Annotated in this window: 60 protein-coding genes and 1 tRNA gene (2 of these 61 running past the window's edge); 37 read left to right on the top strand and 24 right to left on the bottom strand. The window is 59.1% G+C overall.

What is annotated here, in order from left to right; all coding sequences use genetic code 11:
* Positions 1-109 carry the 3' end of a DUF401 family protein gene (locus SPITH_RS09130; RefSeq protein ID WP_014625376.1) on the top strand. 1,187 nt of this gene lie to the left of the window's left edge, so only the last 109 of its 1,296 coding nucleotides appear in the window; the start codon falls outside the window, past its left edge; the stop codon is at positions 107-109.
* Here SPITH_RS09130 and SPITH_RS09125 read toward each other — a convergent pair.
* On the bottom strand, positions 90-674 hold the full coding sequence (locus SPITH_RS09125) for an FKBP-type peptidyl-prolyl cis-trans isomerase (protein ID WP_014625375.1): 585 nt from the start codon (positions 672-674) through the stop codon (positions 90-92). The two genes, SPITH_RS09130 and SPITH_RS09125, sit on opposite strands and share 20 nt — an antisense overlap.
* 120 nt (positions 675-794) lie before the next feature.
* Here SPITH_RS09125 and SPITH_RS09120 point away from each other — a divergent pair, with 120 nt between their 5' ends.
* Complete coding sequence (locus tag SPITH_RS09120; RefSeq protein ID WP_014625374.1) at positions 795-1,868, top strand: polyprenyl synthetase family protein; 1,074 nt, start codon at positions 795-797, stop codon at positions 1,866-1,868.
* Here the strand turns inward: SPITH_RS09120 and ispH are convergent.
* From ispH to pdxS, 3 genes are read right to left on the bottom strand one after another with little or no spacing between them, the layout of a single operon-like run.
* On the bottom strand, positions 1,846-2,751 hold the full coding sequence (gene ispH, locus SPITH_RS09115) for a 4-hydroxy-3-methylbut-2-enyl diphosphate reductase (protein WP_014625373.1): 906 nt from the start codon (positions 2,749-2,751) through the stop codon (positions 1,846-1,848). The two genes, SPITH_RS09120 and ispH, sit on opposite strands and share 23 nt — an antisense overlap.
* Positions 2,752-2,763: 12 nt before the next feature.
* Complete coding sequence (gene pdxT / locus SPITH_RS09110; RefSeq protein WP_014625372.1) at positions 2,764-3,351, bottom strand: pyridoxal 5'-phosphate synthase glutaminase subunit PdxT; 588 nt, start codon at positions 3,349-3,351, stop codon at positions 2,764-2,766.
* Positions 3,352-3,354: 3 nt separating this feature from the next.
* Positions 3,355-4,260, bottom strand: a complete 906-nt coding sequence (pdxS, locus tag SPITH_RS09105) for a pyridoxal 5'-phosphate synthase lyase subunit PdxS (RefSeq protein WP_014625371.1) — start codon at positions 4,258-4,260, stop codon at positions 3,355-3,357.
* A gap of 132 nt (positions 4,261-4,392) precedes the next feature.
* Here pdxS and SPITH_RS09100 point away from each other — a divergent pair, with 132 nt between their 5' ends.
* Genes SPITH_RS09100 through SPITH_RS09090 form a run of 3 tightly spaced genes read left to right on the top strand, consistent with a single transcriptional unit; the run spans position 4,393 to position 6,540 of the window.
* A complete protein-coding gene (locus tag SPITH_RS09100; RefSeq protein ID WP_014625370.1) occupies positions 4,393-5,085 on the top strand; it encodes a YggS family pyridoxal phosphate-dependent enzyme in 693 nt (230 codons plus the stop codon).
* On the top strand, positions 5,082-5,588 hold the full coding sequence (locus tag SPITH_RS09095; protein WP_014625369.1) for a hypothetical protein: 507 nt from the start codon (positions 5,082-5,084) through the stop codon (positions 5,586-5,588). The genes SPITH_RS09100 and SPITH_RS09095 overlap by 4 nt, the downstream gene beginning before the upstream one ends.
* The gene (locus SPITH_RS09090; RefSeq protein WP_014625368.1) at positions 5,581-6,540 is read left to right on the top strand and encodes an RluA family pseudouridine synthase; all 960 of its coding nucleotides are present in this window, start codon (positions 5,581-5,583) and stop codon (positions 6,538-6,540) included. Before SPITH_RS09095 ends, SPITH_RS09090 begins: the two co-directional genes overlap by 8 nt.
* Here the strand turns inward: SPITH_RS09090 and SPITH_RS09085 are convergent.
* Both SPITH_RS09085 and SPITH_RS09080 read right to left on the bottom strand, forming a co-directional pair.
* Positions 6,488-7,081 (bottom strand): MBL fold metallo-hydrolase, encoded by a 594-nt coding sequence (locus SPITH_RS09085; RefSeq protein ID WP_014625367.1) that lies wholly within the window; start codon positions 7,079-7,081, stop codon positions 6,488-6,490. The two genes, SPITH_RS09090 and SPITH_RS09085, sit on opposite strands and share 53 nt — an antisense overlap.
* Positions 7,078-7,686, bottom strand: a complete 609-nt coding sequence (locus SPITH_RS09080) for a pentapeptide repeat-containing protein (protein ID WP_014625366.1) — start codon at positions 7,684-7,686, stop codon at positions 7,078-7,080. The genes SPITH_RS09085 and SPITH_RS09080 overlap by 4 nt, the downstream gene beginning before the upstream one ends.
* Before the next feature lie 49 nt (positions 7,687-7,735).
* On the opposite strand from SPITH_RS09080, the gene SPITH_RS09075 reads away from it, so the two are divergent.
* From SPITH_RS09075 to SPITH_RS09035, 9 genes are all read left to right on the top strand, one after another.
* Positions 7,736-8,017, top strand: coding sequence for a hypothetical protein (locus SPITH_RS09075; RefSeq protein WP_014625365.1), 282 nt, complete (start codon positions 7,736-7,738; stop codon positions 8,015-8,017).
* The gene (gene murI / locus SPITH_RS09070; protein WP_014625364.1) at positions 7,950-8,810 is read left to right on the top strand and encodes a glutamate racemase; all 861 of its coding nucleotides are present in this window, start codon (positions 7,950-7,952) and stop codon (positions 8,808-8,810) included. Before SPITH_RS09075 ends, murI begins: the two co-directional genes overlap by 68 nt.
* Positions 8,807-9,739, top strand: coding sequence for a ribosome small subunit-dependent GTPase A (rsgA, locus tag SPITH_RS09065; RefSeq protein WP_014625363.1), 933 nt, complete (start codon positions 8,807-8,809; stop codon positions 9,737-9,739). The genes murI and rsgA overlap by 4 nt, the downstream gene beginning before the upstream one ends.
* Before the next feature lie 83 nt (positions 9,740-9,822).
* On the top strand, positions 9,823-10,308 hold the full coding sequence (locus tag SPITH_RS09060) for a hypothetical protein (protein ID WP_014625362.1): 486 nt from the start codon (positions 9,823-9,825) through the stop codon (positions 10,306-10,308).
* A 139-nt stretch (positions 10,309-10,447) separates the two neighbouring features.
* A complete protein-coding gene (locus SPITH_RS09055) occupies positions 10,448-11,848 on the top strand; it encodes a PEGA domain-containing protein (protein ID WP_081467752.1) in 1,401 nt (466 codons plus the stop codon).
* 135 nt (positions 11,849-11,983) lie between these two features.
* Positions 11,984-14,323 (top strand): endonuclease MutS2, encoded by a 2,340-nt coding sequence (locus tag SPITH_RS09050; protein ID WP_245523373.1) that lies wholly within the window; start codon positions 11,984-11,986, stop codon positions 14,321-14,323.
* Positions 14,324-14,355: 32 nt separating this feature from the next.
* On the top strand, positions 14,356-14,583 hold the full coding sequence (locus tag SPITH_RS09045) for a hypothetical protein (protein WP_014625359.1): 228 nt from the start codon (positions 14,356-14,358) through the stop codon (positions 14,581-14,583).
* 16 nt (positions 14,584-14,599) lie between these two features.
* Positions 14,600-15,226 carry a hypothetical protein gene (locus SPITH_RS09040; protein WP_014625358.1) on the top strand — a complete coding sequence of 209 codons (627 nt, stop codon included), beginning with the start codon at positions 14,600-14,602 and terminating at the stop codon, positions 15,224-15,226.
* Positions 15,227-15,239: 13 nt separating this feature from the next.
* Positions 15,240-15,641: a hypothetical protein gene (locus SPITH_RS09035; RefSeq protein WP_014625357.1), complete on the top strand. Its 402-nt coding sequence runs from the start codon at positions 15,240-15,242 to the stop codon at positions 15,639-15,641.
* Positions 15,642-15,696: 55 nt separating this feature from the next.
* Here SPITH_RS09035 and SPITH_RS09030 read toward each other — a convergent pair whose 3' ends face one another.
* A complete protein-coding gene (locus SPITH_RS09030; RefSeq protein WP_014625356.1) occupies positions 15,697-16,344 on the bottom strand; it encodes a hypothetical protein in 648 nt (215 codons plus the stop codon).
* Between the two features lie 121 nt (positions 16,345-16,465).
* Complete coding sequence (locus tag SPITH_RS09025) at positions 16,466-17,569, bottom strand: class I SAM-dependent RNA methyltransferase (protein ID WP_014625355.1); 1,104 nt, start codon at positions 17,567-17,569, stop codon at positions 16,466-16,468.
* A gap of 268 nt (positions 17,570-17,837) precedes the next feature.
* On the opposite strand from SPITH_RS09025, the gene SPITH_RS09020 reads away from it, so the two are divergent.
* Positions 17,838-17,909: transfer RNA gene (locus SPITH_RS09020), tRNA-Gly, on the top strand.
* A 70-nt stretch (positions 17,910-17,979) separates the two neighbouring features.
* Here SPITH_RS09020 and SPITH_RS09015 read toward each other — a convergent pair.
* The 6 genes from SPITH_RS09015 to SPITH_RS08990 form a co-directional block, all read right to left on the bottom strand.
* On the bottom strand, positions 17,980-18,363 hold the full coding sequence (locus SPITH_RS09015; RefSeq protein WP_014625354.1) for a HEPN domain-containing protein: 384 nt from the start codon (positions 18,361-18,363) through the stop codon (positions 17,980-17,982).
* On the bottom strand, positions 18,360-18,725 hold the full coding sequence (locus tag SPITH_RS09010) for a nucleotidyltransferase domain-containing protein (protein ID WP_052296282.1): 366 nt from the start codon (positions 18,723-18,725) through the stop codon (positions 18,360-18,362). The genes SPITH_RS09015 and SPITH_RS09010 overlap by 4 nt, the downstream gene beginning before the upstream one ends.
* 132 nt (positions 18,726-18,857) lie before the next feature.
* Positions 18,858-20,093 carry a PP2C family protein-serine/threonine phosphatase gene (locus tag SPITH_RS09005; RefSeq protein ID WP_014625352.1) on the bottom strand — a complete coding sequence of 412 codons (1,236 nt, stop codon included), beginning with the start codon at positions 20,091-20,093 and terminating at the stop codon, positions 18,858-18,860.
* 84 nt (positions 20,094-20,177) lie between these two features.
* The gene (locus tag SPITH_RS09000; protein WP_014625351.1) at positions 20,178-20,912 is read right to left on the bottom strand and encodes an arginyltransferase; all 735 of its coding nucleotides are present in this window, start codon (positions 20,910-20,912) and stop codon (positions 20,178-20,180) included.
* A 3-nt stretch (positions 20,913-20,915) separates the two neighbouring features.
* On the bottom strand, positions 20,916-22,232 hold the full coding sequence (locus SPITH_RS08995) for an ABC transporter permease (RefSeq protein ID WP_014625350.1): 1,317 nt from the start codon (positions 22,230-22,232) through the stop codon (positions 20,916-20,918).
* Entirely contained in the window at positions 22,229-22,951 is a 723-nt protein-coding gene (locus tag SPITH_RS08990; RefSeq protein ID WP_014625349.1) for an ABC transporter ATP-binding protein, read from the bottom strand. The genes SPITH_RS08995 and SPITH_RS08990 overlap by 4 nt, the downstream gene beginning before the upstream one ends.
* Positions 22,952-23,048: 97 nt before the next feature.
* Here SPITH_RS08990 and SPITH_RS08985 point away from each other — a divergent pair, with 97 nt between their 5' ends.
* The gene (locus SPITH_RS08985) at positions 23,049-24,089 is read left to right on the top strand and encodes a diacylglycerol/lipid kinase family protein (protein WP_014625348.1); all 1,041 of its coding nucleotides are present in this window, start codon (positions 23,049-23,051) and stop codon (positions 24,087-24,089) included.
* 4 nt (positions 24,090-24,093) lie between these two features.
* On the opposite strand, the gene SPITH_RS08980 is transcribed toward SPITH_RS08985, so the two are convergent.
* From SPITH_RS08980 to SPITH_RS08965, 4 genes are all read right to left on the bottom strand, one after another.
* Positions 24,094-24,960, bottom strand: coding sequence for an MBL fold metallo-hydrolase (locus SPITH_RS08980; protein WP_014625347.1), 867 nt, complete (start codon positions 24,958-24,960; stop codon positions 24,094-24,096).
* Positions 24,957-25,556 carry a histidine phosphatase family protein gene (locus SPITH_RS08975; protein ID WP_014625346.1) on the bottom strand — a complete coding sequence of 200 codons (600 nt, stop codon included), beginning with the start codon at positions 25,554-25,556 and terminating at the stop codon, positions 24,957-24,959. The genes SPITH_RS08980 and SPITH_RS08975 overlap by 4 nt, the downstream gene beginning before the upstream one ends.
* A 63-nt stretch (positions 25,557-25,619) precedes the next feature.
* The gene (locus tag SPITH_RS08970) at positions 25,620-26,450 is read right to left on the bottom strand and encodes a histidinol-phosphatase (RefSeq protein WP_014625345.1); all 831 of its coding nucleotides are present in this window, start codon (positions 26,448-26,450) and stop codon (positions 25,620-25,622) included.
* A 158-nt stretch (positions 26,451-26,608) separates the two neighbouring features.
* Entirely contained in the window at positions 26,609-26,965 is a 357-nt protein-coding gene (locus SPITH_RS08965; RefSeq protein ID WP_041624084.1) for a hypothetical protein, read from the bottom strand.
* A gap of 94 nt (positions 26,966-27,059) precedes the next feature.
* On the opposite strand from SPITH_RS08965, the gene SPITH_RS08955 reads away from it, so the two are divergent.
* Positions 27,060-28,216 (top strand): IS3 family transposase gene (locus tag SPITH_RS08955; RefSeq protein ID WP_245523372.1). Its coding sequence is split into 2 segments (ribosomal slippage): positions 27,060-27,309 and positions 27,309-28,216, totalling 1,158 coding nucleotides; the frame shifts between segments, so codons are not numbered across the junction.
* 12 nt (positions 28,217-28,228) lie between these two features.
* Here SPITH_RS08955 and SPITH_RS12115 read toward each other — a convergent pair.
* The 3 genes from SPITH_RS12115 to SPITH_RS08930 all read right to left on the bottom strand — a co-directional run bounded on the left by SPITH_RS12115 (position 28,229) and on the right by SPITH_RS08930 (position 32,111).
* Positions 28,229-29,518, bottom strand: coding sequence for a LamG domain-containing protein (locus tag SPITH_RS12115; protein WP_155816546.1), 1,290 nt, complete (start codon positions 29,516-29,518; stop codon positions 28,229-28,231).
* Positions 29,519-29,900: 382 nt separating this feature from the next.
* A protein-coding gene (locus SPITH_RS08940) for an IS3 family transposase (RefSeq protein WP_425358082.1) occupies positions 29,901-31,057 on the bottom strand; the annotation gives its coding sequence in 2 pieces (ribosomal slippage) (positions 29,901-30,808 and positions 30,808-31,057; 1,158 coding nt in all).
* 55 nt (positions 31,058-31,112) lie between these two features.
* Positions 31,113-32,111 carry a polysaccharide lyase family 7 protein gene (locus tag SPITH_RS08930; RefSeq protein WP_014625340.1) on the bottom strand — a complete coding sequence of 333 codons (999 nt, stop codon included), beginning with the start codon at positions 32,109-32,111 and terminating at the stop codon, positions 31,113-31,115.
* 344 nt (positions 32,112-32,455) lie between these two features.
* Between SPITH_RS08930 and SPITH_RS08925 the strand changes: the two genes are divergently transcribed.
* The 17 genes from SPITH_RS08925 (at position 32,456) to SPITH_RS08845 (ending at position 52,142) form a co-directional block, all read left to right on the top strand.
* Positions 32,456-33,508 carry a LacI family DNA-binding transcriptional regulator gene (locus SPITH_RS08925; RefSeq protein ID WP_014625339.1) on the top strand — a complete coding sequence of 351 codons (1,053 nt, stop codon included), beginning with the start codon at positions 32,456-32,458 and terminating at the stop codon, positions 33,506-33,508.
* Positions 33,509-33,525: 17 nt separating this feature from the next.
* Complete coding sequence (locus tag SPITH_RS08920) at positions 33,526-34,287, top strand: SDR family NAD(P)-dependent oxidoreductase (RefSeq protein WP_014625338.1); 762 nt, start codon at positions 33,526-33,528, stop codon at positions 34,285-34,287.
* An 8-nt stretch (positions 34,288-34,295) separates the two neighbouring features.
* Positions 34,296-36,197, top strand: a complete 1,902-nt coding sequence (locus SPITH_RS08915; protein WP_014625337.1) for an alginate lyase family protein — start codon at positions 34,296-34,298, stop codon at positions 36,195-36,197.
* Entirely contained in the window at positions 36,139-38,439 is a 2,301-nt protein-coding gene (locus SPITH_RS08910) for a DUF4962 domain-containing protein (protein ID WP_155816545.1), read from the top strand. The genes SPITH_RS08915 and SPITH_RS08910 overlap by 59 nt, the downstream gene beginning before the upstream one ends.
* A 20-nt stretch (positions 38,440-38,459) precedes the next feature.
* Entirely contained in the window at positions 38,460-39,599 is a 1,140-nt protein-coding gene (locus SPITH_RS08905) for a glycoside hydrolase family 88 protein (protein ID WP_014625335.1), read from the top strand.
* Between the two features lie 10 nt (positions 39,600-39,609).
* Positions 39,610-40,524 (top strand): carbohydrate ABC transporter permease, encoded by a 915-nt coding sequence (locus tag SPITH_RS08900; protein WP_014625334.1) that lies wholly within the window; start codon positions 39,610-39,612, stop codon positions 40,522-40,524.
* A 17-nt stretch (positions 40,525-40,541) separates the two neighbouring features.
* Complete coding sequence (locus SPITH_RS08895; protein WP_014625333.1) at positions 40,542-41,426, top strand: carbohydrate ABC transporter permease; 885 nt, start codon at positions 40,542-40,544, stop codon at positions 41,424-41,426.
* A gap of 80 nt (positions 41,427-41,506) precedes the next feature.
* Complete coding sequence (locus SPITH_RS08890) at positions 41,507-42,820, top strand: ABC transporter substrate-binding protein (RefSeq protein ID WP_014625332.1); 1,314 nt, start codon at positions 41,507-41,509, stop codon at positions 42,818-42,820.
* 284 nt (positions 42,821-43,104) lie between these two features.
* A complete protein-coding gene (locus SPITH_RS08885; protein ID WP_014625331.1) occupies positions 43,105-44,394 on the top strand; it encodes a bifunctional ornithine acetyltransferase/N-acetylglutamate synthase in 1,290 nt (429 codons plus the stop codon).
* Between the two features lie 39 nt (positions 44,395-44,433).
* On the top strand, positions 44,434-45,423 hold the full coding sequence (locus SPITH_RS08880; RefSeq protein WP_014625330.1) for an AAA family ATPase: 990 nt from the start codon (positions 44,434-44,436) through the stop codon (positions 45,421-45,423).
* Between the two features lie 8 nt (positions 45,424-45,431).
* Positions 45,432-46,301, top strand: a complete 870-nt coding sequence (locus SPITH_RS08875) for a DUF58 domain-containing protein (RefSeq protein WP_014625329.1) — start codon at positions 45,432-45,434, stop codon at positions 46,299-46,301.
* The gene (locus SPITH_RS08870) at positions 46,298-47,158 is read left to right on the top strand and encodes a hypothetical protein (RefSeq protein WP_014625328.1); all 861 of its coding nucleotides are present in this window, start codon (positions 46,298-46,300) and stop codon (positions 47,156-47,158) included. The genes SPITH_RS08875 and SPITH_RS08870 overlap by 4 nt, the downstream gene beginning before the upstream one ends.
* The gene (locus SPITH_RS08865) at positions 47,155-48,153 is read left to right on the top strand and encodes a VWA domain-containing protein (RefSeq protein ID WP_014625327.1); all 999 of its coding nucleotides are present in this window, start codon (positions 47,155-47,157) and stop codon (positions 48,151-48,153) included. The genes SPITH_RS08870 and SPITH_RS08865 overlap by 4 nt, the downstream gene beginning before the upstream one ends.
* Complete coding sequence (locus SPITH_RS08860) at positions 48,150-49,145, top strand: vWA domain-containing protein (protein WP_014625326.1); 996 nt, start codon at positions 48,150-48,152, stop codon at positions 49,143-49,145. The genes SPITH_RS08865 and SPITH_RS08860 overlap by 4 nt, the downstream gene beginning before the upstream one ends.
* Positions 49,142-49,738, top strand: coding sequence for a tetratricopeptide repeat protein (locus SPITH_RS08855; RefSeq protein ID WP_014625325.1), 597 nt, complete (start codon positions 49,142-49,144; stop codon positions 49,736-49,738). The genes SPITH_RS08860 and SPITH_RS08855 overlap by 4 nt, the downstream gene beginning before the upstream one ends.
* The gene (locus SPITH_RS08850; protein ID WP_014625324.1) at positions 49,687-51,693 is read left to right on the top strand and encodes a BatD family protein; all 2,007 of its coding nucleotides are present in this window, start codon (positions 49,687-49,689) and stop codon (positions 51,691-51,693) included. Before SPITH_RS08855 ends, SPITH_RS08850 begins: the two co-directional genes overlap by 52 nt.
* Before the next feature lie 2 nt (positions 51,694-51,695).
* Entirely contained in the window at positions 51,696-52,142 is a 447-nt protein-coding gene (locus tag SPITH_RS08845; protein ID WP_014625323.1) for a Smr/MutS family protein, read from the top strand.
* On the opposite strand, the gene infA is transcribed toward SPITH_RS08845, so the two are convergent.
* Complete coding sequence (gene infA, locus SPITH_RS08840; protein ID WP_014625322.1) at positions 52,127-52,345, bottom strand: translation initiation factor IF-1; 219 nt, start codon at positions 52,343-52,345, stop codon at positions 52,127-52,129. The two genes, SPITH_RS08845 and infA, sit on opposite strands and share 16 nt — an antisense overlap.
* Positions 52,346-52,482: 137 nt before the next feature.
* On the opposite strand from infA, the gene SPITH_RS08835 reads away from it, so the two are divergent.
* Complete coding sequence (locus tag SPITH_RS08835; RefSeq protein ID WP_014625321.1) at positions 52,483-52,842, top strand: TraR/DksA family transcriptional regulator; 360 nt, start codon at positions 52,483-52,485, stop codon at positions 52,840-52,842.
* A gap of 94 nt (positions 52,843-52,936) precedes the next feature.
* A complete protein-coding gene (locus tag SPITH_RS08830) occupies positions 52,937-53,341 on the top strand; it encodes a hypothetical protein (RefSeq protein WP_014625320.1) in 405 nt (134 codons plus the stop codon).
* On the opposite strand, the gene SPITH_RS08825 is transcribed toward SPITH_RS08830, so the two are convergent.
* Positions 53,325-54,002, bottom strand: coding sequence for an MBL fold metallo-hydrolase (locus SPITH_RS08825; RefSeq protein WP_014625319.1), 678 nt, complete (start codon positions 54,000-54,002; stop codon positions 53,325-53,327). The genes SPITH_RS08830 and SPITH_RS08825 overlap by 17 nt on opposite strands.
* Positions 54,003-54,047: 45 nt before the next feature.
* Here SPITH_RS08825 and SPITH_RS08820 point away from each other — a divergent pair, with 45 nt between their 5' ends.
* Positions 54,048-55,061: a hypothetical protein gene (locus SPITH_RS08820; RefSeq protein WP_014625318.1), complete on the top strand. Its 1,014-nt coding sequence runs from the start codon at positions 54,048-54,050 to the stop codon at positions 55,059-55,061.
* Here SPITH_RS08820 and SPITH_RS08815 read toward each other — a convergent pair whose 3' ends face one another.
* Positions 55,062-55,352: the 3' end of a DEAD/DEAH box helicase gene (locus SPITH_RS08815; protein ID WP_014625317.1), read on the bottom strand. Its footprint extends 1,188 nt past the window's final position; the window shows 291 of its 1,479 coding nt (coding positions 1,189-1,479); the start codon falls outside the window, past its right edge; its stop codon occupies positions 55,062-55,064.

Genomic DNA, 55,352 nt, shown 5'->3' with positions numbered 1-55,352 from the left:
CTTCGAGTCACACCTCTTCCGGAATATGCGGTTGCTCGCCGTGCCGCTTTTCGTGATCGCCGCGGGGGCGGGTGGATATTTCTTCGTCCTCAAGGCGCTTGGATGGTGAACGGTGTGAGCATACGTTCCTCTTCCGGGGAGGGGGGGCGGACGGTGAGGATGTGGACGTTGAAGATGAGGGTCTTTCCCGCGAGGGGGTGGTTGAAGTCGAGGGTGAGGCCCTTGTCGGAAACCGAGACCACGGTGGCGGGGACGATGCCTTGTTTGGTGTTGACGGCGATGAGTGCTCCTTTCTTGAGTGTCGTCCGATCCATCTCGGGGAGTTCATCCCACGAGAATGTCTGGACGGCCTTCTCGTGACGGGAGCCGTAGCCTTTCCCGGGCGGGACGACCACGGTGCGCTCTTCGCCTGCGTGCATTCCCATGATGCCTTCTTCCAGGCCGGGGATGAGCATGCCTCTCCCGATGATGACGGTCAGGGGGGCCGTTTCGGGGGCGTGGGCGAACTGGGTGCCGTCGGGAAAGGTGCCGGTGTAGGCGAGCTGGACGAGCATGCCGCTTTCCACGCTGTAGGTGGGTTCCGGGGGTGTCTCGGGGCTCTCGGATGTGGTGGTCCGACAGCCGGTGGTGATGAGCGCGATGAGGGCCGCGAGAGTGAGGGCGTGCTTGTTCATGTGACCTCCCTTCTTCCAACATCGGCAGTATAACATGTGTCGAGAAGGGGATAAACGGGATGAATGCGGTCCTTGCATAAAGGGAGGGCGATCCGTAGTATGCTGAACCTGGAGGTGTGCATGGGAGATGTGTCGTTGTGGCAGGATCTGTATGGTCGGGCGAGAGGTGCGATAGAGGGGGTGCTGGAGGAGGGTGAGGAGATGGCGCGGCGTGTGGTGTCCGGGACGGGGCGGTGGGGGGAGGATGCGGTGGAGCGTCTCTTCGGGTTTGTGCGGAGGGGGAAGTTGGTGCGGGGGGCGCTCGTGTGGGCAGGGGCGAGGGTGTGTGGTGGGGCACCGGAGGAGTGGTGTGCCCGGGTGGGGGCGGCGCTGGAGCTCTTCCAGTCGGGGCTCCTGGTGCACGACGATGTGATGGACAGGGACAGGGTGAGACGCGGTGGTCCTTCGATGTTCGCACAATACGAGGGGCGGGCGGATGAGGAGGGGGTGCGTGAGGCACGGAGGGTGGGGGAGGCGCTCGCGGTGTGTGTGGGGGATGTGGCGTTTTTCCTGGGGTTCGGGTTGCTCGCCGGGGTGGGGAGGGGGGCGGCGATGCGGGACGCGCTCCTGCGGTGCGTGGCCGAGGAGTACGCGCGGGTGGGGGTGGCGCAGATGGACGATGTGTGGTACGGGGCGACGGGCGGGGGGGTGAGTCTCGACGATGTGCTGCGGGTGTACCGCTACAAGACGGGGCGCTACACCTTCTCGGTGCCGCTCTCGCTGGGGGCGCTGCTCGCAGGGGCGGACGAGGGGGTGCGGGGGGCGCTCGAGGAGGTGGGGGAGCTCCTGGGGGTGGTGTTCCAGATACGGGACGATGAGCTGGGGTTGTTCGGGAGCGAGGAGGAGATAGGGAAGCCTGCGGGGAGCGATGTGCGGGAGGGGAAGCGGACAGTGTTCTGGGTGCTCCTGCGGGAGCGGCTCGAGGGGGAGGAGCGGCGGCGGTTGGATGGGGTCTGGGGAGGGGAGGTGGGGGAGGAGGAGCTCGGATGGGTGCGGAGGATGGTGGAGGAGCGGGGGGTGCGGGAGGAGGTGGGGCGCCTGGTGGAGGGGTATGTGCGGCGGGTGGAGGAGCGGATGGCGGGGCTGGGCGTGGGGGAGGAGGGGAGGAGGTTGCTCGAGGAGCTCGCGGTGTTCAATCTGACCAGGAGGGCGTAGTCCCGTAGTGGGTGAGGAGGTAGGTGCGGATCGCGTGTTCCTGGCTGGGGGGGGAGGAGGAGGAGGAGACGAGCTGGATGCGGGTGGCCCGGCGGAGGTGGGGGTGCAGGGCTGGAAGGTCGTCCACCGAGGTGATGAACCAGGTGGCGGGGTTGTGCGCCTTGAGCCGCTCGTAGAGCTTGGTGGCGTTGGAGGATGAGGGATCGCCTATCACGAGGGTGAGGTCCACCTGGTCCTGGAGTACGAGGGCGGCCTCTTCCCTGTGGGTGGTGATGGGGCAGATGGAGTTGTGGACGGCGAGGGTGTGACGGGGGAGGTGGGTGCGGGCTGAGGTGGTGAGGGCCTCGAAGAGGGAGTGGGGGGCGGTGGTCTGGGAGACGAGGAGCACGGGTTGCGGGGGGTGCAGGGGGTGGGTGGGGTCTTCCTTCACGTCTCGAAAGAACGACTCGATCTCCTCGCTCGTCTCCAGCACCCACACCTTCCGGGCGTAGCTCACGAGTCCCTGTACTTCCGGATGTTTCCTCTTGCCGCTTATGAGTACGGCGTATCCGGCTCGGTCATGGTCGAGGATGACCTTCTGGAGGGCCTTGACCTTGAAGCAGGTGAGGTCGGTGACACGAAATCGTTCCCTGAGGCGCTCCTCCACCTCCCGTGGGATACCGTGTGTCCTGATGACCACATGGGCCCCCTCGGGGATGTCCTCTATACGTGAGACGGTATGGATGCGCCGTCGTTCGAGTTCCTCGATGAAGTGGTGGTTGTGGATGAGCTCGCCGAGGACGTAGAGCGGTTCATCCGTGCCGTTGCGGAGTGCAAGGAGTGCATCTTCCGCCTTCTTCACGCCCGGGCAGAATCCCGAAAATCGGGGGGCGAGTATCTCCATGAGAACTCCTCGTCACCGGACCGTGAGCCGCGAGGCCACTTGTTCAAGGAAGTACCGGTGGATGTACGGATCGTCGGTGAGTTCCGGATGGAAGGTGGCGGCCAGGATGTGTCCCCGGCGCACCAGGATGGGAAGGTCTTCGAACCAGGCGAGCACCTCGACTCCGGGTCCCACCGCGCGGATGATGGGCGCCCTGATGAAGACCGCCCGATAGGGCTGGTCCCTGAGGGAGGGGATGAGCACGTCGGTCTCGAAGCTCTCCTTCTGCCTGCCGTAGGCATTCCTCTCTATCGCGATATCGAGGACTCCGAGCCGGGGCTGGTCGGGATACCCGATGATCTCTCGGGCGAGGAGAATGGCGCCCGCACAGGTCCCGAACACGGGAAGGCCCTCCCTTATGCGGGCCGAGAGGGCCTCGAGCATGCCGAAACGGACGAGGAGCCCCCCCATGGTGGTGCTCTCACCGCCGGGTATCACCAGCGAGGCGCAGTCTTCGAGGTCTTCCATCGAGCGGACGATCCTCGTCTCCACTCCCAAGGAGGTGAGCATACGCTGATGCAGGGCGAAGTCGCCCTGCAGTCCCAGTATCCCTACCCTCATCCCTCACCAGCCTCGCTGTGCGAGCTGTCTGCCCTCTTCGATGGTGCGCACCTCGATCCCGTGCATGGGCTCGCCCAACCCCCGGGAGATCTCGGCGAGCTTCTTCGGGTCGTTGTAGTAGGTGACGGCCTCCACGATGGCCTTGGCCCGTTTGGCAGGATTCTCCGACTTGAAGATCCCGGAGCCCACGAAGACGGCCTCGGCCCCGAGCTGCATCATGAGCGCGGCATCGGCCGGGGTGGCGATGCCTCCGGCGGAGAAGTTGGGTACCGGGAGCTTGCCGGTCTTCGCCACCTCGTGCAGCACGTCGAACGGAGCGCCCAGACGCTTCGCTTCGGTCATGAGCTGTTCGTCGCTCAAGGTGGTGAGCCTGCGTATCCCGTTCATCACCGCGCGCATGTGTCGAACCGCCTCCACCACGTCGCCCGTGCCGGCCTCTCCCTTGGTACGGATCATGGCCGCACCCTCGCCTATCCGCCTGAGGGCCTCGCCCAGATCGCGGCACCCACACACGAACGGCACCTTGAAATCGTGCTTCCAGATGTGGTGCTCCTCGTCTGCAGGGGTGAGCACCTCGCTCTCGTCGATGAAGTCGACCCCCAGGGCCTCCAGGATCTGTGCCTCGACGAAGTGTCCTATGCGGCACTTCGCCATCACCGGGATGGAGACCGCCTCCTGGATCCGGATGATGATCTCGGGATCGGACATGCGCGCCACCCCACCGTGGGCGCGGATATCTGCAGGCACCCTCTCGAGCGCCATCACCGCCGCAGCTCCTGCATCCTCCGCGATACGCGCCTGCTCCGGCGTCACCACATCCATGATGACCCCGCCTTTGAGCATCTCGGCGAGCCCCACCTTGGTGCGCCAGGTCGCAGTCTGACGTTCGGACCACAGCTTCTCGCTCATAGCCTTCCCTCTCCGGATGGTATCATGGAAAACAATATGCCAATCGATCCCTGAGCGTCAAGGTAAGACAAAGGGGCTGAGGGCCGGCGGCGGCCTTTTCTCATCGTTGTCCTTGTGCTATAACCAAAAGAGATGAGGGAGCGGGAGGAACACATACGACGCATCCTCGACGAGGTGAGGGAACGGTGCGTGAAAGCGGGGAGGCGGCCGGAGGAGGTGCGGGTGATGGCCGTCACCAAGCTCCACGGCCCTGAGGCGATTGCAGACGCCTACCGTGCGGGCATCAGGCTCTTCGGCGAGAACAGGCTCCAGGAGGCCGCCTCCAAGCGAGAGGCCTTTCCCCCCGATGCCGAGCTCCACCTCATCGGCCACCTCCAGCGCAACAAGGCCAGGAAGGCGGTGGAGCTCTTCTCCTGCATCCACTCGGTCGATCGCATCCCCCTCATCGAGGCCCTGGAGAAGGCGTGGGGGGATCGGGAAGGGAGGCTCCCTGTGCTCGTCGAGGTGAACCTCTCAGGGGAGGAGACCAAGTACGGGTTCCGCACCGAGGAAGAGGTGGCCCAGGCCCTCGAGCGCCTCGCCGCAAGTCCCGCCCTCGAGGTGCGGGGCTTCATGACCATGGCGCCCTACACCGACGACGAGAGGGTGATCCGGGCCGTGTTCGGGGGCCTGCGCGAGCTGGCCTCTCGTATGCAGAAGGCCTTCCCCTCGCTCCCCCTCGCCGAACTCTCCATGGGCATGAGCAACGACTATCCCATCGCGATCGAGGAGGGGAGCACCATCCTCCGCCTGGGTACGGTGCTCTTCGGGGAGCGTGCCCCGTGAGAGCCCGCCTCACCTCCCTCCTCGTCCTCCTCGCCCTCCCCCTCGCCCCCCTCTCCCCCGAGGCCACCCCCCCGCCCTACGAACCCTACCGGCCCGAGGAGTTCCCCACCTGGGCGCACACCATCCGCCGGTTCGAGATCATCTCACTGGGCATCTTCCCCTTTGCCCTCCTGTTCACCAACCTCGGGTACTCCCTCTACCGCTACGCCACCCACGACTGGGATCCCCGCTACGCCCCCGCCCCCTTCACCCAGCCCGGCGGCGAGCCACTCTCCGACGAGGAGCACCTCCGCATCTACCTCATCGCCGGCGGCATCTCGCTCGCGGCCGCCTTCATCGACGCCCTCATCGTGGCTCGCCGCCGCTCCTCCCGGCCCGCCGCCCCGGCCCCCACCCCCGCCCCCCAGGCCTCTCACCCCCTCCTTCCCCTCCGGCCCGCCCCCCTTCACGCCGCACCCTCCCCCTTCGCTACCTACCCCGCATCCGGGGAGGCCCATGACTGACCCCACCCCCTTCTCCCTCCACGTCCCCCCCCACCTCGACGGACTCCGTCTCGACCAGGCCCTCGCCGAACTCCTCGGCATCACCCGCAGCCAGGTCAAGCAGCGCATCGCCGATCTTGCCCTCGACGGTCGGCCCGCCAAACCCTCCCAGCGCGTCCACGCCGGCGCCCGCATCGCCGGCACCCTCCTCCCCGAAGCCCCACCCGATCTCACCCCCGAACCCGTTCCCTTCACCGTCCTCTACGAAGACCCGCACTGCCTCGTTATCGACAAACCCCAGGGCCTCGTGGTACACCCCGGGGCGGGCAACCCCACCGGCACCCTCGTCCACGGCCTCCTCCACTACTCGCACGAACTCGCCACCCGCGCCTCTTCGGACGACCTCGACGACGAAGAACGCCTGCGCATCGGCATTGTCCACCGCCTCGACAAAGACACCTCGGGCGTCCTCGTGGTGGCCAAAGACCCCGCCACCCACCACTTCCTCGCCACACAGTTCAAGGAAAAGGAGACGAAGAAACTCTACCTCGCCGTACTCAAAGGCACCCCCCCCGCCCGGGAAGGAGAGATCGAAGGCCACCTCGCCCGTGACCCTGTGCACCGCAAGAAGTTCACCCTCCTCTCGAGGCCGGACCGGGGCAAGTACTCCCACACCCGCTACCGCCTCCTCGCCGCCTTCGGCACCCACTCCTTCGTCGCCCTCTACCCCACCACCGGCCGCACCCACCAGCTCCGCGTCCACACCGCCGCGCTCGGCTGCCCCATCCTCGGCGACCCCCTCTACGCCCGCCCCGACCCCCGCTTCCCCGACGCCACCCTCATGCTCCACGCCTATCTCCTCACCATCCGCATACCCGGGAGGGGCCTCCTCACCTTCAGGGCCCCGCTTCCTCACCGTTTCAAAACGGTACTCCGGTCCCTCGCCCGGGCGTCAGACGGAGATCCACGTTGAACGCCGCCTCGGTGCGAACCGTGGTGGGGGGGCCGTGCCCCGGAAACACGATGTAGTGCTCCGGAAGCGCGAGCAGCTTCTGGTTGAGGTAGGCGATGAGGAGCGCCTTCCCCTGAGGATTCACCGGACTTCCCACCTTCCCCGAGGTGAGGGCATCGCCCGTGAACACGTACGGCCCCATCACATACGCCACCGAGTCCCGCGAGTGACCGGGAAGGGAGAGCACCCTCACCTCCACCCACCCCAGATCGAGCCGCCGCCCCTCGTGCACCATCTCGCACAGCACCCCATCGAGGTGCGGCGTATTCGCGTACACCGTGGCGTCGTAGATCCTGAGAATCGTCTTGATCCCCTGGTAGTGGTTGCGGTGGCCGTGGGTGACCAGCACGTGCCGGACGTAGTAGCCGTGATCTTCCACCAGGTTGAGGAGGTACTCGTCGAAGCACCCCGGATCCACCAGGATCGCATCTCCCCCTTCCTCGGGACCCACCAGGTACGTGTTGGAGAACCCCGGGAGCGAGAAGTGGGCGAAGACTTTCACAGCGGCGTCTCCTCCTTCGGCTCGAAGTAGGCATCCTCGTCGTTGGAGTAGGGGAACGACACCTCCTCCAACGAGGCCCCGATGAAGTACGTACGCTTCAGGTTGCAGTCGTAGAAACGCATCTTCCTGAGCGAGCTCAGCATGAAGCGTGAGTGGTAGAGATCGCAGCTCTTGAACTCGCTCTCCTCGAAGATGCTGCCGTTGAAATTGGAGGTGAGTACATCAGACTCCTCCAGCGTACATCCCACCACACGCGACCCCGCAAAACTGCAGAAGTTCGTATCCAGGCCGGTGAAGGTCACCCCCTCGAAGACACTCCCGTCCAGGAAACAGAGTCTAAGCAGGAGCTTCTCCACCCTGGTGGTCGAGAGACGACATCCGGAGAGATTGCAGGCATACAGCCGCTTCCCCGAGAGCGGAAGCCCCGAAAGGTCCATGCCCGAGAGCGAGAGATCGGTGATCCGCTCCTGCCGGGTGAGCATCTCACGTATCCGGGAGGCGAACGCATCCTGTTCATCGGCCGTAAGATGGGAGAAACACCGATCGTACCCCGAGACGGCAAAACCCGGACATCCCTCATGTGCACACGGCGTAGGGACGAACATGTACACAGGATACTTTATTTCCGTGGATTTTACAATTAGAATACACACCATGAGGTGTCATGCCTGCGGGGCGCCCATCGAGGTGGAGAAGGTGTACCGCTCCACGCTCTGCCCCTCCTGTGGCAAGGAGGCACGGGTCTGCCTCAACTGTAGATTCTACGATCCCAACGCCCACTGGGAGTGCAGGGAGACCATCCCCGAACGGGTCGCCGAGAAGGACAGGGCCAATTTCTGCGACTACTTCACACCGAGGGAAGAGGACCATGCAGGAGACAGGAACGCGGAGGAACGAAGAAGAGCTCGCAAAGCGCTTGAAGACCTCTTTGGATGACCCGTGCCGGCCGGTGCTCTTCCTGGATTCTGGGATAGGCGGTATCCCCTACCTTCTGTGGGCCCTCAATCACATCGAGGGCGAGGAGTTCGTCTATGTCGCCGACAGGGCCCACTTCCCCTACGGCCCCAGATCCCACGAAGAGCTCGAGGCCATCCTCGTGGACCTCGTGGCCGGCCTGCTTCGCCGGTTCAGGCCGAAGCTCGTGGTCCTCGCGTGCAACACCGCCTCGGTGGTGGGTCTGCCCGCCCTGCGTGCCCGGTACGCGATCCCCTTCGTGGGCGTGGTGCCCGCCATCAAACCTGCCGCCTCCCTCACCCGTACAGGCGTCGTAGGACTCCTTGCGACCGAGCGCACCTTGCGGGATTTCTACACCGATGAGCTCATCGCCACCTATGCGAACGGTGCGCGAGTGGTGAAGGTCCCTTCCCCGCACATCGTGGAGTTTGTGGAACACCGCTTCATCGACGCCTCCGGAGAGGAACGCCGCACCGCAGTCCGGGAGGCGGTGGACCGCTGTGTGGCCCAGGGCGCCGACACCATCGTGCTCGGCTGCACCCACTTCGTGTTCCTCGAAGCCCAGATCCGCTCCCTCGCAGGGGAGCACGTGCAGGTGATAGACTCCCGGGAAGGAGTGGGCCGGAGGCTCGGCCACCTTCTCTCGTACCTCCCCTGTGGGAGGAGGGGCCCCTCTACCGCCTCGTTCTACCTCACCGGACGGACCCCACCCGAGGGTCGGTATCTCAGGTTCACCCGGCACTACGGACTCTCCTTTGGAGGTGTGCTCGAATGAGAAGAGGCCTGGTGCTCATGGGCATCAACAACATCTTCACCGTAGAGGAGGAAGGCACGGGCGCCCTCTACGAGTGCCGTATAAAAGGAAAAGTCCTCGAGGATGCCGTAGGAGACTACAACCCCCTCGCCCCCGGCGACCGGGTGGAGTTCGAGGAAGACCCCATCGAGGAGCACAAGGGCTCCATCGAGCGCAGGCTCGAACGGAAGAACGCCTTTGTTCGCTACAACCTCAAGCGCAAAGCCCCTCAGACGCTGGCTGCCAACGTGGACCTGCTGGTGTGCCTCACGAGCCCAGACCAGCCGCCCTTCAGACCGCGCTTCATCGACCGGGTCCTCGTGGCCGCAGAGCTTGTGGAAGGTGCTGAAGCCCTCGTCCTTCTCAATAAAAAGGACCTCGGGGTCCCGCCCGAGGTGGCGCGTCGCCTCTCGCTCTATGCCGACATCGGCTACCATGTGCGGATGATCTCGGTGAAAACCGGCGAGGGCATTGCCGACCTGGTGGCCTTCTTTCAAGGAAAAACCGTGGTGCTCGTGGGGCAATCGGGGGTGGGCAAGTCGTCGCTCCTCAACACCCTCGTGCCCGGCGCAGGCCAGCGGGTGGGGGAGATCTCGCGCAAGTACAACCGTGGCTCGCACGTCACCAACTACTCACGCCTCTTCCATGCCCGGGGCTTCGAGGTGATCGATACCCCGGGGGTGCGTGAGTTCGTGCCCTACGGGACCTCCTCCCGTGATGTGGGGTGGTGCTTCCGCGAATTCGAGCCCTATGCCAAGGAGTGTGCCTATCCCTCGTGCCAGCACATGGACGAGCCCGACTGCGCGGTGAAAGAGGCGGTGATGAAAGGTCGCATCGACCCCGAGCGCTACGAGAGCTACCTCAGGCTGCGGGAGGAGCTCGAGCTCCTCGAGCAGGAGGAGTACGGGTGAGAGGCCGGACCCCGGCCGCACCCTCCCCATGAGAGGGCGCGCTGCGGACTGCCGTCGGATACTTCGTCGAGGAGAGGCCCGCGATGCTCGCATGGTATACATGGAGACCTGTGGATGGGATCCCGTCCCACCGGCTTCCCGACACCCCTTCGGTCTACCGTCTCCGCCTGGTGGATGGGACCGGACGACCTGTCCCCATTCCCCGCTTCCTCGGCATCGATGAAGAGGGCATCCTCCACGTAGGAAGGGCACGGAGCATAAGGAGACGGCTCCTGAGGTTCCATGAGGCCCTGCGTCGCAGAAGGGCCCGTCATGCCGAGGGAAAGCTCGCTTTTTTCCTTCTAAAAAATGTGGAGGCCTTTGCCCGTCGCATCGAGGAGGGTGAGTGGGCGATCCAGTACACCTACGTGTGCCTCACCTCGCCCTCTGAGGCCAAGCGGCAGGAGGAATGGCTCCTCAAGTGCTACTTCAAGCGGTACGGCGAGCTTCCCCCCCTCAACCGGGAGCTTCCCCACGGTATGGTCCGCTGGCAGGACCTTTCCTGTGAGGGGGAGGAGAGAGCACAATAAAGAATCTGCCACGTCCCAGGGGCTCGTAGAGCGGATGACTTCCGGTTGTATATCAGAAAGAAATACGCTAGGTTTAATAACGTGGGCGTGCCACATATCGTAGCCTGATAGTTCTCGACACAAGGAGGGAGATGAGGGAATGTGGATGCGAAGAGGACTGCTTTTGTTGTTTGTGTGGATGGTGGGTCACCTGTGGGCATCCGATGTCCGTATTTCTATTTTCCCCTTTCAGAGCGACTACCGGCTCTCAAAGGTGGCGAAGGCCGCCACCTCCTTTGTGGAGACTGCCTTCATCAAGGAGAGTCGGTTTGACGTGATCACGCGCAGGGATATGGAGGCCGTCCTCTCCCAGCAGGAGCTCAGTCTCTCCGATGTGACTGATCCTTCCTCTGCCATACGTCTGGGAAAGGTGCTCACAGCCCAGTATGTGGTGATAGGAGAACTGCAGGCCATTGGCGATGTGGTACTCCTGGCGGCCCGCATGCTCGACGTGGAGACAGGGCGGATGGTGGCCGCAGAGACAGGTACGGCCCGTACCCTGAGCGATCTGGAGAGTGCCTGTACGCTGCTTGCCCGCTCGCTTGCTGCGCAGTTCTTTAAAGAGGCTCTCCCTGGATCAGATACTGCAGAAGGGAAGTCTCTCCTGTTCATCACGAGTGTCCCCACAGGGGCGCGGGTGTACATCAACGGAAAGTACGCAGGCGAGACCCCCTTCAGGGTAGAGCAGGCCGAGCGCCATACCTATCGCGTGAAGATAGAGATGGACGAATACGTACCGTACGAGACAATCGTTCGGGTTCATGAGCCGCGCATCTACCGTGTTGAGGCTTCGCTTGTGCGCGATGAGGCCGGGCTGGTGATAGATGCCGATGTGGGAGCAGACGTGTTTGTGGATGAGAGATTCATGGGGAGTGCGCCGGTGGAGGTGCGGGTTACATCCGGGACACACCGTGTGAGGGTGGAGCGCGAGGGGTATCACGCTGAGACGAAAAAGGTGGAGGTGCAGCCCGGCCAGACCCTGAACCTCTCCTTCAGGCTTAAGGAGAAAAGGCCCCTCTTTGCCGGACTCGAGAGGGAACGTGCGATAGGGGTTTCCTCCGGGTGGGGTACGAGTACCGTCACCCTGGCATCGGCTGTAGATGGTGGAGGCGTGGCGCTTCTTCCCCCGGAGGAGGGCCGTACTGGCTGGTGGGGATCGCTGTCGTTCTATTTCCCCTCTTCGTTTTTCTCGATAGATGCTGAACTTGCTGCAGAACGCATGGTAGGGTATGGCTCACGGCTCGACCTGGTGATGGGCATAGGAAGCCCGGCGGATGGGCCTGATTTTTCGCTTTCCGCTGCGTGGCTTGTGACCGTGCTGTTTCCCAGGGGGTTCGAGAACATGGAGGAGCAGATTCCCGTGGTATGGCCGTGGGGAATGGAGCTCGGTATGTTTATTCCTCTCTCGCGGAACTTCCTCTTTCGGTTTTCGGCCAATACGTTCGATTTTGACTACCTGGAAGCATGGGGACTCAAGCTCATGATGGGAGTGGTGCTGTAGGGAAGCATATGGTCCCCTGCTGTGGGGTGGGATGTGAAAGATGAGAGGTGGTATGTGAGGCACCGGGAGGACGTCCTCCCGGTGTTTTTGTGTGCGGGTGTTGCGGAAGTGTGCGGCTTGCCGTACCATGGGGGCATGGATGCGCGCTCGGTGGAACGGCTTGAGTTTTCTCTCATTCTCGAAGAGGTGGCTTCGTATGCATTGAGCGAGGAGGGAAGACGGAGGCTCGCAGAGCAGGGATTTTTTACCGAGGTTTCCCTTATAGAGGAAGAGCTCTCCCGGGTAGGCGCGTGGCGTACGCTCATCGCGCGGGGTGTGGAGCTTCCCTCTTCATTCCCTGATATTGCCTCTCTTCAGACGATGCTCAGAACTGAGGGCACACGGCTTTCGCTTGAAGATCTGTGCGCCTACATGTTGTGGTTCGAGGCCCTCATGCGCCTCAGGGAGGTGCTCGTCTCCTCTGAGCTTCCTCCGCTCTCAGAGCCGGCGCGTATGCTTCCTGATTTTTCTGGTGAGTATGAGCTTCTCTCGCGCTACATTGCCTTTCCGCCTGAGATACGGGAGGAGAATGTTCCCGAGCTGCGTCAGATTAGACAGCGTATCCTGGGTATTCAGGAGGAGATAGAACGGATTGCGTATCGGTACCTGCATGATCCTTCGTACGAGGGGGTATTCAGGGCTGCGGTGCCTACCCAGCGTGAGGGGCGTACGGTGTTGCCCGTGAACATCAATTTCAGGGGAAGGGTGAGGGGGATCGTGCACGAGGTGTCATCGAGCGGGGCCACGGCCTACATAGAGCCGTTCGAGATCGTGGAGCAGAACAACCTGCTCGTGCAGGAGCAGAACCGCTACCGGGAGGTGGTGGAGCGGCTGCTGGGACAGCTTTCTCAGCGGGTACGGGCCAGGTGGGCCGAGGTGGAGTACGCCCAGGGGGTGCTGGGCGTGCTCGATGCGGCCTATGCCAAGGCGCGCTATGGGGCGGTGCATCGGTGTGTGGCGCCTGCGAGGGGAGAGAGACCGGTGGGGAGGAAGCTGCGGCATCCGCTTCTTGGCGAGAAGGCGGTGCCGGTGGATTTTGCCTATGAGGAGGGGGTGCGAATCTGTGTGCTCTCTGGTGCGAATGCGGGTGGGAAAACGGTCTTCCTCAAGACGCTGGGGCTTGCGGTGCTCATGCACCAGTTCGGTATGGAGGTGCCGGCAGAGGAGGGCACCGTGCTTCCGGTGTGCGACCGGGTGCTGGTGGTGCTGGGCGATGAGCAGTCGCTCCAGAGTGAGCTGTCCACGTTTTCGGCCTACATGAAGCGGGTGGCCGAGGTGCTCCGCGAGGCGGATGAGCGTTCGCTCGTGCTCCTCGATGAGCTGGGTTCTGGCACGGATCCGGAAGAGGGGGGTGCGCTCTCGGTGGCGGTGCTGGAGGAGTTGCGGCGGCGTGGGAGCTGGGTGCTGGTGACCACGCACCAGGCGGCGCTCAAGGCGTACGCGTACGCCACGCCGGGGGTGATGAACGCGAGCGTGAACTTCGACGAGGAGAGCCTCAGGCCGCTCTACACGATCACGCCGGGGGTGCCGGGGGCGAGTTATGCCCTGGCGATCGCCCGGCGGATGGGGGTGCCGGAGGAGGTGTGCCGGAGGGCTGAGGAGTACCTGTCGGGCCGGGGGCAGGAGGTGTCGGTGCTCATCCGCAACCTGCTCGCCCGGGAGCAGGAGCTCGCGCGGCGTGAGGAGGAGGTGGCCCGGCTTAAGGCATCCCTGGAGGAGTGGGAGAAGGCGCTCAGGGAGCGGGAGGAGGCGTGCGCAGTGCGAGAGGCTCAGCTGAGGAAGGAGGGGGTGAGGGATCTGCGGGAGTTCGTGCAGGAGGCGCGGAGACGGGTGGAGGAGGCGGTGCGGGAGGTACGGGAGGGGAGGCGAGAGGCGGAGAGGCGGGCGCGGGAGGTGGTGGCAGGGGTGGAGGAGCGGATCGTCCGGGAGGCGGAGCGGGTGGCGCGGGTGCAAGAGCGGAGGCGGCCTGGGGTGCGGGTGGTTCCGGGGATGCGGGTGCGGCACGTGCGGACAAAGGCGGAGGGGGTGGTGGTGGAGGAGAAGCGGGGGAAGTGGGTGGTGCAGTTTCCCACCATGCGGTTGATGCTGGAGGCTGAGGAGCTCGTGCCGATAGACAGAGGAGAGGGGGAAGAGGGGAGGGGGCCGGAGGTGGTGGTGGAGCGGGAGGCGGTGCGCGGGGTGCCGGTGGTGCTGGATGTGCGTGGCATGCGACTGGAGGAGGCGCGGCGGGCGGTGGAGGAGTGGCTCGACCGGGCGGTGCTGGCGGGGGTGCGGGAGGTGAGTGTGGTGCACGGCACGGGGACGGGGGTGCTCCAGAAGGGGGTGCACGACCTCCTGCGGGCGCACCCTCATGTGGAGCGGTTTCAGTTCGCCCCGCCGGAGCAGGGTGGGTTCGGGCGGACGCTCGTGTGGCTGCGGCAGGGGGAGGGGGGTTGAGCGGGGGAGGGGGGTGGGGGTAGTATCAGGGTATGGTGCAGGAGTTTCTCCTCTACCTGCGTGTCTTCACGCGCTGGGAAGTACTCCTCATGACCGCGGTCTTCTTCGTAGGATTCCTCATCATCCTCTACCTCGCCGCGGTGAACCGACATTCCAAAGTGATACGGGGAAAGCTCCCGGAGTTTGAGGAAAAGCCCGCCCCCACCCCGGGCAAGGTGACGCCCGATCAGGAGGACATCACGCAAAATGCACCAGAATAATAGGAAAGGAGATTCCATGGGATCCCGATGTAAGAGGCTCTCACACCTTCTCACCCTCGGACTTCTTCTCTTCACCTCATGCATATCCGAGGAGGTGAACCTCTCGCTCGATCGGGACGGGAGCGGTGTGTGTGGTATCACCTACACCATACCCAGGGCGCTCATCGCGACCGAGACCATGGAGGAGCCTCCGAACTTCGAGCATCCCGATCCTCTCCTTCCGGTTCCTTTTTCGCGAGAGGCTCTCGAGCAGGACCTCGAGGAACATCCCGGCCTCACGTTGCGATCGTACGCTACGGAAGAGACCGACGAACACATCATCATCGAGATGGAACTCGGCTTCGCTTCGGTGGAGGCCCTCGATGCATGGCTCGCACGCGGCGGTCAGGGGGTGCGCCGCGAGGGGAACAGCTTTACCATCACCCTCTACACCCCTGAGGAGGCCGAGTTCGATGAGGATACCCGGGCCTTTGTCGAGGCCTTCTTCGGAGACTACACAGTGTCCTGGCAGGTGAGGGGCCCTGCCCGCCTCTCCTCGTGGGAACCGGGCGAGCAGGTGGATGACCGTACCGCTCGCCTCGTGCTCACCATCTCCGACATCCTTCAAAACAAGGCCCCCACTACCTGGAAGGTGAGCTGGTAGTCGGGAGGGTGATGTGGAACATCCCTACCTCGTGGCCTTCGAGAAGAGGCTCAAGGATCTCTTCGACAGGGTAGATGATTACCTCGAGGAGCGGTATGAAGGGCTGTATCCCCTGCACCCCGTGCGGCCGCCACGAGGTGCCACCTCGAGCAAAGACCAGGACGGTCTGTTCTCCATAGGGGCGAGCTTCTCACCCGGGTTTGGGACACGCTACGGCAAGGGGTATGTGGTGGACCTGCGCATTGCCACCCTCTCCCACGTGGACCCTTCCCTCAAAGAGACCATTCTCCACGATGCGCTCAGCTACCTCCAGAAACTGCTCGACGAGACCTTCCCGGATAGGCACTTTAGGGTGGTGAAAGACGGAGAGGTCTACAAGATCGTGGGGGATCTTTCTTTGCGAGAAGACACATGAACCCGCTGGGCGCTTGCCCAGCGAGTGAGGAGAGTGTTTTATCCTTGTTTTCACGTCAGTATAATCCCACGAAGTCGGGGGCGTTTTCCATCTCTTCCTGTTCTTCAGGTGTGGGACGCTGGGCCGTGACTATATCTTCTTTTACTAATTCGTTCTGATCATCGTAGGTCCACACGTGAAGGGTCAGCACATCTCCCTGGATACTGCACGTTGCTTTTACATGGCCTTCTGATTGGGTCGCCACGAACGAGTCTTCATCGATCTCAGTGACCTCTCCGCTGTCTTCTATGCTCCGGTACATACCGAATCCTGTGACACCTATAGTTGGCCACGGATCATTCTCAAACATGGAGCCACCAGGATCATCTCCGTCCAATTTCACGTAGAAATTGAATGTGTCCTCACCCATAGCCACATAAATGGAGAAGTAGAGCTCCTCTTCTTCACCATCCCCATCCACATCACAATCGATCCATCCATCTCCATCATCGTCGTCATCTCCTGAGTTCATGAATATATCCACAGGATATGCTATTGTTTTCTGATCAGGAGAGAGTTCTTCCACCAGGAGGATCCTCCACGCTCCCAAGAAAGCAATTTCTCCTTCAGCACCGGTGTCGCAGCCAGTGAGGCTGAAGAACAGAATGAGAGACAACATCAACAATACCCCAAGTATTTGATGCTGGAAATATCTCTTCTTCATACCATACTCCTTTCTAATGGACGTTTGGTAACGCAAGTGGAGACAACGTCTCCTATATCTACAATACTTAACGCAGAGAGGAGGAAATTTCAGGGTTGAGCTTAGAGTTTTTAAGTGATTTTTATTTGGAGAGCACGCCTGCGACTTCCATGTGAGGGGTCTGGGGATAGAAGTCAAAGAAGGCCAACCGTGTGAGCCGGTAGCCGGCCCACACCAGATGCGCCACGTCTCGGGCGAAGGTGGCGGTATTGCACGAGATGTAGACCAACAGCGGCACCCCCTGCCCCTCGAAGAAGGCGCGCACCGTGCGCGAGAGCCCGCCTCTCGGCGGGTCTGCCACCACCATCCCTGGCACCACCCCCCTATACCCCCGCAGGAACCGCTCCGCCGACACCCCCACATACGCCGCCCCTCCCCCCAGCGCCTGCTCCGCATACCCCAGCGACGCCACCGCGCTCTCCACCAGCCGCGGCCGCCACCCTCTCCGCGCCAGCACCTGTGAGAACACCCCCACCCCTGCGTACAGGTCCCACGCCTCCCCCCCATCCCCTGCCGGCACCACCCCCTCCAGCCACCCGAGCAGTCGCTCCAGCCCGAATAGATTGCTCTGGAAGAACAGGTCTGTCCTCCCATGGAACACGTACCCCCCCACCTCCACGCAGAACTCCTCCGGCTCCTCCCCGCCCCACAGCCGCCCTTCCCATCCCACGAATGGCACCTTCCCCCTCTCAATCCGGTACTCCCTCCGGAAGGCCGGCCCGCACGCCGGGTGTGCCACCGCGCACCCCTCCACCGCCACGTGCGTGAGATCGCGCCCCAGGAACCCTGGCCTTCCCCCCTCCACCTGTACCTGCACCCTGCTCCGGTACCCGTACGCCGACCCTGCGTACACCTCGCACTCCGGCACCTCACCCACCCCCGCCCGCCTCAGGTGCTCCTCCAGCCACCCTCGCTTCACCTCCACCTGGTGGTCGTACGCCACGTGTTGGAGCGCGCACCCCCCACACACACCGTAGTACCCGCACCTCGGCGCCACTCGCGCCGCCGCCCCCTCCCTCACCCCCACCAGCACCCCCTCATCGTAGTCGCTGTGCCGCGCGACCACCTCCACCTCCACCACCTCCCCATCCACCACATCAGGCACCATCACCACACGTCCCTCGTGTCGGCACAACCCGAGCCCACCGGGAATCAGCTTCTCAACCGTAAGAACATACCGCTCCATACCGAGCCCAATCCTACCTCACCAGGCCCAGCTTCATCCACCCTCACCCCGCCGCCTAGTGCCCAGCCCCTTCCCTTGTGAGAAAAACCGACCTGCCCAAAAGGGTTGAGAGAGGGGTATTGGAACCATGTGCCGGATGGGGAATCACCCGCGTTCGGGAAGGGGGGCATCCTCGCATGCCCCGGTGCGCTGTTCCTTCTTGAGAGTCCCGTGCGTGAAAAAGCTCTTGCCAAAGAGGATGGTTTTCGCTATTATAGATTCCACACAGGCGAGCGTCGTATAATGGCTATTACCCCAGCTTCCCAAGCTGGTGATGGGGGTTCGATTCCCCTCGCTCGCTCGAAGCACACACCCCTCGGGATCGAGGGGTGTGTTTCTTTAAGGAGCATGGGGGGCTCGCGGGGTGCGTGCTACGAGAGCTTCCTCATAACAAAGGCCCGGGTGTATTCGGCCATTGTGAGTGCCTCTGTAGTCTCTTCAGGCGAGGGGATGTAGAAGTCATCGGGATAGCGGACCTGTACCGCGTAGATGGTGAGCTCGTAGATACGGCGCTTTTTTAATTCTTCAAAGTCTCTATCCTTCTCGATACAGAGAGTGAGAAGTTCTGCAATGTTGTGGGTTCTGCGCATATCGACCTGATGGTGGGTGAGAAATGCTTTGAGATACTTTTCCACTGCTTGTTGACAGTGAAAGCATATTACATCGGTAGGAGCCCCCTCTATCTTACTCTCGTTTCTCGCTACGATGAGGTCGTGCTCTGCTTTAAGGAGCCATTTCTCTACCTGCTCGCTCATATCCTTATTCCTTCGGTGCGGGCCAGGTAAGAAATGGTATTCTTTGAACGGCTAAGGTGAGTAAACGCTTCCCGGCTCTGGATGATGATATCACAGAAGATGTGCTGCTCTGCGAGTCTCATTTGTATGCTCCCGGCTACACGCCGTTTCGTGGGAAAATCGATCGGTGTATCGACCACCACGTAGAAATCCCAGTCGCTGTGTGAAGTGCTATCTCCTCGGGCCCGTGAGCCAAAAAGAAGAATACGTACCAGATGAAAGCCCGCCTTTTCAACTTCTTCTTTGATCACGGCCTTCGCAGTACGTATAGTTTCTTTGGCAACTTGTTCTCCCATATCCTTGCCTCGATGAGGAATACTCATATATGTATCCTATCAGGAGTATGGGGATTCTGCAATGAGAGATCCGTGTGGCAAAAAAGTCACCCCTCCCTGCGGAGGGGTGTGGCTTTTTCTCTCGTACCTCCTTGGTGAGGGCGAATGCCCTTCCTCCTTTTAGGGGGGATATATCGTAAGCAGGAAGAACGTGATGTCGTCTTCCTGCGGATGGCTGTCCCTGAAGGTGAGGTGTTCGTGGAGGATGAGGTCCTTGAGGGTGCGAATCTCGTTCCCGTCCCACGCGTCCACGGCACGCGTAATGCGGTCGTAGGAAAAGGTGGCCCCCTCGGGGTTGTGCTGCTCGGTGAGTCCGTCCGTATGGGCGAAGAGGACGTCGCCTTCCTTCAAAGTGAGGGTGTTCGCCACAGGGGAAAGCTCGGGGTGGATACCCAGCGGCAGGTTGCTCTGGTGGGTCTTGAGGCGTTTGATCCTTCCCTCCCGTATGAGGAAGAGGTAGGAGTGGCCCATGTCGTAGATGGTCACGGTGGGGGATCCCTCCCGTGCTACGACGAGCACGGCGGTGAGGAACTTCTCCAGGGCGAAGAGGTGGTAGAGGTGGGCGTTGAGGTGGGTGAGGAGGCCTTCCGCTCCCTCCTTGCCTCGGTAGGTCCGGAAGATGCCGTCGAGCAGGCTCGCCACCAGGGAGGCGGCGATCCCTTTGCCGGAGACGTCTCCCATGAGGATGAACCAGGTGCCGGGTCGGTAGGACCGGATGTTGAGGTAGTCGCCGCCTATTCCCTGGCTCATGCTGGTGAAGGTGAGGCAGGAGAGGCCGGGCCGATGTATCTCCTGTTCGGCCGGGTGAATGCGTTGCTGGATGGTCCTTGCGAGAGAGAGGTCTTCCATGATGCGGCGGTAGCTGTAGACGAGCATGTCGCGGGTGCTCACCATGCCGGTGTAGCGTCCCGAGTCGTCGACGAGCACATAGTACCGCGGGTCCTCCCCATAGATGTGCTCCCGTGCATCCGCGAAGACCGAGAGGTAGTGGGTCTCCTGGTGGACCGTGGGGGCCTCCTCCATGGCCTCGAGCACCGAGGAACGTTTGAAGACCTCCCAGGCATAGGGGCGGCTGAGCATGGCGTGTACGTGCCGCCGACGGAGTATCCCACGTGGTCTTCCTGCGCGGTCCACCACGGCCACGGCCTCCACCTCCGGGTGCGGTGAGAGGTCGAGGGCGAGGTCCTCCAGGAGGGCGTCGGGAAAGACGCAGCAGTACTGTGAGGCGAGGGCTGCGATGGCGTGGGTGTGGTAGTAGGAGGACGTGACGCGCATGAGGATGCGGGTGTCGGCAACGGGTGAGAGGCTGGGGCCTCTCCGGGCGATGGACTCCTGTGCCTGTGCACCGGTGTGCATCGTTCACCTCCTCTGCGGCTCGTCCCGAGGATGAGGTGCGGCGGTTATGGGTGTATGAGGAGGGGGTGAAATTTCGGTAAGGAGTCACTCGTTCGGGATCCACCTGCCGTCGAGGGCGAGCTGGTGGGGTCTGAAGCGTGCCTTGTAGTTCATCTTGCGGCTCTCTGCGACATAGAAGCCGAGGTAGAGCCAGCGTTTATCCAGGAGTCGGGCGTACTCGATCTCTTTCATGATGGAGAAGGTGCCGAGGGAGCGGGCGCGTTCGTCCGGGTGGAAGGCGAAGTACACGCTGCTTATCCCGTGGGGAAGGATGTCGACCCACCCCGCCCCCACGAGCCGGTCGTCCACGTAGTAGCGCATGAGGTGGGTCTCCACCGGGCTTATGCAGAGGAAATGGCGGAACTCCTCCTCGTCGGGGGCGGGGCGCCTGTGCCACCGAGAGACGTACGTGCGGTAGAGGAGGTAGACCTCGGGGTCGAAGTTGGGGGTGCCTACGATGATGCGTACGTCTCGGTTCTTCTTGAGGACGCGGCGCTGCGATTTCGAGGGGCGGAAGCGGGTGGCATCCACCCGGAGGGGGATGCAGGCCGTGCAGCCCGGACACACGTTGCGGTAGAAGTACGATCCGCTCCGGCGGAGGCCGTAGGGGAGGAGGGCTTCGTAGAGGGAGCCGTCCATGACCGAGGCGACGAGGCCCTCGGTGGCCCAGGTGCGGCCCTCCAGGTAGGGGCAGGGTTCGGCCCCGCCGGGGAGGAGGAGGTCCCGCCTCCTGAGGAGTTCGAGCGGGTTCTCGAAGCTGTGGTGCCGCCTGTCGGCCATGGCTCACCGTCGCCTGAGGCGCGGGAGCTTGAGGGTGAGGACGCGGTCGGTGTGGAAGATCCGCAGGGTGAGGAGGAAGATGAGGACAAAGGTGAGGGCCTGGTAGCCGAGGCCCAGGCCCACTGCGAGGTAGTCGTCGGCGAGGAGGAGCGAGGTGGAGATGAAGGCGTGTGTGAAGGGGAAGAGGTAGAGGGCAAGGCGGGCGAGGAGGGGGAGCGAGAGCACGTCCAGGAAGAGGGTGAGGAGGTAGAGTGCGAGGAGCACGAGCATGATGGGAGTGACGACCACCTGGACGCCGCGAATATCCTCGGCGAAGAGTCCCAGGATGAGGGCGATGCCGAGCACATTGAGGAGTGAGAGGAGGTAGCTCACGCCTCTGAGCAGCTCATCCCAGGGGGGAAGCACCAGCCCGAGGTGCTGGAGGGCGAGATTCACGGAGAGGGCGTCGGGAGAGCCCTGGGCCGCAGAAGTGCTGTTCTGGATCCCCTGGAAGGAGTTGAGGTAGTAGGTGAAACCTGCCAGGTAGATCACCACCATGAGAAGGGCCATGATGCCGGCGGCGGCCATCTTGCTGGTGGCGATGTAGCTCCGTGGCACGGGGAGAGAAAGGAGGGTCTCGAGGGTCTTGCTTTCCTTCTCGGTGGCGATGGAGGTGGCCACGAACTGCGCGCCGAAGAGGCTCACCATGAAGAGGAGGAGTACCAGGATGGTGTTCTGATTGATGAGGTAGCCTATGAGGGTGTCGGGCGAGATCGCGGCGATTCTCCCATTGTAGACGACTTTTTCACGCAGACGTGCCGGTTCGAGGTACCGCGCGAGGAGGGGGGATGCTTCACTCCCGCCGCCGGTGAGGGTGACGCTCCGGAGGGCTTCCATGAGGGAGGTCCGGAACGATTCCGGGGGGACGAGTCGGGTGATCTGGAGGATGCCGGCGGTGTTGCGAAGGGACAGGTAGAGGATGACGTCAGGCGGGTCTCCTTCCGGGGAGAGGAGGTGTTCCACGAAATCGGAGTGGAAGACGAGCACACGGGGAGGTGCGTCCGGGCTTTCGAAGAGCGTGGGGCTGAAGTCGTCTTCCTCAAAGGCCGGGATGCCCTGCTCGTTGAGGTAGGCGACCAGCTCGCCGGTGCTGGTAATGGGGGTGGAAGGGATCTGTGTGAGCTTGAGATCCTGTGCCTCTTCGCTCATCTTTGCGAATTGGTCCTTGAGGATAGCACCAAGGAGCACGAAGACCAGCACCATGACGACCACCGACAGGACGACCTGGGGCGTGATGAGTCCTTGGATCTCTTTCCTGAGGAGGACTGCGAACTTTCTCATCGGGTCACCTCCATGAAGACCTGCTCCAGATTCTCTGCGCCTGATCGTTCTTTCAGTTCCTGCGGTGTACCCTCTGCGAGGAGTCGTCCCCTGTGAATGATGCCCACCCGTCGGGCGAGGAACTCCACCTCGAGCATGTTGTGGGAAGAGAGGAGCACGGTGATGCCCTCTTCAGTGAGCGATCGTATGAGGGTGCGCACCTGAACGGCGTTCTCTACGTCGAGGCCGGAGGTGGGCTCGTCGAGGATGGCGAGGAGGGGAGTCATCATCACCGCCCGGGCGATGAGGAGCTTGCGGGTCATGCCCTTGGAGTAGGTGGAGATCTTGTCCTTGAGCCGTTCGCCCAGACCAGAGAGCTCGCACCCACGGGCGAAGAATTCCTCTTCCTGGGTGATGCTGTCGGCGTAGAGCCCGGCCATGAATCGGAGGTAGGACTCGCCCGTCATGTGCTTGTAGGCGAGGGATTCCTCGGCGAGATAGCTGATTCGTGAGCGTACCTCGTCGGGGTGTGCGAGCCCATCGATACCGTCGATGGTGAATCCTCCCTCGTCCGGGACGAGGAGGGTGGAGAGGATCCGCAGGGTGGTGGTTTTGCCCGCCCCGTTGGGGCCTATGAGAGCGTAGATCTCGCCCCTGTCGATCGAGAAGGAGAGGCCGTCGAGGGCCGTCACCCGCCCGAATCGTTTCTTCAGTCCGTCGACCGTGAGGAGTGCTGCCATGGGACCTCCTTTCCTCCCGTCAAGCCTAGCATCCTGTTCGCCCTGCGTCTAGCACGGTTTTCCTTGCATTTACGGGGATTCCGTGTATACTCGCCGTATGAGCCGATACGCCCTTCACCACCTCCTGGTGGACATCCTGGGGAGTGCGGCGGCCCGGTCGGGGCTCTTCTCCTCGGGATGGGAGGTGTTCATCCTTCTCAACCCTGCGAGCGGGATACTCGCACGGCCTTCGGCCCTCGCTCCCCTCCTCGAGAGGGCCCTCGCGGCCCTTCCCGACGGGCCGGGGCCGCTGCCCCGATTCTGCCGGGCGGCCTATTCGCACTTTCCGGGGCATGCGGTCTTCCAGGTGAGGAAGGCGGTGCGGAGGAGGAGGGGGAGACTCCTGGTCATAAGCTGCGGCGGCGATGGTACCCACAACGAGGTGCTCCATGGTATCCGGCAGGAGTGGGAGCATGCAGGTGACGATGTCTGGCTCCTCAGGCTGCCCTTGGGCAGCGGAAACGATGGGGCCGATGTGGGGAGTCTCGAGGAGGGGGTGCGGCGGATCCTCTCGAGTCACGTGGTGAAGCCGGTGCCGGTGTATGCGTGTACCACGGCCCGGTCCGCCTCCCCCCGCTGGGGCGCCAATGTGGTGAGCGTGGGGATAGACGCCTTCGTCTCACTGGTGGTCAACCGGGTGAAGGCGAGGTGGGGCGGCCGCATGCCGGGAACCTGGTACAGCACGGTGGGCGATCTGGCCACCCTGTTCTACGAGCTCGTGGTGCCTCAACGACCCGTGGAGGTGGAGGTGGTGAGCGCCAGGGAGCGGGTGGTGCTCGAGGACCTCTTTCTCATCATGGCTTTCGGTAGTTCCGGAGGGCGTACGTACGGGAACGGGAAGCCTATCCTCCCCGGGAGGGAGAACCTCTGTCTCATCCGGCACGCCCCGCTTCTCAGGAGGCTCGAGGTGAAGAACCTGCTCTATCGGGGGGAACACGGCGGCCGGCCCGAGGTGCGCCTCCTCTCTGCCGAGAGGGTGAGGATCCGCTCCCGGGTGCGGCTTCCGGTGCAGCTCGACGGAGAGGCCTGGTGGCTCGGGAAGGAGGAGTTTCCCCTGCTCATCGAGCGGGTCGCTGCGGGCTGTTACGTCCTCGCCTGAGGGGCTACCTGGGCGGATCGGCCGGAAACAGGTAGAGGGTGCGTTCGCGGGCGAAGCCGGCGAACCCCGCCTCTTCCACCCGGGATCGGTGTCTCTCCCAGTCGTCGCCGTAGTGCATGAGAAAGGTCTTGGCCTTTATCTCGTCCGGAAGGGTGCAGAGCTCCTCGAACGAGGCGTGGACTCCTCCGTCGAAGAACTGGCAGTCGTGGAAGATGACCTCGAGCGGGTAGTGCTCGTGGAAATAGGTGATGATCTCCGGGTCGAAGCGGGTGTCGCCGGTGAAGAGGATGCGCCGGTCGATGAGCAGGCCGGTGCTCCATGCGGCCTCTTTCCAGGAGCGGGCCTGTTCGGGTATGTGGATGGTGCGAAAGAGGAGTATGTCCATGTCTCCCACCCAGATCTGGTAGATGGGTCTGGGCTTTTTGAAGAGGAGGCGGGGGGTGTGGATGACGAAGAAGTCTTCCAGGTTGAGGTGGGGCTTGAAGGGGTGTCGCTCGCTGTAGGCGGAGCCCCCTCTGAGCGACTCGTTCCAGAGCAGGCGCTGATATGCGCGGGGGATGTACAGGTGGGGCCTGCGTCGTTTCATGTAGCGGTTCACCAGCATGATCTCCTCGGCGCCCCCTATGTGGTCGGCGTGGGAGTGGGTGAAGAGGTAGTGCTGTATCTCGCCGACCGAGAGGCCGAGCTCGTGGAGGGCCTGGGTGCCCCGCGTACCGCAGTCCACGAGGAGATGCTGCTCGTTCTTCACGAGCAGGATGTTGTTCTGATAGAGCCTCTTCGAGAAGGCCGTCCCGGTCCCGAGGAAGAGGAGGGCGAGTTCCCCCGCGCGGGTGAGAGGAGGGGGAGTTGTGGTGAGGGGGGTGATAGTCATCGAGCTGGTTCCTCCAGGTGAAAGGTGTGATTGAGGAAGGCGAGTGAGGTGTAGCCTGTGGGATACACGTCCACGGCGCTCACGCTCGCCCGGTCGAGGTCGAAGTGCCAGAGGTAGGCGAGATGGAGGCCGAGGACCGAGCAGATGATGACGCGGAGCGGGCCGCCGTGGGAGACCAGGGCGATGCGCCCGCCGGGACCGTGTCGGGAGACGATCTCCTTGAAGGCGGGCAGCACCCGCTGTGCGAGCCGGACGAGGGTCTCTCCGCCGGGGGGAGAGGTGGTGTGGGGGTTCTGGTACCACGCCTCGAGGGCTTCACGGGGGATCTCCTCGTGGAGTTTCCCCTCCCACTGGCCGAAGTCGATTTCCCTCAAGGCTTCCACCTCCTCGGGGGTGCCGAGGACTTCTGCGGTTGCCTGCGCCCGGGCGAGGGGGCTGGTGTAGACCGTCTCGAGGCGAAGCGGTGCGAAGAACCGGGCGAGGGCCTCCCGCTGGCGCAGCCCTTCTTCCGAGAGGGGGGGATCGGTGATCCCGATGAAACCTCGGGTGCTGCAGGCGGCGTGTCGCACGAGGTAGACCCTGAGCGGCGATGTCATATCTATAAGGTAACGGATTCCGGGCAAAAAATCAGCTTTTTTTCTCTTTACATCGGGGGAGCATCACTCGAGGGGTCGCTCAATCCATTCCCCACCCAGGAGGGCGTACACCTTGGTGTACCCCGCCTCTTTCATGAGGGCGACTGCCTCGTCGAAGGCGAAGTCCACCTGGGCGGGGTCATGGGCGTCGGAACTGAGCACCAGGGGGATCTCCCGCTCCCGCGCGAGGCGGAGGATCCACGGCGAGGGGTAGATCGTGGTGATGCGTTTCCGGGCGAGGCCGCCCGTGTTCACTTCGAGAAGGGAGCCGACCTCGGCGATGACGTCGAGGCACGAGGCGACGGCGTTCCGATACCAGGGTTCCTCTTCGGTGAAGAACTCGTTGCGCTGGTTGTTCTTCTTGATGAGGTCGAGGTGCGCCACGATGGTGGGCGGGGTTTCGCGGCACATCTGGGCCACCTGGCGGTAGTACCATTCCACGAAGGGTTGTATGCCGCCGAAGAACTCGATACATGCCTTGTAGTCCTTGGGGTGGCCGTCGATCTCATGGAAGGTGTGGCGGGCGGCGTCTTCCACCACGTGGACCGCACCGATGGTAAAGTCGAGGGGCTGGAACCGCTCGTCCGCGGGGGTGAGGTGAGGGGGCAGGTAGTCTATCTCGAGTCCGAGGTAGATGTCGAGTTTTTCGCTCGTCCGTGTGAGGGTTTCCACGGCTTCCCTGTAGGCGGGGAGGTCCTGCTCCTTCATGGTCCAGTCGTTCTTGTAGGGGAGGGGGGCGTGGCTGGAGAAGCCGAGGGCGAGGAGGCCACGGGATTCTGCGGCCTTGAGGTAGTCCTCGGGGGTGCCTTTTCCGTCGCAGAATGAGGTGTGGGTGTGGTAGTTGGTGTGGTACATGATTGTCCCCTCCTCCCGTAAGAGAGTCCCCTCTTTTTTGTGAGTATAAAGAGATAGTGAAGGCAAATCAACCGATATTGGTTAAGATAATGAATGGAGGGGAGATAAGGAAGGCATCTCCCCTCCATTCATTAAAAATGATGTGAGGGGGAATTCCTCTAACGATCAGTATAGTCTCCACTCCATATGACGAAGTCATCGATCCAATACGTGGTGAGATCCTTTGTGCCTGTTTGAAAGATCAGTTTATCGATAGAGGGTGATATCTTTTTAAGGGGAGTTCCTGAGATGACCTTTTCCCCATTGATGTAGATATCCACAGTGTTCGCTCGCGGCGAGCCATTATCTGGGGTGAGGGTGAAGGCTATGGTATACCATTCCCCCAATGAGTATGTGCCGGCTATTCTGTTGTAACCTGATTCTCCTACCCCTTTACTGTAGATGAAATAGCGATCTACTACTGTCCCATTTTCCACTTTGCCAGAGGTTTTAAACCGGAAGGCCTCGTTTGCCATGGAAGTGATTTTCCCCGACCCGTATACTGCGTCCCGTAGGAGTGGACACGGAGAAATGGTAGAGGTAAGACTGGAATAAGGGAGGAGGACGCAGATGAAGAAGCGGACATGGACCACTGAAGAGAAACTTGCGATCGTCCTGGAAGGACTCCGAGGCGAACGGCAGATCGCCGAGATCTGCCGGGAACACCAGATCAGCCAGACGATGTACTACCGATGGCGGGACAGGTTTCTGGAAGGGGGCACGAGAGCCCTTGCAGACGGCAGGAAGGAGAAGGACACCTATCGAGCGAAGATAGAGCAGCTTGAGAAGATCATAGCGAAGCAGGCGATCCAGATCGAGATACTAAAAAAAACGAAGGAGCTGTTGGGGAGATAGAGGCAGTGGAGCGGCTGGTGGGGGAAGGGTACCGGGTGAAGGATGCGTGTGAGGCACTTGGCGTGAGTCGGAGCCGGTACTATGCGAGGAGGAAAAGGGGGCAGAAGGTGGGGAAGAAGCGGGAGGAGAAGGAGAGGGACGATGGGCGGCTTATGGAGAAGATCAGGGATCTTGTGGGGGAGCATCCGTACTGGGGGTACAGGCGGGTGGCGTGGTGGTTGAGGAGGCGGGAGGGGGAGGAGGTGAGCGAGAAGCGGGTGAGAGGACTTATGAAGGGTGCGGGGCTTATGTGTAGACGGGAGAAGAAGAAAGCGAGACGTGGGAGTGGGCGAGGGAAGCCGGTGGCGAGGAGACCGAGGGAGTGGTGGGGGATCGACATGACGAAGGTGCTGGTGAAAGGGATAGGATGGGTCTATCTCGTGATCGTACTTGACTGGTACACGAAGAAGCTGGTGGGGTGGAAGGTGTCGGTGAGGGGGAGGAGTGAGGAGTGGTGTGTGGCGATGGAGATGGCGGTGGAGCGGGAGTTTCCCGAGGGGGTGAGGGGGAGAGGGCTTCGGCTGGTGAGTGACAACGGGAGCCAACCGTTGAGCCGGTCGTTCATGAAGGCGATGGAGGTATTGGGGATCGAACAGGTGTTCACGAGCTACAACAATCCGAAGGGGAATGCGGACACGGAGCGGATGATACGGACGATGAAGGAGGAGCTGTTGTGGCTGCGGGAGTGGGAGCACGTGGGGGAGCTGGAGGAGGCGGTGAGGGGATGGGCGGAGGAGTACAACCAGCACTATGTCCACAGTGCGCTAGGGTACAGGAGCCCCGAGGAATATGAGGCCCTTTGGGCGCAGATGCAAGGAGAGGAGGTCGCATGACCCCTTTCGGTACTACCATTTCTCCCTACCCTTTTTGTCTTGACTTAATGGGCGCAGTACACCGATACCGCATGTGACCGCAGAGACCTTTGTCTCTTGATACACTTGATCAGAGTCTACTTTGAGCCTGAACTCTACGGTAAAGGTATCTGCTTGTGGCTCAAACGAGATGTACGCCTTTGGTTGTCCACCGGGATTGTTATCCTTAAGATACAGTGCCCCATCTTTTATCGTACATTCTGTGTTATTAGCAAAAGAGGTTGTCCACGCATCCTCGAGATTTTCAGAAGCAAAGTGATTTTCGTAGATGATACTCCCACCAGGCCGATTGGACAGCACTTTGATAGTACAGGTGCTAGAGATATCCTCATTATCGAGGCTAATGGCTCTCACCGTTCCTATCCCAGGCGTGAGTCCGGTCACTATTCCCTCCGGACGTATAGAGAAAATTCCTTTTCCCTCAACGAGTTCATAACGGATGCCCTTTTCTGTGGCATCCTCAGGGAGAATCTGAGGTTCGAGTTTTAGGTGTTCTCCTACCCGTACCGCGTATTGCTCTTTAGCAAAGCTTAATTCCTGTACTCGAACAATCTTCTCTTCTGAAAGCACACGGACCTCGTATTCTGTCCAGACAGCGGGGTCTCTCTCACTGGAAATTACGATCTTGCCCGTTCCTTCTCCTGTGGCGGTAACAAGTCCTTCTCTACTTACTACAACCACGTCAGGAGTAAGGGATGTGTAGATAAGACGCTCGTCAGTCCCCTCAGGGAGCACCTGAGGCATAATGTGGGTTGCATCTCCTACGGCCATATAATGCGGCAGAGGGGAGAGCATGATTTTTTCTGGTGGGGGGAGCACCACTCCTTCAGGGAGGCGTGGTCCTTTGTATATTGCTATATCGTCTACGCTGAAATCGAGAAGATCCTTGGTTCCAGAGTAGAATTCAATTTGATTGATGTATTTACTTTGCTTATTATTGGGGAACCTTCGGGCAACCTGTATCCCATTTATGTAGACGTCAGTAGTATTTGCACTTGCAGTCCCATTGTCTGGAGTGGTGATAATGGTGATTTCTGTCCACTCTCCAAGAGAGACACGAGCAGCTTCTGGATTAAGTTCAGGTGTCTTGTACTCGTGTGAGAGCACCCATCGGTGCTCAGAGAGAGAGCCGGCCCGATAGGTGGAAGCATTTCTTATTCGGAACATCTCTTCGCTTGAAGAGAGCAGTCCCTCTTTCCCTCCCATCACCACATACACATAAGAGCCTTGAGCTTTGCTTGTGCCTTTTTCCTTCACATCCACTCTGTCGAGTCTGATCTTAAATGAGATAGTAGTAGTATCCCTTTGGGGAGGAAAGTAAAGTGTAAAGATGCCTTTCCCCTGTGGGTCATTGTCTCTGATGCGAAGTGATCCATCTTCAATTTCTACCCTGGTGGTAGAACCTACTATGGAAAAATCAAACTCCGGTGCATCTTTTGTGATGTTTTCAAAGTCCTGACTATAGAGAATTTCTGCTTCTTTTTCCCCTGGAGGGATGACTATGATTCGGCCCTCTGCAGAAATATCAGGGTTACTGACGCTTACAATTCGAACAATGGCTTCTCCTTCTTTAATGCCGGTAACTGTACTGCGCCCATTAAGTCAAGACAAAAAGGGTAGGGAGAAATGGTAGTACCGAAAGGGGTCATGCGACCTCCTCTCCTTGCATCTGCGCCCAAAGGGCCTCATATTCCTCGGGGCTCCTGTACCCTAGCGCACTGTGGACATAGTGCTGGTTGTACTCCTCCGCCCATCCCCTCACCGCCTCCTCCAGCTCCCCCACGTGCTCCCACTCCCGCAGCCACAACAGCTCCTCCTTCATCGTCCGTATCATCCGCTCCGTGTCCGCATTCCCCTTCGGATTGTTGTAGCTCGTGAACACCTGTTCGATCCCCAATACCTCCATCGCCTTCATGAACGACCGGCTCAACGGTTGGCTCCCGTTGTCACTCACCAGCCGAAGCCCTCTCCCCCTCACCCCCTCGGGAAACTCCCGCTCCACCGCCATCTCCATCGCCGCACACCACTCCTCACTCCTCCCCCTCACCGACACCTTCCACCCCACCAGCTTCTTCGTGTACCAGTCAAGTACGATCACGAGATAGACCCATCCTATCCCTTTCACCAGCACCTTCGTCATGTCGATCCCCCACCACTCCCTCGGTCTCCTCGCCACCGGCTTCCCTCGCCCACTCCCACGTCTCGCTTTCTTCTTCTCCCGTCTACACATAAGCCCCGCACCCTTCATAAGTCCTCTCACCCGCTTCTCGCTCACCTCCTCCCCCTCCCGCCTCCTCAACCACCACGCCACCCGCCTGTACCCCCAGTACGGATGCTCCCCCACAAGATCCCTGATCTTCTCCATAAGCCGCCCATCGTCCCTCTCCTTCTCCTCCCGCTTCTTCCCCACCTTCTGCCCCCTTTTCCTCCTCGCATAGTACCGGCTCCGACTCACGCCAAACGCCTCACACGCATCCTTCACCCGATACCCTTCCCCCACCAGCCGCTCCACTGCCTCTACCTCCCCAACAGCTCCTTCGTTTTTTTTAGTATCTCGATCTGGATCGCCTGCTTCGCTATGATCTTCTCAAGCTGCTCTATCTTCGCTCGATAGGTGTCCTTCTCCTTCCTGCCGTCTGCAAGGGCTCTCGTGCCCCCTTCCAGAAACCTGTCCCGCCATCGGTAGTACATCGTCTGGCTGATCTGGTGTTCCCGGCAGATCTCGGCGATCTGCCGTTCGCCTCGGAGTCCTTCCAGGACGATCGCAAGTTTCTCTTCAGTGGTCCATGTCCGCTTCTTCATCTGCGTCCTCCTCCCTTATTCCAGTCTTACCTCTACCATTTCTCCGTGTCCACTCCTACGGGACGCAGTATATAACATTTCCTTTTCTATCTACTGACGCAACATCACGACCTTTCACTATTTCAAACCTTACATCTTTTTCCGTGGTCTCTATAGGAATGAATACAGGTGAAAGTTGTAGGATACTTCCTGCTTCTACTTTTACTTCTTCTGGCTCAATTTTAAGGGCTTTAAGAGCAATCGGCTCTGATTTATCAGAGTGAAAGGTGGTAAGCGCGTAAATTTTTACTATACCTTCTTCTCCCACGTAATCTTCTTTATCATCTTGGACATAGCAACCGACTTTAAAGTAATTGAGATAAGTGGTCCAATTGGGATCTGTGCCCAGTAAGTCATAACTGAATGCCTTTGTCCTACCTTCGGAGGAGATGTACGCGTAGAAAACCCCATCGATGATCTTAAGTGTCACTTCAAATTGTTGACCAAGTTCTACGTTGGAAAAGTAGAATTTCTTTTCTCCTGCAGACAGAGAGGCCTCTACTTTAACTCTGGTTTCAATTTCTTTTGTTGTTCCATCATACACTACTTTTATAGTTGCAGGTCCGTTATCCCCATTTGGATAGATGGAGTGGATTTGAGCGACGATTATCCGCCCACTTGTGGGTAGTTTTTCCACTGATTCGGTGACCGTCATCACATGGGTACCGGTAAAGCCCCAGTTAGTTGTTTCGTGAACCCCGTCGATCAGTTCTCTCAGCTCGCATCGTGTATACGTGGTGTTAGGGGTAGTAAAACCTTTGATGGGGGAGCGAAAGACCACGGCTTTTGAGTCCGGATCGAGATAGAAGAATTCGTCTTGGTAGCCCTTTTTTAACTCCTCAGGGTACACCTCTTTCACAGAGGTACCGCTCTCTGAGGCAACAGGAAGCTGGAGTTTCCATGTGGAGAGGTCGGCGATGTCAGCCGGGGACAGGAGAGGCTGTTCCTTACTTCCCTGGGCCGAAAGAAGAAACCCAGTGGAGAGGAGGAGAAATATATAAAGGAGACGGTTCATAGAAAACCTCCTCATATTGATTAAAACGTTTCATCAATAGTAGCATCTGATATATGAAATGTCAATTGTTTTTTGTTCAAGATTTTAAGATTTTTGTTCGAACGATTAGGTTTTAATATTTATAAACCATATCATACTTTGGTTAACTATTTTTTATTTTATAAAGGATAAAAATGAATATATTTGTTTTCTTTATAGATGAAATTGAGTAATAACGACGACAAGTAATTAAATGGAAACGTGAAGATGTATATCAGGGCTTGACAGCTAGGGAAATCTATGATACATTATTTGTAACGTTTTAATTTGCGAAAAGCGATGATAGTGAACAAGTGGAGGGTAAAGTGAAGGAGCGGGTTACTATCGTTGATGTGGCTCGAAGAGCAGGGGTTTCTGTGAGTACTGTCTCTAATTATCTCAATGGGCGAATGAATCTCATCAAGGATAAAACACGAAATCGTATTAAACAGGCTATCGAAGAGTTGAATTATCGTCCAAATCCGGTAGCACGCCAGCTCAAGACAGGGAGTGCCCCTTTTATTGGGCTGGTCGTTCCCTCGGTAGCAAACCCATTTTATGGAACATTTGCCCACCATGTAGAGGTGGAGGCTGCTAAAAGAGGGTTTCATGTGCTGTTGGGGAATTGCTGTCGTGATCCGGAACGAGAACGCGAGTTTGCTGAAGAGTTGGTTGCATATGGAGTACGGGGGATTGTGTTTGGTAGTTCCCTTGCGGATATCTCGTATCTCTCTGATTTGGCGAAAGAAGGGTTGTGTCTGGTCACCTTTGATAGGTCTTTAACGAATAGTGAGCATGTACAGTTTGATGGAGTTGGTGTGGATAACAGACAGGGAGTGTACATAGCGACCAGACACCTGTTGGGCTTGGGGCACAGGCGTATTGCGTTTGTCTCAGGTTCTATTCGCACGGTGAACCGCCTCGATCGTCTCACGGGGTATGAACAGGCGCTCAGGGATGCAGGCGTTGAAGAGGATCCTTCCCTGATATGGCAAGGGGAGACGGTAGAAGGGTTTGGTGATTTTAATGCTATCCAGTTAGGGAAACAGGCTGCCTATCAGCTTCTTACTCGCTCAGAGCGCCCTACCGGTATTGTGACTGTGAACGATATGTTTGCCCTTGGGGTTTATGCCGGGGCAAAGGAGTTGGGAGTTTCTATCCCTCAGGATCTTTCTGTGGTGGGGTTCGATGATATTGAACTTGCTGAGATCGTAGAGCCTCCCCTTACAACTGTTCGTCAGCCTATTCCTCTCCTTGCCTCAAAAGCAGTGGAGTTACTTCTCAACAGATTGGAAGGTAAAGAGGTCAGAGAGGGGCAGTATTACATGTTCCCTCCTGAGTTAATAGTGCGCCGATCTACGGCTGAGCCTAAATATTAAACTATATGGAGGGTTAGATGAAGCTCGATCTTTCGAACAAAACAGCGCTTGTGACAGGGGCAGGCGTAGGGATTGGAGCAGGGATTGCGAAGGCGCTCGCAGAGTGCGGGGCAAAGGTTGCTATTACGTACTATTCCCATCGCGAAGATGCGGAGAAGACCGCATCAGACATCAGGGCGAAGGGTGGTGAGGTCTATGTGTTCCAACTCGATGCCACTAAAAGTGATGAAGTGGCAAAGGTGGTAAAGGATGTGGCTGAGGTACTTGGGGGAAGAATCGATATCTTAGTCAATAATGCGGGACATCTCATAGGCAGGGTGAACGTAGCAGAGATGTCTGATGAGCACTGGCATAAGGTGATCCATACCAACCTGAGTAGCAATTTCTATGTGACAAGGGCTGCTCTTCCTTTCATCCCTGAGGGAGGACGTATCGTGAATATGGCTTCCCTTGCTGCGAGGAATGGTGGAGGAAATGGAGCTGTGGCGTATGCTGCTGCAAAGGCAGGAATCCTTGGCTTTACAAGAGGGCTCGCAAAAGAGCTCGCTCCTCGAAATATTACGGTGAATGCGCTTGCTCCTGGATTTATTGTGGACACTCCATTCCATGAGACCTTTACAGGTCGGGAGAAGTATGAGGATATCATCCAGCGGATTCCTCTGAAACGGGCAGGTACTCCGCGGGATGTAGCGGGTGCTGTGCTCTACTTTGTGTCTGATTTGGGCTCATGGGTCACGGGACAGGTTGCTGAGATAAATGGTGGATCATGGTTCGTATAGGAGAAGGCATGAAGCTGTTGGGGCATCTGGACTGGGAATGGGTGACAGCACAGAGCCACGCAGAGGGGTGGCGAGCACACGTTATTCAAAGTTTTAGTGATCGCTGTGAGCGTGTGCTGGAGACCTCCCTTGAGGTGCCGAGTGCCCCTGGCGGGTGGATGCACCAGTTTATCTGTGAAGAGCACTGGCTCCCTCTCGTGTATGAGACCGAGCAGAAAGAAGTGTATCGCTGTCCCCACGGGCATAACGTGGGTGGTCCTGAGGTGCATGCTGCTTGGAGGGCTTTGAGACATAGGGAACTCGGTGATGACCTCCGTGATCTTGCGCTGGGTGCGTTGGTGTTTGATGATACCCGTTTTGCTGATGCTGCGCTCACGCTCCTGAGGCGGTATGCAGAATTGTATGCTACGTTTAATGCTGGTGAGGCAGCCCAGGCATGGATGCTGAGGGGGAGGGCCTTTCATCAGGCTCTCACCGAGGCCCTCTGGGCTATCCCTGTGATGCATGCTATTACCCTCCTCGATGCTCATATTGGGACCGCAGAAAAGCGGTCCCTTTATGGGCATTTACTTGTGCCTATGGCCGAGACGTTTAAGGTTGCCCATGAGGAGTTGATCCGTCAGGGTAGGGTGGAGAGCAACTACACCGCCTGGCTCAATGCAGCACTGGGGTGTGTCGGGTTCCTGTTGGAGTCGGATGAGCTCGTTCGTCGGGCGATTGAGGGGGAAGGAGGATTTTATCACCACCTTTCCCTTGCGGTGAGACCTGATGGTTTTGAGTATGAAGGATCGGTGTACTACCACAATTTTGTAGTACTCGCATATGTGCTCCTGGCTGAAGCAGCTCTTGGGAATGGGATAGATCTTTATCGATACACGGCTCCTGAGGGGCAGAATATTCGGGCAATGATGGATGCAACCCTTTCTCTTGCGTATCCCGATGGAAGCCTTCCCTTTTTAAATGATGGGGCGTATTGGGATGGGGGTGGATACTGGAAAGGAAGTATTCTGGATCGTGAGCTGTGTGAGGTGTATGAGATAGGCTATTCGCGTTTTGGAGAGCCGGGGTACGGGTGGTTGCTCGCCTCAGCTTACAGGAGGCGCGGATGCTCCCGGGGAGAGTGGGCTGCGGTACTGTATGCAAAAGACCCAATTGATGGGAAGGAGGCTCCTCCTCTCAGGACCTCTGTGTTGCCGGATAGCGGAATTGCCACCCTAAGACCCACTCGAGCTTCCCACGTAGTGACCCTTGTGTATGGACCCGATGGGGGCTCCCATACTCATCATGACCGACTATCCCTCTCTATATGGCCGTGGTCTACAGATCCAGGGACGCTCCCCTATGGGGGAAGGTCCCGGAAAGACTGGTATCAGCATTCCCTTGCTCATAACGTGCTCGTTGTGGATGGTACCTCTCAAGCTATCCTGAGTTCCTGTTGTGTGTTCTCAGAAGAAGAGGATGGGGTTTCTGTTGCCTCTGATAAGTTGTATGAGGGCGTTTTTGTGAAGAGGTCGATCGCGTTCCATGACTCTGCTGTGCTCGATGTGATGAGTGTCTCTTCTGAACAGGAACACTCTCTGTGGTGGGTACTCTTCTTGGATGGAACATGGGAGATAGATGGGGTGACTGAGGTTCCCTCAGAACATCTTGGAACAGCTCCTCCTGATCTATTTGTAGAAGTGAGTGCTCGGAGGGGAAAGAGTAATGAGCCTCTCTCGGCGTGTACTGTGAGAGACAGTGTGCGATACAAGGTAGAGGTGGGTGCTTCTGTGCCCTTTGAGGTGTTAGTGGGAAAAACACCTCCTCACGCCTCTCACTACCTTGGGCAGCGAGAGGTTCTTATCCTCTGTTGTGAAGGTCGAGACGTTCGATTTGAGGCTTCATACGGTGAGGAGAAGGGAGATGAGTGAGCACTTGTTGCTTAAGAGGAAGAGCCTTCAGGAGTGGCGTTCTCTTGCTCGCTCCACTCATAAACGTCAGTACCAGCACCTTCTAGATCATGTGAGTGGGTATCTCACCTCTCGTCCCCCTGAAGAACATCCTGATGATTCAATTACCTATACCGGGGCTGCGGTGGCCAATCTTGCCCTTGCCTATCTTTTGAGTGAGGATGAACGATTTCTTTCTGCGCTTCGACAGTGGATGGATGTTGTCATCCACTATCCTCACTGGGGGAAGCATAGAAAGCCTGATCATGACCTTGATGCTGCCTGGCTTTTGTTTGGTCTTGGCCTGGTGTACAACTGGCTTGGGGCTGAGCTTTCTGAAGAGGAGCGTTCGCGACTTAAAGCCAAGCTCCTTCTTCAGGGGCGAAGAATGTTTGCGTATGCGACAGAAATAAAAGGTGATTGGACGTATCACTTTTGGCAAAATCATAACTGGATTTGTTTTGCGGGACTTGCCACCGCAGGCTATGCGCTTAAGAACGAGGCCCCTGAAGCTGAGACATGGTGTGATACTGCTCTGGAGAATTTTAAGAGCGTATTTTCTCTTCTTCCTGACGATGGTTCTGATTATGAGGGGGCCACCTATTGGCGCTACGGAATACCTTGGCTCCTCATTGCCGACCACCTTTTTGAGGAGCAGGTCGGTATTGCCCTCAGGGATCTTTCAGGATTTCTCTCAAAGACATTCTTCTTCAGGCTCTACATTTCAGGCCCCAATCTCGTGGACACAGCCCACTTTGGTGATTGCCACGATAGAAGGAGCGCACATTCAAAGGCTGTACTCTATCGCCTCGCAAGCTTGTTCAGAAATGGATATGCACAATGGCTCGCCTCATATTTTGATGAGATAGGAGAGTGGGATCGAGAGGCCCAGGAAGGGCTTGTGAGGCCTGGATTAGGGCCGGAGGCATTTCTGGAGTTTCTCTGGTTCGATCCTATGGTAGAACCCACACCCGTGCAGACACTTCCTCACTTCCATGTATTTGCGGATCTCGGTCTTGCTTCTGTGCGTACAGGGTGGGATCGTGATGCGACCGTATTGGTGTATAAATGCAGTCAACCCTCGGGGTATAAGCCGTGGCACTATGGACATGCCCTGTTCAGAAAGTATGGATGGCATACGATCAGTGCAGGGCATGCCCATCCTGATGAGCATACCTTTGTGCTCATGAAAGGCAATGATCACCTGGTGGTGGATGAGGGGTACAATCGCACATGCTATTCCCGGTATCACTCCACCCTCCTTGTCGATGGGAAGGGACAGTATCAGGAGGGAGGATACAACGTATTCGAAGGATTGGGGGCTGACTGGGGAGGGAGATTGGATGAGTGGTTAGGTCTGGATGGTCTCTTTTATGTGCGAGGAGAGGCAGTAAACGCCTACGATCGATCGTTGCAATTACACAATGTCTCGAGAGACATGCTGTTTATCGATGGTGAGATGCTACTGGTACACGATTATCTTCGGTCTGAGGTACCCCATCGGTATCAGTGGCTTCTCCAGATGGATGCACCCCCCCTTAAAGAAGGTGAAGATAGGTTCGTGCTTCACGTAGGCAAGAGCACGATGGGTATTCACATCCATCATCCGTCTTCTGTGGTATCCATTCTCAAAGAACAGCAGGTGAGCGCAAATCCCACTTCAGCAAATCCCAAGTGGGTCCTTACCCGTACGTTGCATACCCTCTTTTGTGAGCCTCCTGACCCTGTGGAGGAGGCCGAGTTTCTTGTGAGTCTTACCTTGCAGGGACATGCTGCGGCGCTTCCTACAGAACGGGGTCGGCTCGTGAGTTTCTCCGGGAAAAGGGGAGAGTGGGTAATTGGGGTAGGGAAGGGTGGGGTCGGTCTCTCTGTGGATGGACTTCTGCTTACTGATGCTTCCTGTGTGGCCCTCTCTTCTGAGGAAGAGGTGCCGACAAGAGGGCTTGCGGTACACGCGAGCATGCTATGGTGGAAAGGAATGCCATTGCTTATCTCCTCTCCTCCCGTCTCCATAGCGTGGAGATGGAGCAGTAGTACGCATCTGGATGCCCAGATTACGAGCCTACGTAAGGTTTCCCTTAGCGTGAGGTGTCCTGGGACTCCTCAGAAGGTGGTGGTGAATGGTGAGGAGGTGGAGTTTTCTTTTTCTCGTGATGTCTCACTTGTCCGCTTTGTACTTCCTGGAGGTGAACTCAACTTAGAGCTTTATTGCTCACATAAATGACAAAGAGAGAGGAGGTTTTTGTGGATTGGAAGGAGCCTCTTAACTACACACTGGAGATCACACGACGAAACATCGAAACCCTCGAAGATTTCCCAGAATCGTGTGATGGACCTTCTTGGAGGACAATAGAACGTGAACGAGGTGATCGGGCTCATTGGGTGGACGGCTTCTGGACAGGGATTCTATGGTTGTCATATGTCCATTCTCAGGATGAACACTTCAAAGCTGCGGCTCTGGAGTGGTCGAAACGGCTTCGATGGCTGAAGCATTCCACCTCCACACATGACCTTGGGTTCATTTTCTATCTCTCCCACGTGCTGGGAGGAAGGGTTCTCGCTGAGCCGGACCTTTACTCTCATGCAGTAGAGGCAGCTTCCTCGCTTGTGAAGAGATACAACCCAAGGGGTGAATACCTCCAGGCATGGGGTGAACTTGATGGAACCCGCAAAGATAGAGGGAGAACGAACGTTGACCTCATGATGAATCTCGCCCTTCTCTTCTGGGCGAGCGAGCAGACAGGGGATCCTCTCTTTGCAGAGGTAGCGACGCAACACGCCCGCACGAGCCGACTTGTACTGGTAAGAAAGGATGGGTCGACTGCTCATGTGGCTGATTTTGATGTGGATACAGGGGTGTGGATAAGGAGCGATACCTATCAGGGATTTGCGCATGATTCATGCTGGTCTCGGGGGGAAGCATGGGCGCTCTATGGGTTTGCCACATGTTATGAAGCCACTTCGCTACCTTCTTTCCTTGGAGTAGCGAGGAAGATCGCTTCCTATACGCTGGAACATCTCCCTGAAGATCTTGTGCCGTTTTGGGACTTTGATTCCCCTGATATCCCGAACACCTACAGAGATTCGTCTGCAGCTGCGGTGATTGCATGTGGTCTGCTTGCGCTTGCTGATGTGGAAGAGGACTCCACTCTTACGGATAGGTGGCGAGAGTGGGCTGCTCGTATCACCTGGTCGCTCTGGGAGCACTATTCTTCCCGGAATACCGAGATTCCTGCATTTTTGCTCCACGGTTCTCGTTCGGTTCCTCATGGGTATAAAGATCATGCATTGATCTATGGCGATTACTACTTCTTGGAGGCCCTCATTCGTCTCTCCAGACCCGAGCTTTCCCATTTGTTTAAAGTAAAAGAAAAAAAGGCCTGAGGAGGATGACATGAGACTGCTAAAAAAACCACAGCTCAATAGTTTTAAGCTTGAAGCAGTTACTGGCTTTGTGTTTATCTCTCCGTGGTTGGTTGGTTTCCTCTGCTTTATGCTTGGTCCACTTGTGGCTGTGATTGTGATCAGCTTTATGAACTGGGATCTCATCTCAACTCCACGCTGGATCGGGTTTCGAAATTATCAGAAGCTTTTGGGTGATCCTCTCTTCTGGCAGTCATTGAAGGTTACCATTGTGTATGGCCTCGGACGGGTTCCCCTCGGGATCCTCACTGCTTTGTGTACTGCTCTGCTCTTGAATCAGCGGGTGAGGCTCCTTGGGTTCTGGCGGGTAGTGTACTATATGCCAGTGGTGCTTCCCCCGGTAGCGATCTCACTGATGTGGATGTGGATCTACAACCCTCGATATGGGGTCCTCAATGGGTTCCTGCAAACGGTGCTTGGAATTCAGGGGCCAAGCTGGCTGGAGGATCCTGTGCTCGTACTGCCGTCGCTTATGGTGATGGCGGTATGGGCAGCCGCAGGTCGAAACATGATTGTGTATCTCTCAGGACTCCAGGGTATTTCAAATGAGTTGTATGAGGCCGCTATCATAGACGGCGCGAGTGCGTGGTCGAGGTTCTGGAAGATTACCCTCCCCATGCTCACGCCAGTCATCTTTTTCCACCTAGTTACGGGTATGATTGAAACGTTTCAACTTTTTACGCAGGCCTATGTGATGACGGAAGGTGGTCCCAATAACGCTTCCCTCTTTTTCAACTACTACCTCTACCAGAAAGCGTTTCAGCAGTACCAGATGGGGTATGCAGCTGCCATGTCCTGGGTGGTGTTCATCATCATAGTGGCACTTACACTCTTGATATTCCGTTCTTCCAAAGCGTGGGTCTACTACGAAGCTGAGGTGAAATAACAGAGAGGAGGAATAGTATGGAAACAGCTATGGCTACATTAATGGAAAAGAAAAAAAGGGAACAAAAGACATTGTACTACTTCTCTCGGGTGTTGATTTACATCCTCCTTATTCTTGGGGCTCTGATGATCTTTTTCCCCTTTGCATGGACGGTGAGCACATCTCTTAAGACGGACAAACAGGTCCTTGAGTTTCCCCCTTCGTGGATTCCTCGTCCCATTGCATGGGAAAATTACCCTCGTGCCCTCACTGTCAGGCCCTTCCATATTTACTTCAGAAATACCTTTTTGATCGCAGGGATTGCGGTCTTTGGAATGGTCTTGAGTTCAAGTGTGGTGGCATATGGATTTGCTCGTTTTCGGTTCCCTGGACGGAATGTGCTCTTTTTCATCTTGCTCAGTACTATGATGCTTCCAAGTAATCTCCTTATTGTGCCAAGGTTTATTCTTTTCAAGTTGTTAGGATGGCTCGATACTTTTCTTCCTTTGACAGTGCCCACATTCTTCGGAAGTGCCTTTTCGGTTTTCCTCATGCGGCAGTATCTGATGGGGATCCCCCTCGAGTACGATGAGGCCGCAAAGATCGATGGGGCTTCTCCTCTTCGTATTTTCACCAGTGTGATATTGCCGCTGATGAGACCTGCACTCGGTGCAGTAGCGGTATTCGAGTTTGTGAATGTGTGGCGTGATTTTATGGGTCCCCTCATCTATCTCAGTTCAGAGAAGAACTACACTGTGTCTCTTGGACTTGCTGCCTTCAGAAGCGAGTTCTTTACTGAATGGAACCTGTTTATGGCTGCAGCCACTGTGGCGATGGTTCCCCCCCTTATCATGTTCTTTATTGCCCAGAAGTACTTCATAAGCGGGGCATCCCTCACAGGTTCTGGGGGGTCAAAGGGTTGATCATGTAGATCATGTAGATAGTGGGGCAAATGTTAACCCTTGAGGGTTAACTAGAAATAACACCGAGATGGAGGTGATGTATGAAGAGAGTGCTAGTTCTGTTTCTGGGAGCGATGCTCCTCCTGATGGTGCCAGGCTGTGCAAAGAAAGAAGGCACCACAGCAAAGGCGGAGGGCCCTGTGACTCTGAGATGGTTCCTCCGTTGGGACCAGACGAGGGTGGACAATGTGGCAAAACCAGTGATCGAGGAGTTCCAGCAGCTCTATCCTCACATCACTGTTGAGCTGGAGAATATAGGATCGGGGACAGAGTACTACGCAAAGCTCCAGACCATGGTGGCCGGGGGTCTTGCTCCTGATGTGTTCTATCCTGCCACTCATGTGGCGTATGCGTATGCGATCAAGGGTGCCATCCGGATGCTCGATGACTTCATCAAGCGGGATAAGATTGATCTCTCTGCGTATAATCCTCAGATCCTTAATCTCTATAAGCTCAATGGAAAGGTGTATGGGCTTCCCATCGATACTGCTGCGCTCGTCGTCTTCTACAATAAGGATCTCTTCGATCAGGCAGGGGTGCCCTATCCTAAGAAGGGCTGGACGTGGGACGATTTTCTTGAGACAGCGAAGAAGCTCACCAAGGACTTCGATGGAGATGGTCAGCCAGATCAGTTTGGTGTGGATCAGTTCAGAAATTACTGGCCGCTCCTCGTCTGGAGCCACACCGGACACGGGCTCTTCGATGATATTCGGAAGCCTACCACGTTCATCGCAGGTTCCGATCCCAAGGTGGTGGAGTCCATCCAGTGGATTGCTGACCTCATGTTGGTTCACAACGTGATGCCTACCGATGAACAGAGGGCTGATATCAGTGATCTTTTTGCCGCAGGAAAGGCGGCCATGCAGATTGTAGGTCACTGGCGTGTGAATACGTACCTGAAGGCAGGAATCAATTTCGATTGTGCGCCTCTCCCCATTGGCGATTCTGGTAAGTCGGTGAACCGGGCTGATGGAAGTTGTTTTGTGGTGTCTAGCCAGAGTAAGCATCCTGAAGAGGCGTGGGAGTTTGTAAAGTTCCTCGCCGCTCCTGGGGCTCGTGGTGTGAGTATGCTGCTTGGTCTCCAGATTATGACACCTGCCTTGATTGAGTTCCAAAAGGATCCTCGTTTCCTCACTCCTGAACAGCTTCCTGGGGTGAACAAGGCCGCCTTCCTCGAAGGTGAGTATCTCTTCCCCATGTACGATCCTATCCATCCTATGTATGCTGCTTTTGATGCGGCGTGGAAGCAGGAGCTGGGACTGGTGTGGCTTGGGCAGGCCACTGCCAAGGAGGCGATGGAGCGGTTAAAGAAGCAGGTTGAGGACATGCTCAAGAATCTTGAGGACTATGAGTAAGTGCACTTCGTGTGTGTCGGAATGTCTGGACCCGACCAGGTGAGCTCCTGGTCGGGTTTTTGTATGGAGATGGTCCAGAGGGATCAGAGTGCCTTCTAAGGGAAGGGAGAGGGCGCTCTATCCCGTTCTGTGTCGATGAATAAGGGCTAGGAAGAGGGTTGTAGAAGTGGGGGTGGTAGTGAGGATGTCTGTTGTGGTGTGGGGGTGGATGTGCTGATAGATCATTCGTCCTTTTTTGTGTAGCATGGGAAGGATCCTTTTTTCTGGGTGAAAGGGGGCTCCCCATGGATCGATGGTGGCGCGATCTGGTGTTTTCGTCAAAGGAGGAGTACGAGGGGTTCTGCAGGAGGTATGCGCAGCTGCCCGAAGGGGTGCGGGCTTCCACGGTTCGGTTCGGCTTCGCGCCGGTGGAGCGTCCGGACAGGCAGTTGCTCATGGATCTTTCCCTGGTGGTCCTGGATGAGCCGACGGTGCGGTGGGCGGCGCGGTTCACGTCGAGCGCCTTCCCTGGGGTGCCGGTGCGGATAGGGCGGGCGATGCAGGGGAGGCCGATCCAGGGGTTCGTGATCAACAACCGTATCGCCAACGTGGGGACTGCGCACGGCGAGGAGTACGCGCTCCGGGTGCGCGAGCGGGTGGGTGAGGCGGTGGGGATCGATCCCGGGCTCCTCGTGCCGTCGTCCACCGGGATCATCGGGTGGGAGCTGCCGGTTGAGCGGATGTGTGAGGAGGTGGAGGGGCTTGTGAGGGGGGTGGGGAGTGCGGATGGGCTTGCGCTCGCGCGGGCGATCATGACCACGGATGCGTACCCCAAGCTGTGTGGGGTGCAGGTGGGGGAGGGGATGGTGTGGGGAATGGCGAAGGGGGCGGGGATGATCGAGCCCCATCTTGCGACGATGCTGGTCTTCCTGTTCACCGATGTGGAGGTGGATCAGGATGTACTGGACGGGGTGTTGGGGGAGGTGGTCGACCGGACGTTCAACTGCATTTCGGTGGACGGCGACCAGAGTACGAGCGACAGCGTGTTCCTGGTGTCCACGGCGCGGAAGGGGCGTGTGGAGGAGGGGGTGTTCCGGGAGGCGTTGGAACGGGTGTGCGGGTTTCTGGCGGAGCAGGTGGTGCGGAACGGCGAGGGGACAGGACACGTGGTGCGCGTGGAGGTGAGGGGCTGGGATGATGAGACGGCGCGGGGGGTGGGGAAGGCGGTGGTCAATTCCCCGTTGTTCAAGACCGCCATTGCGGGGTGCGATCCCAATGTGGGTAGGGTGCTGGCAGCGGCTGGGGCGTGGTTGGGGCGGAGGGGGGTGCGGCTGCAGCCGGAGGGGCTGCGGGTGTGGATGGCCGACCACCTCGTGTTCGAGAAGGGGAGGTTTTTGCTTGATAGGGAGAAGGAAGTTCTGCTATCCTCGTATCTCAGGGCCACCGCCGTGGAGCCGTCGGGCAAGGTGTTCCCTCCGCACCAGAGGCTCGTGGACGTGCGACTGGAATACGACGAAGGAGACGGCCGGGCGGTGGTGTTGGGTTCCGATCTCACCGTGGAGTATGTCCACATCAATGCGGACTACCGCTCGTAGTGGATACGAGGAAATTCTCGAGCATGAAAGGAAGGCCAGATGAAGGCTGAATCCCAGAGCGATCTCGAGGTCAAGGTCGGGAGAGCTCAGGAGCTCCTCTCGAAGTGCAGGGAGGAATTCTCCCGAGCCGTGGTGGGCCAGGAGGCCATGTTCGAGGGGCTCATGATGGGGCTCCTCGCAGGAGGCCATGTGCTCCTCGAAGGCGTTCCAGGCCTCGCCAAGACGCTCGCCGTGAAGACGCTTGCGGGGATCCTCGATGCGAGCTTCAAGCGTATCCAGTTCACCCCCGACCTGCTTCCCGCCGACCTCACCGGCACCATGGTCTACCGTCAGCAGACCGGTGAGTTCGTGGTGCGGAGGGGACCCGTCTTCTCCAACATCGTGCTCGCCGATGAGATAAACAGGGCACCCGCCAAGGTGCAATCGGCACTTCTGGAGGCCATGCAGGAGCGGCAGGTGACCATTGGTGATACCTCCTATGCACTGCCCGATCCGTTCTTCGTCCTGGCCACCCAGAACCCCATCGAGCAGGAGGGGACCTATCCCCTTCCCGAGGCGCAGCTCGACAGGTTTCTGCTCAAGATCCTCATAGGGTATCCCTCCCCACAGGAGGAGCTCGAGATCCTGAGGAGGAAGGGGATCGAAGAGGACGTGAAGGTGAAGCAGGTCCTCTTCAAGGCCGATCTCAAGCGGCTCCAGGAGGTGGCTCAGAGTGTGTTGGTGGATCCCCGCATAGAGGAGTATATCGTTTCCATCGTGGCAGCCACCCGACAGCGTTCGAAGTCGAGGACCTCGTACGCCCGGTTCATCGAGTTCGGGGCCTCTCCACGCGCCACCATCGCCCTCTATCGGTGTGCGAAGATAAAGGCCCTCCTCGATGGAAGAGGATTCGTCATCCCCGAGGATGTAAAGGACGTGGCGTATCCCGTCCTCCGTCACAGGGTCGTCCTCTCCTACGAGGCCGAGGCAGAGGACATGGACGCCGAGAGGGTGATAGAGGCCCTCCTCGAGCAGGTGCCGGTACCCTGAGAGGACGTATGGACCCTTTCCGACTCCGGGCCAGGATCAGACAGCTTTCCCTCTTCTCGGACATCATCCTCGAAGGGTTGTATGCGGGGAACTACCGTTCGGTCTTCAAGGGACAGGGGATGGATTTCCAGGAGGTGCGGACGTACGTGCCCGGGGACGATGTACGCCTCATCGATTGGAACGTGACCTCCCGTTTCGGAGAACCGCACACCAAGGTCTTCCGTGAGGAGAGGGAACTCGTCCTCTTCCTCGTGGTGGATGTGTCCCGGAGCATGCGATCCGGCTCGAATCAGTACAGCAAGTTCGATTGTCTCGAGATTCTGTTCTCCATCTTCTCTCTTGTAACTCTCGAGAACAACGACAGGGTGGGTGCCCTCTTTTTCACGGATGAGGTGGAAGATGTCATCCCCCCTCGCAAGGGGAAGACCCACGTGCTCGCCCTCCTCAGAAGGTTCCGGGACATGAGACCTCGGGGACGGGGCTCCGATCTCGCCCTGGCCCTCAGGACGGCCCGCGACCTGCTTCCACGGCGGAGCATGTGCGTGGTGCTCTCCGATTTCAGGAGTGCCGGCTTCCTCGACGATCTGCTCCTCCTCCGTGCGCATCACGACCTCTTCCTCGTGAGGATCGGAGATGCCCTCGACAGGGAGTTCCCTCCCACCGGGTACGTGGAGCTCCTGGACCCCGAGACGGGTACGGTCCTCCCCGCCTTCGGTCGGAGCGGGAAGTTCCGCCAGTGGTACCGCAGGTACTGGGAATTCTTCGATCGCCTCCTCACCGAGGAGTGCGCGCGTGGGAGGATCCCCCTCCTCGATATGAGTACCTCAGAGGATCCCGTGGTCCAGCTCAAACGCTTTTTCTCGAGGAGGCGCAGGTGAGGCGGGCGGTCTGTGCCCTTCTCCTTGCAGTGACGTCGGCCGCGGTGTACGCGGCTCCCCGCGTGCGGAGCGTCACCTTCCTCCCCTCGGAATTCTTCGTGGGGGACAGGGTGGAGATGCGTGTGGTGGTCGAAGGGGTGGATGTGCAGGATCTCGTGCGACCGGAGGTCCCCACCCTCGAATGGGGGGTGGTGGAGGATATCGAGCTCAAGCCCGTCCGGGGTGGGGTGCAGATCTCCTTCTATTTCATGAGTTTCCAGCCGGGGAGTCACCTCGTCCCGTCCCTCCCCTGCGGGGCATTCACGCTGGAGCCGCAGGAGGTGGTGGTCTCCTCCTACTATGAGCGCGGGTTCACCCAGCCCGCCCCCTACAAGGACCCGATTCTCCCCCGAGGAACCCGTCTCTTCCTCGCCCTCCTCGGCGGTGTGGGGTTGGGGATCCTGCTCCTTGTCTTCCTCTTCCTCTCGAACGGGTTCGGCTTCGTGAGGGCATGGTGCCGATTCGTGGAGGAGCGTTTCTTCCTCCGGAGTCTGCTGCGTCAGTTGGGGAGACTGGAGGAGGAGTACCACGGGCTCCCTCAGGACGAGTTCTACACGAGGCTGATCGAGATCGCGAGGAGATACCTCTCGAGGTTCCACGGCACACGATTCGCTTCGGCCACCACCCGGGAGCTCATGGATGTGCTCCCCGGGGTGCTCTCCGAGCAGTTTGCCCGGCAGGTGTACGGGGTATTCCGCGAGGCCGACGGGGTCCGCTTCGGGAGCCGACGGGTCTCGCCTGAGCACGAGAAGGCCTCCCTGGAGGTCGTGAGGGCACTCCTTTCCGGGAAGGCCGAGGAGAAGGAGGGGGGTGCATGATAGGTTTTTATCGTCCCGGCGCCCTCTGGCTCCTCGTCGTGCTCGTGTGCCTGTTCGTATGGATGAGAAGAAAGGGGCGTGGGAGCGCGGTGCGTTTCCCCTTCGTCTTCTGGGGTGCCGACATCCCCCCCGGCCTGCCGCTGTGGTACAGAATCGTCTCCCTCCTCCGGGATGCGGCCCTGTGGGGTATGCTTTCCCTGATGGTGCTCATCCTCTCGGGCCCCTACCTGGTGGAACGGAAACAGGTGGTGGTCTCGGATCCTCCTACCATCGTCATAGCCCTGGATGTCTCCCCGAGTATGGGTGCCATGGATATTCCGGGGAAGCAACGGTTTCAGGTGGCCCGTGATGTCATCAGGGAGTTCGTGCGTTCGTATCCCCACATGGCGGTCGGCCTCGTCCTGTTCGGGAAGGAAGCGATGCTGGAGGTGCCTCCCACGATCGACGTGGAGTATTTCCTGGAAAGGCTGGAAGCCGTCCGCCTCTTCTCCCTCGGTGACGGCACGGCCCTCGGTATGGGCGTGGGGATATCGCTCCTCCATCTCTCGAGGGTGAACGCATCCTTCAGGGCCGTCGTGATCCTCACGGACGGCAAGAACACCACCGGTGAGATCCTGCCCGAGACGGCGGCCGAGATGGCGAAGGATCTCGACATTCCCGTGTTCACGGTGGGGGTGGGAAGCGACCTCCCCGTGAGCCTCGATGTGATCGATCCCAGCACCGGTACCCGGTACGCGGGTGTGCTCGAGGAAGGTTACGACGAAGAGACTCTGAGGAGGATGGCGGAGATGTCGGGCGGACAGTTCTTCTCCGGGTACACCCCTACCTCACTCCACAGGATCTTCCAGTACATCGGGGCTACGGCCACGGCCGATGTGCGGCGGGAGCTTGCGGTGCGTGTCGTCTCCCTTCACGGCGGGCTTCTCCGGATGGCGCTCCTGTGTGCAGCCCTCTGGTTTCTCCTCCACTACGCGGTACTCGGGGAGGTGCTGTGAAGTTCATCTTTCCGGTTCGTCTGTGGTTCCTGCTGGCGCTCGCGCCCGTCCTCCTCTTTCTCGTGTGGCGTTCCTACCGGCGGCTGGAGGAACTCCTGCGCCTCAAGGGGAGGGACAGGAAGGAGCATCTGGTCTCGCGTTTCCTCGTCAGGGAATTCCTCGTTCAGGTGTTCCTCCTTCTGGGGATTGCCGGTCTTCTCGTGGCCTATGCAGAACCGTTCTGGGGCATGGAGCCGGAGACGGTGAAGAGAAGGAATGCGGATATCGTTGTCCTTTTCGACATCTCGAGGAGTATGCTCGTTCGCGATGTGCCCCCTTCGCGATTGGATGTGGCCAAGGAGATCGCCCTCATGCTCGTCTCGCGCATCTCCGGAGCACGCTGGGGAGTGGTGGCCTTCAAAGGGAAGGGAGAACTTCTCCTCCCCCTCACACCCGACCTCCTGGGGCTCGAGGACGCGATAGGCCTCCTCAGTCCGGTACTCCTGAGGTCGCCCGGTACCGACGTGGCATCCGGGCTCTCCCGGGCACTGGAGGCCTTTCCCGAACAGAGCAACCGGCAGCGGCTGGTGATACTCCTCTCGGACGGAGAGGCCCTCACGGGGGAGATCGGTCCCGTACTGGAGCTGGCACGGAATCTGGGGGTTGCGGTCCATACCGTGGGAATAGGGACCGAGTCGGGGGGGCCTGTCCCTCTCGAGGGAGAGGAGGTCCTCAAGAAGCCCTCGGGCGAGCCGGTGATCTCGCGACTCGATGCATCCCTTCTCAAGAGGATCGCGGAGATCACGGGTGGCCGCTTCTTCTCGGTGGAGAATGCAGAGGGACAGACCTTCCAGCACGTGGTCTCCACCATCGAGGAGACCATCGCGAGGGAGGAACGGGAGGGGATACGCCTCGTCCCGGCAAGACGCTATCCCTTGTTCGTGGGACTCTCCTTTCTGGCCTTCTCCCTCATGCTTCTCGTGAGAGGGTGGCGATGGGAGGTGGAGTCATGAAGGGCTCGATTCGTGCGGGCATACCGCCGCTGCTCTTCCTCGTCCTGTTGCTCCTCCCGGGATGTACACAGGCCTCGTTCCATCTGAAGATGCTCCAGGGCGCCTATGCCTATTCCCGGGGACATTACCAGGACGCGCTCGTCGCCTATCTCTCTTTTGCAGACCTGGAGGGAGAGGAGGGGAGCGTCATCGCCTACAACCTCGGCACCGTGTACCATGCCTTGGGGGACGAGACCGCTTTTGCGAAGTGGAAGCAGGCCGAATCGGCCAGGGACCCTGAGACGAGGTTTTCTGCGTTCTACAATCTCGGTCTCTACTACTACGATCACGGAGAGTATCAGAACGCCTACCTCTACTTTCTCCAGGCCCTCAGACTCGAACCGGACGATAGGGATGTCCGTGTCAACCTCGAGCTCGCGTATCTCAAGCTCTCCGCGTTCTCCGCAGCCCCGCAGGTCTCGGAGCCGGGGGGCACGGGGGATGAGCCTCCCGAGAGGGGGATCTACCTCCTCGACTATCTCAGGAAGAAGGAGCAGGCACGATGGAAGGCCAGAGAGTTCGCACCTCCGGAAGGCACGTGGCAGGACTGGTAGTGCTCCTGGCCGTGCTGTTCCCTGCAGGGGCCCAGGAACCCTCGGCCGATGTTCCCTCCATCCAGGTGTCGGCGGCACGCATCAAGAGGACCGAGCGGCTCACGCTCGATCTCTCCGTCCCCCTCGATGCGCCCGGGGAGCCCGTGGAGGTGATCCCTCCGCCGGTCCCGGAGATCCTCTCCCTTCTGGTGGGGCCACTCGTACAGCCCGTGAAGGATCCGGAAGGGAAGCCCATGCTGAGGTACCGGTATACCTTCCAGGGGGTTCGATCCGGAAGGAGAATATGGGGGCCCTTCCAGGTGCGACGGGGAGGAAAGGTGTACCACACCGATCCCTTCCTCATAGAAGTGTCCTACAGAGGTGATATCGACAAGGTGGCCTACGATGTGGAATGGGAGGCCCCGGAGCGAATCCTCGCCCGACAGAGCGTGCCGATCACCCTCTATATCCGTCATCTCGATAGGATCGTGCTTCCCGATCGTGTGCAGATTCCCGAGCTCCGGGGAGCCTTCGTGGAAGAGGTGCCGGTGCTCGCTCCTGTGGAGGAGGAGTCGATGGGGGCGCACACCCTGTACCACGTTCCGGTGAAGACCTTCATGATCACCCCCTACGAGTCCGGGACCATCAGGCTGCCCCCTGCGACGGTGATCCTGGGCGGAATGGAGGAGTCCGGAGGTGCCCTCACGGTGAGGGTCGATCCGCTTCCCCAGTCCTCTTCTCTCCATGGGGTAGGGCGGTTCGAGTTCTATGCCACCCGTACGGTCTCCACGGTACAGGTGGGGGAACTCTTCGGGATACGGCTCCTCGTGAAAGGGGTGGGGAACTTCCCCTTTCTCTCGTTTCCCCAGCCTGACCCCGGCGATCTCGCCGTCCTGGTCCGCGAGGAGGAGGACGAGGAGTACAGGGCGTCGACGGAGGGGTACAGTGGATGGCGGCAGCGTACCTATTGGTTCAGGGCCGTTGAGGAGGGCAGGCTCACCGTCCGCATCCCTCCTTTCCGCTATGTCCCCCCCGGACAGAACGGGGTGAGGAGCGCCGGGGGGACCTCGCTCGCCGTGGAGGTGAGGGAGGAGAACGTCACACCAGCCCTCACCTTCCTCTCCCTGGACGAGGTGCGGTCCTTGCAGGGGAGGTGGATCGCGGAGGATCTTCGGGTACTCTTCCTCATCATCCCCATGGTGTTGGCCCTGTTCTCCCTCCTCGTTCCGTCGAAGCGGTTCGGAGGGTACGCCCTGGTCGTGTGCACCGCCTCATGGGCCGGACTCCTGCTGTGGATACTCCTCGTCCCCCCCGATTTTCCGCTTCCGGAGCAGGAGCTCCAGGAGGGGCTCGCCTTCCTCGAACGAGAGGACTACGGCAAGGCCTACGAGGCCTTCCAGGAGGCCCTGGACGAAGAGGAACTGGCCCCGGGAATTCACTACGACGCGGCTATGGCGGCTTATGCCCTTGGCGAGGACGGGAGAGTCGTCTATCACCTGAGGCGTGCGTGTGTGCAGGCGCCCATGGTTCTCATCCTTCGGAAGGCCCTCTCACATATGGAGGAGGAGATAGGCCTTCAGTATCAAGCTGCACTTCCCGTCGCATTTCCGCCCGGCATCCCCTGGTTGGGCCTGATCACAGGATGCACCTTGTCGGGTCTGTTCTTCGCCGCGTACATCCGGTGGCGCTCGCCTGTGCTCCTTATAACCCTGCTCCTCTCCCTCTCGGCTACGATCGTGGCGGGAGGGTACGTCTTTTACCGGGCCGTGGTCTTCCGTGAGCCGCAGGCCGTGGTGGTGAGCGAGACCCCTCTCCAGGCGGTTCCCGAGGAGGAAGGGCGTCGATTGCAGATCTGTCCTGCGGGTACGGCGGTGAGGACCGACTACCTGTATCAGGACTATGTCCGTGTCCACACGGGGATGGGAACGAGCGGCTGGGTGAGGCGGGATACGCTTCAGTGGTACATCGGGAGGTGATCGTGGCGGAATCGTTCGGTGACATTCTCAGGGAATGGGAAGAGCGTGAGAGGAAGACGGGAGGCGACCTCCTGCACAGATACCTCGATCGTTATCTCCCTGACGAGCGCGTGGTGAAGGAAAAGAAAGGTGGGGAAAGGCGATCCCCCGACTCCCGTTCCAGGAAGCGCCCTTCCACGCCTCAGGCCGTCCTCGACCTGCACGGTTTCACCAGGGAAGAGGCGGAGATACGCCTCAAAGCCTTCCTCGGAGAGGCCCAGGGGAAGGGGTACAGGGTGCTCCTCATCGTGCACGGGAAGGGCCTCCACTCCGAAAGGGAGCCCATCCTCAAAAAAGTGGTATACAGGACGCTCGAGTCGTGTCCCTTCGTCGGCAGGATAGAGACAGCCCCCCGCAGATGGGGCGGGGCTGGAGCCGTGGTGGCGTTCCTTCGTCAGCGTTCCCGGTAGATGATCCTTCCCCGGGTGAGGTCATAAGGAGAGAGGGCGACTTTCACCCTGTCACCGGGGACGATACGGATGAAATACTTTCTCATCTTTCCCGAAAGATGGGCGAGAATCAGATGTCCGTTCTCGAGCTCCACTCGAAACATGGTATTGGGCAGCGCTTCTTTGACGATCCCTTCCACTTCGATCGCATCTTCTTTGGCCACAGAGCCTCCTCGGTATGGAATTGTAATTAAACCTACTATATAGCAAGCACTTAGTGCTGTCAACTCCCGCGCTCCACTTGACATTTTGGTGTTTTTCCTGCACTTTAAGGCGCCAAAAAGAGTGGAGGAGGCCCTTGGTGGATAGAGCCTTTCTTGATCAGATGAAGGAGAAACTCCTTGAGATGAAGAGGGACATCCTCATGAATCTCGCACAGGAGAACGAGGAACTCGAGGAGCTCATCTCGAACGAAAACGAAAAGGATCTGGTGGACATCGCGGCGAACGATCTGGACAGGAGGATCCTCAATTCCCTCGAGGGTCATGAGTTAAGGCGTCTCAACCAGATCGATGCGGCCCTTGCCCGTATAGAGAACGGAAAGTATGGGTACTGCCTCAAGGACGGAAAGCCCATCCCGCGGGAACGTCTGGAGGCCATTCCTTACGCCCTCTACTGTCTGGACTGTCAGAAGGAACTGGAGCGAAAGCAGCGACTGTAGAGGCCTCCCCTGAGGCTCTGATGTTTCGCGGATTTCTCGGATAAAAATATTCAAGTCTGTTCCCCTCTGCCGATAATAAGAGCAGGGAGGAACCATGATAGCCTCTCGCGTGGGATACGAAACCATCTCCTACATGGAGTTCATGAGAAACACTCGGGCATCGCTCCCTGTGTACGTGCCGGTGGATCTCCCCGGGCCCGTGGTACTCCGCCTGCAGCATGTGATCGGAGTTCCCTCGACCGGAGGGGTTGAAGGCGTCCCGGTGAGCAAGCTTCAGGTCCTCGATCTCCTCATCGAACGGTTCATAAAGCTTTCCCAACGGCAGAACGAGGTGCCTCCCGTCATCAAGGAGGATCTCTCCGCCGAGGAGGTGGACGATCTCATCCTGTCGCTCGAGGAGCGCCTCCACGACGTCTCTGTGAGCCACGCACAGGCCCCGGTTCCACCGCCGGGTATCAAGACACTCACCACCGGGGTTGTCCTCAACCTCTCGGCGTGAGGCCCTCTTCCCGTACGAAGGCGTTCCATCTCTTCTCATGGCCCAACGTCGTCTCCGGACCGTGGCCCGGATACACCCGTATCGCATCGGCAAGTGGATAGAGCCGTTCGATGATACTCCTCTCCAGCTCCTCCCACGAGCCTCCCGGAAGATCGGTCCTTCCCACCCCTTCCCGGAAGAGCGTATCCCCTGAGAAGAGCATCCCCTCCTCGGGGGCGTACAGGCAGATACTGCCGGGGCTGTGTCCAGGGGTGTGGAGGAGACGGAGGCCCCAGGGTTCGAGTTCTCTCCCATCGGTGAGGGGATGGATCGAAGAGACGGGTGGGCGGTCGAAATCGGCTGTGGGTATCCCGACGGACTGGAGCCAGGCACGCTGCAGGTCGAAGGCTCCCTCGAGGAGGGGGAGATCGGCCTCGTGGAGGAAGACGGGGATGGTCCGATCGTGGTGAAGGCGATCGAGGAGGTGCCCGATGGCTCCCACGTGATCGATGTGTCCGTGGGTGCACAGCATGGCGGAGGGGAGGATCCCGAGGCCTTCCAGCCAGTGGACGATCCGTGAGGCATCCGCCCCTGGGTCGATGAGGAGGGCCTTCCCCGTGACCTGGGACACGTACACGTAGGCATTGGTCGCCAGTTGACCTACCACGAGTTTTTGCACCATGATGCGATCATAGTAGGGAACCGGGGGCTCGGTCCAGAGATGAGCATGACGATCCTCACAGCGATCTTTCTCCTCTGCTACATACTCATTCCCGGCGGAGGAGGGGTCTTCCAGTGGTACCGGTGGTTCCGATGGCGGAGACGGTTCTACGGCTCCCTCCTCTTTCCTCTCTGGAGTCCCGGCAAACCTCTGACAGGGCGGGAGTGGCGGTTTCTCGGTACGGTGGATTCCCTGGTCCGTGACCACTACCTGTGGGTCAGGTGCAATGGACTCCTCGTCTGGGTGGACCTTTCGCGTGTACTCCTGCATCTCCTTCCCGGGGTGGAGGAGGACCGTCTGGGGGGGATGGAGGTGCTCCATGCGGAGGACGTGCATCACCTTCCTTCGGGGGCGAGTGTCTACCTGGCGGGGAGGGTGAGGGAGGAGAACGGCAAGATCGTCCTCGATCCCCAGTCGCAACCCGTGCTCGTACTCTACAGTGTACCCCTCCACAACCTCGTCCACTCGGTCATCTCCTCTGCGCGGAGCGTGAACGAGTTCTGGAACCCTCTCACGCTGCCTTTCATGGGGGTGGGGATGCTGCTCCTGCTCCTTTTCGGCAGCGTGTCCATCCAGACCCACTATCTGGAGGGACTCCTCTCCCTCACGGCAGCTTTCCTCCCTGTCTCCGTCTTCTTTCCTCCTGCCGTGTTCGGATACTACCTCCATAGAAAGTTGTGGAAGATGGGGAAGAAGGCGCTCGTGACCTATGAGCAGGCGACCCTCCCATGGAAGGCGTGCCGAAGGAGACCCGAGGAAGGGACGTCATGGGAGGTCGGCGACAGACGCTACAGGATGAGAGAGGAGGGGGCTTCCTTCGTCTTGGAGGTCAGGGAGGTGGAGACGGGGGCTGCCGATCCCTTGCTCCACGGCTACACCACCCCCCCGTACACCCGCCCTTCGAGGATGTGGTGGAAAGGTTGGGGGCTCCTCCTGCTGGCGGCGCTCTCGCTCGTGCTCTCCGTGGTGATCGAGGGGACCCTCATCCTGATGGGCGTGGACTACCTCATGGGAGGGTGATCACCTCCCACTCCTCCGTTTACCGTAGTTGACCGTGAGTCGTTTTCCCTTGAAGTCCGTACCGTTGAGGGTGGAGATGACCTTCTCCGCGAACGGCTCGCTCACTTCCACGAAGGAATAGTTGTCGAGAACCCGAATCTCTCCGATATCCTCTTCCGTGAGACCTTCCACCGAGAGCACGAGTTCCTTGAGATCTTCCGGGAAGATCTTGCGGTTCTTCCCCATACTGAAGAATATGTCCTGCATGGGCAGCAGGCTCCGCGCAGAGTCGGAAAGGATGTTCCGCACGAG

Source organism: Spirochaeta thermophila DSM 6578 (assembly GCF_000184345.1).
Lineage (GTDB): Bacteria > Spirochaetota > Spirochaetia > Winmispirales > Winmispiraceae > Winmispira > Winmispira thermophila.
This window is presented reverse-complemented; position numbering and strand designations above follow the sequence as displayed.

Coding starts and splice junctions, on each gene's coding strand:
- SPITH_RS09125 (WP_014625375.1), bottom strand. CDS start 674: ATGAACAAGCACGCCCTCACTCTCGCGGCCCTCATCGCGCTCATCACC.
- SPITH_RS09120 (WP_014625374.1), top strand. CDS start 795: ATGGGAGATGTGTCGTTGTGGCAGGATCTGTATGGTCGGGCGAGAGGT.
- ispH (WP_014625373.1), bottom strand. CDS start 2,751: ATGGAGATACTCGCCCCCCGATTTTCGGGATTCTGCCCGGGCGTGAAG.
- pdxT (WP_014625372.1), bottom strand. CDS start 3,351: ATGAGGGTAGGGATACTGGGACTGCAGGGCGACTTCGCCCTGCATCAG.
- pdxS (WP_014625371.1), bottom strand. CDS start 4,260: ATGAGCGAGAAGCTGTGGTCCGAACGTCAGACTGCGACCTGGCGCACC.
- SPITH_RS09100 (WP_014625370.1), top strand. CDS start 4,393: ATGAGGGAGCGGGAGGAACACATACGACGCATCCTCGACGAGGTGAGG.
- SPITH_RS09090 (WP_014625368.1), top strand. CDS start 5,581: ATGACTGACCCCACCCCCTTCTCCCTCCACGTCCCCCCCCACCTCGAC.
- SPITH_RS09080 (WP_014625366.1), bottom strand. CDS start 7,686: ATGTTCGTCCCTACGCCGTGTGCACATGAGGGATGTCCGGGTTTTGCC.
- SPITH_RS09075 (WP_014625365.1), top strand. CDS start 7,736: ATGAGGTGTCATGCCTGCGGGGCGCCCATCGAGGTGGAGAAGGTGTAC.
- murI (WP_014625364.1), top strand. CDS start 7,950: ATGCAGGAGACAGGAACGCGGAGGAACGAAGAAGAGCTCGCAAAGCGC.
- rsgA (WP_014625363.1), top strand. CDS start 8,807: ATGAGAAGAGGCCTGGTGCTCATGGGCATCAACAACATCTTCACCGTA.
- SPITH_RS09060 (WP_014625362.1), top strand. CDS start 9,823: ATGCTCGCATGGTATACATGGAGACCTGTGGATGGGATCCCGTCCCAC.
- SPITH_RS09055 (WP_081467752.1), top strand. CDS start 10,448: ATGTGGATGCGAAGAGGACTGCTTTTGTTGTTTGTGTGGATGGTGGGT.
- SPITH_RS09050 (WP_245523373.1), top strand. CDS start 11,984: ATGGATGCGCGCTCGGTGGAACGGCTTGAGTTTTCTCTCATTCTCGAA.
- SPITH_RS09045 (WP_014625359.1), top strand. CDS start 14,356: ATGGTGCAGGAGTTTCTCCTCTACCTGCGTGTCTTCACGCGCTGGGAA.
- SPITH_RS09040 (WP_014625358.1), top strand. CDS start 14,600: ATGGGATCCCGATGTAAGAGGCTCTCACACCTTCTCACCCTCGGACTT.
- SPITH_RS09030 (WP_014625356.1), bottom strand. CDS start 16,344: ATGAAGAAGAGATATTTCCAGCATCAAATACTTGGGGTATTGTTGATG.
- SPITH_RS09025 (WP_014625355.1), bottom strand. CDS start 17,569: ATGGAGCGGTATGTTCTTACGGTTGAGAAGCTGATTCCCGGTGGGCTC.
- SPITH_RS09015 (WP_014625354.1), bottom strand. CDS start 18,363: ATGAGCGAGCAGGTAGAGAAATGGCTCCTTAAAGCAGAGCACGACCTC.
- SPITH_RS09010 (WP_052296282.1), bottom strand. CDS start 18,725: ATGAGTATTCCTCATCGAGGCAAGGATATGGGAGAACAAGTTGCCAAA.
- SPITH_RS09005 (WP_014625352.1), bottom strand. CDS start 20,093: ATGCACACCGGTGCACAGGCACAGGAGTCCATCGCCCGGAGAGGCCCC.
- SPITH_RS09000 (WP_014625351.1), bottom strand. CDS start 20,912: ATGGCCGACAGGCGGCACCACAGCTTCGAGAACCCGCTCGAACTCCTC.
- SPITH_RS08995 (WP_014625350.1), bottom strand. CDS start 22,232: ATGAGAAAGTTCGCAGTCCTCCTCAGGAAAGAGATCCAAGGACTCATC.
- SPITH_RS08990 (WP_014625349.1), bottom strand. CDS start 22,951: ATGGCAGCACTCCTCACGGTCGACGGACTGAAGAAACGATTCGGGCGG.
- SPITH_RS08985 (WP_014625348.1), top strand. CDS start 23,049: ATGAGCCGATACGCCCTTCACCACCTCCTGGTGGACATCCTGGGGAGT.
- SPITH_RS08980 (WP_014625347.1), bottom strand. CDS start 24,960: ATGACTATCACCCCCCTCACCACAACTCCCCCTCCTCTCACCCGCGCG.
- SPITH_RS08975 (WP_014625346.1), bottom strand. CDS start 25,556: ATGACATCGCCGCTCAGGGTCTACCTCGTGCGACACGCCGCCTGCAGC.
- SPITH_RS08970 (WP_014625345.1), bottom strand. CDS start 26,450: ATGTACCACACCAACTACCACACCCACACCTCATTCTGCGACGGAAAA.
- SPITH_RS08965 (WP_041624084.1), bottom strand. CDS start 26,965: ATGGCAAACGAGGCCTTCCGGTTTAAAACCTCTGGCAAAGTGGAAAAT.
- SPITH_RS08930 (WP_014625340.1), bottom strand. CDS start 32,111: ATGAACCGTCTCCTTTATATATTTCTCCTCCTCTCCACTGGGTTTCTT.
- SPITH_RS08920 (WP_014625338.1), top strand. CDS start 33,526: ATGAAGCTCGATCTTTCGAACAAAACAGCGCTTGTGACAGGGGCAGGC.
- SPITH_RS08915 (WP_014625337.1), top strand. CDS start 34,296: ATGAAGCTGTTGGGGCATCTGGACTGGGAATGGGTGACAGCACAGAGC.
- SPITH_RS08900 (WP_014625334.1), top strand. CDS start 39,610: ATGAGACTGCTAAAAAAACCACAGCTCAATAGTTTTAAGCTTGAAGCA.
- SPITH_RS08895 (WP_014625333.1), top strand. CDS start 40,542: ATGGAAACAGCTATGGCTACATTAATGGAAAAGAAAAAAAGGGAACAA.
- SPITH_RS08890 (WP_014625332.1), top strand. CDS start 41,507: ATGAAGAGAGTGCTAGTTCTGTTTCTGGGAGCGATGCTCCTCCTGATG.
- SPITH_RS08885 (WP_014625331.1), top strand. CDS start 43,105: ATGGATCGATGGTGGCGCGATCTGGTGTTTTCGTCAAAGGAGGAGTAC.
- SPITH_RS08880 (WP_014625330.1), top strand. CDS start 44,434: ATGAAGGCTGAATCCCAGAGCGATCTCGAGGTCAAGGTCGGGAGAGCT.
- SPITH_RS08875 (WP_014625329.1), top strand. CDS start 45,432: ATGGACCCTTTCCGACTCCGGGCCAGGATCAGACAGCTTTCCCTCTTC.
- SPITH_RS08865 (WP_014625327.1), top strand. CDS start 47,155: ATGATAGGTTTTTATCGTCCCGGCGCCCTCTGGCTCCTCGTCGTGCTC.
- SPITH_RS08855 (WP_014625325.1), top strand. CDS start 49,142: ATGAAGGGCTCGATTCGTGCGGGCATACCGCCGCTGCTCTTCCTCGTC.
- SPITH_RS08850 (WP_014625324.1), top strand. CDS start 49,687: ATGGAAGGCCAGAGAGTTCGCACCTCCGGAAGGCACGTGGCAGGACTG.
- SPITH_RS08830 (WP_014625320.1), top strand. CDS start 52,937: ATGATAGCCTCTCGCGTGGGATACGAAACCATCTCCTACATGGAGTTC.
- SPITH_RS08825 (WP_014625319.1), bottom strand. CDS start 54,002: ATGGTGCAAAAACTCGTGGTAGGTCAACTGGCGACCAATGCCTACGTG.
- SPITH_RS08820 (WP_014625318.1), top strand. CDS start 54,048: ATGACGATCCTCACAGCGATCTTTCTCCTCTGCTACATACTCATTCCC.